General features: G+C 66.4%; 43 protein-coding genes and 1 pseudogene (2 of these 44 running past the window's edge). 25 read left to right on the top strand and 19 right to left on the bottom strand.

All coding sequences use genetic code 11. The annotated features are described in order from the left end of the window. From trxC to PSm6_RS07645, 3 genes are all read right to left on the bottom strand, one after another. Positions 1-394: the 5' portion of a thioredoxin TrxC gene (trxC, locus tag PSm6_RS07655; protein ID WP_021219828.1), read on the bottom strand. Its footprint begins 41 nt before the window's first position; 394 of the gene's 435 nt are visible here — the first part of the coding sequence; it begins with the start codon at positions 392-394; its stop codon lies beyond the left edge, outside the window. Between the two features lie 63 nt (positions 395-457). After that, the gene (locus tag PSm6_RS07650) at positions 458-1,735 is read right to left on the bottom strand and encodes a bifunctional O-acetylhomoserine aminocarboxypropyltransferase/cysteine synthase (protein ID WP_021219827.1); all 1,278 of its coding nucleotides are present in this window, start codon (positions 1,733-1,735) and stop codon (positions 458-460) included. A gap of 130 nt (positions 1,736-1,865) precedes the next feature. After that, a complete protein-coding gene (locus tag PSm6_RS07645; RefSeq protein WP_021219826.1) occupies positions 1,866-2,843 on the bottom strand; it encodes a sulfite exporter TauE/SafE family protein in 978 nt (325 codons plus the stop codon). A 227-nt stretch (positions 2,844-3,070) separates the two neighbouring features. On the opposite strand from PSm6_RS07645, the gene PSm6_RS07640 reads away from it, so the two are divergent. After that, entirely contained in the window at positions 3,071-3,769 is a 699-nt protein-coding gene (locus tag PSm6_RS07640) for an aspartate/glutamate racemase family protein (protein WP_265169955.1), read from the top strand. A gap of 17 nt (positions 3,770-3,786) precedes the next feature. Then, on the top strand, positions 3,787-5,244 hold the full coding sequence (locus PSm6_RS07635) for an alpha/beta hydrolase (protein ID WP_265169953.1): 1,458 nt from the start codon (positions 3,787-3,789) through the stop codon (positions 5,242-5,244). A 22-nt stretch (positions 5,245-5,266) separates the two neighbouring features. On the opposite strand, the gene selO is transcribed toward PSm6_RS07635, so the two are convergent. From selO to PSm6_RS07615, 4 genes are all read right to left on the bottom strand, one after another. Further along, the gene (selO, locus tag PSm6_RS07630) at positions 5,267-6,727 is read right to left on the bottom strand and encodes a protein adenylyltransferase SelO (protein ID WP_265169952.1); all 1,461 of its coding nucleotides are present in this window, start codon (positions 6,725-6,727) and stop codon (positions 5,267-5,269) included. A 70-nt stretch (positions 6,728-6,797) separates the two neighbouring features. Then, the gene (mscK, locus tag PSm6_RS07625; RefSeq protein ID WP_021219822.1) at positions 6,798-10,112 is read right to left on the bottom strand and encodes a mechanosensitive channel MscK; all 3,315 of its coding nucleotides are present in this window, start codon (positions 10,110-10,112) and stop codon (positions 6,798-6,800) included. Between the two features lie 79 nt (positions 10,113-10,191). Then, the gene (locus tag PSm6_RS07620; protein ID WP_043242252.1) at positions 10,192-11,940 is read right to left on the bottom strand and encodes a potassium/proton antiporter; all 1,749 of its coding nucleotides are present in this window, start codon (positions 11,938-11,940) and stop codon (positions 10,192-10,194) included. A 307-nt stretch (positions 11,941-12,247) separates the two neighbouring features. Continuing rightward, entirely contained in the window at positions 12,248-14,050 is a 1,803-nt protein-coding gene (locus tag PSm6_RS07615) for an acyl-CoA dehydrogenase (protein WP_043242254.1), read from the bottom strand. A gap of 139 nt (positions 14,051-14,189) precedes the next feature. Between PSm6_RS07615 and PSm6_RS07610 the strand changes: the two genes are divergently transcribed. Further along, positions 14,190-15,029 (top strand): 23S rRNA (adenine(2030)-N(6))-methyltransferase RlmJ, encoded by an 840-nt coding sequence (locus PSm6_RS07610; protein ID WP_043242257.1) that lies wholly within the window; start codon positions 14,190-14,192, stop codon positions 15,027-15,029. A 143-nt stretch (positions 15,030-15,172) separates the two neighbouring features. Here the strand turns inward: PSm6_RS07610 and msrA are convergent, their stop codons facing one another. Further along, on the bottom strand, positions 15,173-15,820 hold the full coding sequence (msrA, locus tag PSm6_RS07605; protein WP_265169951.1) for a peptide-methionine (S)-S-oxide reductase MsrA: 648 nt from the start codon (positions 15,818-15,820) through the stop codon (positions 15,173-15,175). Positions 15,821-15,904: 84 nt separating this feature from the next. Further along, positions 15,905-18,601 (bottom strand): putative bifunctional diguanylate cyclase/phosphodiesterase, encoded by a 2,697-nt coding sequence (locus PSm6_RS07600; protein WP_021219817.1) that lies wholly within the window; start codon positions 18,599-18,601, stop codon positions 15,905-15,907. Positions 18,602-18,679: 78 nt separating this feature from the next. On the opposite strand from PSm6_RS07600, the gene PSm6_RS07595 reads away from it, so the two are divergent. Beyond that, a complete protein-coding gene (locus PSm6_RS07595) occupies positions 18,680-19,210 on the top strand; it encodes a hypothetical protein (RefSeq protein WP_031287823.1) in 531 nt (176 codons plus the stop codon). A 206-nt stretch (positions 19,211-19,416) separates the two neighbouring features. On the opposite strand, the gene aceF is transcribed toward PSm6_RS07595, so the two are convergent. Both aceF and aceE read right to left on the bottom strand, forming a co-directional pair. Beyond that, positions 19,417-21,399 (bottom strand): dihydrolipoyllysine-residue acetyltransferase, encoded by a 1,983-nt coding sequence (gene aceF / locus PSm6_RS07590; protein WP_265169950.1) that lies wholly within the window; start codon positions 21,397-21,399, stop codon positions 19,417-19,419. Between the two features lie 11 nt (positions 21,400-21,410). Then, positions 21,411-24,056, bottom strand: coding sequence for a pyruvate dehydrogenase (acetyl-transferring), homodimeric type (aceE, locus tag PSm6_RS07585; protein ID WP_021219814.1), 2,646 nt, complete (start codon positions 24,054-24,056; stop codon positions 21,411-21,413). Between the two features lie 237 nt (positions 24,057-24,293). On the opposite strand from aceE, the gene glnE reads away from it, so the two are divergent. The 13 genes from glnE to PSm6_RS07520 all read left to right on the top strand — a co-directional run bounded on the left by glnE (position 24,294) and on the right by PSm6_RS07520 (position 40,042). Then, positions 24,294-27,242 carry a bifunctional [glutamate--ammonia ligase]-adenylyl-L-tyrosine phosphorylase/[glutamate--ammonia-ligase] adenylyltransferase gene (gene glnE / locus PSm6_RS07580; RefSeq protein ID WP_265169949.1) on the top strand — a complete coding sequence of 983 codons (2,949 nt, stop codon included), beginning with the start codon at positions 24,294-24,296 and terminating at the stop codon, positions 27,240-27,242. A 54-nt stretch (positions 27,243-27,296) separates the two neighbouring features. Continuing rightward, on the top strand, positions 27,297-28,220 hold the full coding sequence (gene ilvE, locus PSm6_RS07575) for a branched-chain-amino-acid transaminase (protein WP_021219812.1): 924 nt from the start codon (positions 27,297-27,299) through the stop codon (positions 28,218-28,220). A 94-nt stretch (positions 28,221-28,314) separates the two neighbouring features. Beyond that, positions 28,315-29,352 (top strand): lipopolysaccharide heptosyltransferase II, encoded by a 1,038-nt coding sequence (waaF, locus tag PSm6_RS07570; protein WP_043242281.1) that lies wholly within the window; start codon positions 28,315-28,317, stop codon positions 29,350-29,352. Beyond that, a complete protein-coding gene (gene waaC / locus PSm6_RS07565; RefSeq protein ID WP_265169948.1) occupies positions 29,349-30,410 on the top strand; it encodes a lipopolysaccharide heptosyltransferase I in 1,062 nt (353 codons plus the stop codon). The genes waaF and waaC overlap by 4 nt, the downstream gene beginning before the upstream one ends. Further along, on the top strand, positions 30,410-31,531 hold the full coding sequence (locus PSm6_RS07560) for a glycosyltransferase family 4 protein (RefSeq protein WP_043242288.1): 1,122 nt from the start codon (positions 30,410-30,412) through the stop codon (positions 31,529-31,531). Before waaC ends, PSm6_RS07560 begins: the two co-directional genes overlap by 1 nt. Continuing rightward, on the top strand, positions 31,528-32,343 hold the full coding sequence (gene rfaP / locus PSm6_RS07555; RefSeq protein WP_021219808.1) for a lipopolysaccharide core heptose(I) kinase RfaP: 816 nt from the start codon (positions 31,528-31,530) through the stop codon (positions 32,341-32,343). Before PSm6_RS07560 ends, rfaP begins: the two co-directional genes overlap by 4 nt. Further along, on the top strand, positions 32,340-33,077 hold the full coding sequence (locus PSm6_RS07550) for a lipopolysaccharide kinase InaA family protein (protein WP_043242293.1): 738 nt from the start codon (positions 32,340-32,342) through the stop codon (positions 33,075-33,077). The genes rfaP and PSm6_RS07550 overlap by 4 nt, the downstream gene beginning before the upstream one ends. Next, the gene (locus PSm6_RS07545) at positions 33,074-33,829 is read left to right on the top strand and encodes a lipopolysaccharide kinase InaA family protein (protein WP_265169947.1); all 756 of its coding nucleotides are present in this window, start codon (positions 33,074-33,076) and stop codon (positions 33,827-33,829) included. Before PSm6_RS07550 ends, PSm6_RS07545 begins: the two co-directional genes overlap by 4 nt. Next, entirely contained in the window at positions 33,826-35,277 is a 1,452-nt protein-coding gene (locus PSm6_RS07540; protein ID WP_265169946.1) for a lipopolysaccharide kinase InaA family protein, read from the top strand. The genes PSm6_RS07545 and PSm6_RS07540 overlap by 4 nt, the downstream gene beginning before the upstream one ends. 99 nt (positions 35,278-35,376) lie before the next feature. Then, entirely contained in the window at positions 35,377-37,134 is a 1,758-nt protein-coding gene (locus PSm6_RS07535) for a carbamoyltransferase family protein (protein ID WP_021219804.1), read from the top strand. Further along, positions 37,124-38,041 (top strand): glycosyltransferase family 2 protein, encoded by a 918-nt coding sequence (locus PSm6_RS07530; protein WP_265169945.1) that lies wholly within the window; start codon positions 37,124-37,126, stop codon positions 38,039-38,041. The genes PSm6_RS07535 and PSm6_RS07530 overlap by 11 nt, the downstream gene beginning before the upstream one ends. Next, positions 38,038-39,180 carry a glycosyltransferase gene (locus tag PSm6_RS07525; RefSeq protein WP_043242302.1) on the top strand — a complete coding sequence of 381 codons (1,143 nt, stop codon included), beginning with the start codon at positions 38,038-38,040 and terminating at the stop codon, positions 39,178-39,180. Before PSm6_RS07530 ends, PSm6_RS07525 begins: the two co-directional genes overlap by 4 nt. Continuing rightward, positions 39,173-40,042, top strand: a complete 870-nt coding sequence (locus PSm6_RS07520; RefSeq protein WP_043242305.1) for a glycosyltransferase — start codon at positions 39,173-39,175, stop codon at positions 40,040-40,042. The genes PSm6_RS07525 and PSm6_RS07520 overlap by 8 nt, the downstream gene beginning before the upstream one ends. Here PSm6_RS07520 and PSm6_RS07515 read toward each other — a convergent pair. Further along, positions 40,039-40,701, bottom strand: a complete 663-nt coding sequence (locus PSm6_RS07515) for a BUD32 family EKC/KEOPS complex subunit (RefSeq protein ID WP_043242308.1) — start codon at positions 40,699-40,701, stop codon at positions 40,039-40,041. The two genes, PSm6_RS07520 and PSm6_RS07515, sit on opposite strands and share 4 nt — an antisense overlap. Continuing rightward, entirely contained in the window at positions 40,698-41,870 is a 1,173-nt protein-coding gene (locus PSm6_RS07510) for an O-antigen ligase family protein (RefSeq protein WP_265169944.1), read from the bottom strand. Before PSm6_RS07510 ends, PSm6_RS07515 begins: the two co-directional genes overlap by 4 nt. Positions 41,871-41,993: 123 nt before the next feature. On the opposite strand from PSm6_RS07510, the gene msbA reads away from it, so the two are divergent. The 6 genes from msbA to PSm6_RS07480 all read left to right on the top strand — a co-directional run bounded on the left by msbA (position 41,994) and on the right by PSm6_RS07480 (position 50,290). Continuing rightward, positions 41,994-43,808: a lipid A export permease/ATP-binding protein MsbA gene (gene msbA / locus PSm6_RS07505; protein ID WP_265169943.1), complete on the top strand. Its 1,815-nt coding sequence runs from the start codon at positions 41,994-41,996 to the stop codon at positions 43,806-43,808. A gap of 47 nt (positions 43,809-43,855) precedes the next feature. Next, positions 43,856-44,752: a GNAT family N-acetyltransferase gene (locus PSm6_RS07500; RefSeq protein ID WP_021219799.1), complete on the top strand. Its 897-nt coding sequence runs from the start codon at positions 43,856-43,858 to the stop codon at positions 44,750-44,752. A 4-nt stretch (positions 44,753-44,756) separates the two neighbouring features. After that, entirely contained in the window at positions 44,757-46,175 is a 1,419-nt protein-coding gene (locus PSm6_RS07495; RefSeq protein WP_021219798.1) for a PIG-L deacetylase family protein, read from the top strand. Between the two features lie 73 nt (positions 46,176-46,248). Then, complete coding sequence (hldE, locus tag PSm6_RS07490; protein ID WP_021219797.1) at positions 46,249-47,670, top strand: bifunctional D-glycero-beta-D-manno-heptose-7-phosphate kinase/D-glycero-beta-D-manno-heptose 1-phosphate adenylyltransferase HldE; 1,422 nt, start codon at positions 46,249-46,251, stop codon at positions 47,668-47,670. Positions 47,671-47,781: 111 nt separating this feature from the next. Beyond that, positions 47,782-49,071 carry an acyl-CoA dehydrogenase family protein gene (locus tag PSm6_RS07485; protein WP_265169942.1) on the top strand — a complete coding sequence of 430 codons (1,290 nt, stop codon included), beginning with the start codon at positions 47,782-47,784 and terminating at the stop codon, positions 49,069-49,071. Between the two features lie 10 nt (positions 49,072-49,081). After that, on the top strand, positions 49,082-50,290 hold the full coding sequence (locus tag PSm6_RS07480; RefSeq protein WP_021219795.1) for an acyl-CoA dehydrogenase family protein: 1,209 nt from the start codon (positions 49,082-49,084) through the stop codon (positions 50,288-50,290). A 71-nt stretch (positions 50,291-50,361) separates the two neighbouring features. Here PSm6_RS07480 and PSm6_RS07475 read toward each other — a convergent pair whose 3' ends face one another. The 4 genes from PSm6_RS07475 to PSm6_RS07460 all read right to left on the bottom strand — a co-directional run bounded on the left by PSm6_RS07475 (position 50,362) and on the right by PSm6_RS07460 (position 53,693). Next, entirely contained in the window at positions 50,362-51,267 is a 906-nt protein-coding gene (locus tag PSm6_RS07475) for a metal ABC transporter ATPase (RefSeq protein ID WP_265169941.1), read from the bottom strand. 43 nt (positions 51,268-51,310) lie between these two features. Then, entirely contained in the window at positions 51,311-52,141 is an 831-nt protein-coding gene (locus PSm6_RS07470) for an aldo/keto reductase (RefSeq protein ID WP_371877042.1), read from the bottom strand. Beyond that, positions 52,123-53,295, bottom strand: a complete 1,173-nt coding sequence (locus PSm6_RS07465) for an NAD(P)/FAD-dependent oxidoreductase (RefSeq protein ID WP_265169939.1) — start codon at positions 53,293-53,295, stop codon at positions 52,123-52,125. Before PSm6_RS07465 ends, PSm6_RS07470 begins: the two co-directional genes overlap by 19 nt. Before the next feature lie 65 nt (positions 53,296-53,360). After that, on the bottom strand, positions 53,361-53,693 hold the full coding sequence (locus PSm6_RS07460) for a DMT family transporter (RefSeq protein WP_021219791.1): 333 nt from the start codon (positions 53,691-53,693) through the stop codon (positions 53,361-53,363). An 86-nt stretch (positions 53,694-53,779) separates the two neighbouring features. Here PSm6_RS07460 and PSm6_RS07455 point away from each other — a divergent pair, with 86 nt between their 5' ends. Both PSm6_RS07455 and waaA read left to right on the top strand, forming a co-directional pair. After that, on the top strand, positions 53,780-54,664 hold the full coding sequence (locus PSm6_RS07455; protein ID WP_184490568.1) for a LysR family transcriptional regulator: 885 nt from the start codon (positions 53,780-53,782) through the stop codon (positions 54,662-54,664). 33 nt (positions 54,665-54,697) lie between these two features. After that, positions 54,698-55,966 carry a lipid IV(A) 3-deoxy-D-manno-octulosonic acid transferase gene (waaA, locus tag PSm6_RS07450; RefSeq protein ID WP_265169938.1) on the top strand — a complete coding sequence of 423 codons (1,269 nt, stop codon included), beginning with the start codon at positions 54,698-54,700 and terminating at the stop codon, positions 55,964-55,966. 18 nt (positions 55,967-55,984) lie between these two features. On the opposite strand, the pseudogene PSm6_RS07445 reads toward waaA, so the two are convergent. Continuing rightward, positions 55,985-56,580, bottom strand: a pseudogene (locus PSm6_RS07445) (cupin domain-containing protein). A gap of 83 nt (positions 56,581-56,663) precedes the next feature. Then, a protein-coding gene (locus tag PSm6_RS07440) for an oxidoreductase (RefSeq protein ID WP_265169937.1) crosses the window boundary here: on the bottom strand, positions 56,664-57,671 show its 3' portion. 942 nt of this gene lie beyond the right edge of the window; the window shows 1,008 of its 1,950 coding nt (coding positions 943-1,950); the start codon falls outside the window, past its right edge; the stop codon is at positions 56,664-56,666.

The raw sequence follows: 57,671 nt of genomic DNA, 5'->3' as shown, positions 1-57,671 counted from the left end.
GGGGCAGGGCACCGCTCTGGCGTGCGACTTCGACACCGCCCTTGAACAGGATCAGCGTGGGAATGGAGCGGATGTTGAGCTGCCCGGCCAGCTGGCGGTTGGCCTCGCTGTCCAGCTTGCCCAGGCGGCAGCGGCCGTGGAGCTGGGTGGCGGCCTGCTGGTAGGTGGGGGCGAAGGCCTTGCAGGGACCGCACCAGTCGGCCCAGACGTCCACCAGCAAGGGCAGGTCGCCGCGCAGTTGCTTGGCGAAGCCGGCTTCGTTCAGGTCGAAGGGCGTGGCAGGGACCACGGCGGACTTGCAGTGACCGCAGCGGGGCGAGTCGCCCAGACGCTCGGCGGGAATGCGGTTGAGCCCGGCGCAGTGGGCGCAGGGGATCATCAGGGGATCGGTCATGGTCGGCTCCGGAACAGATTCCCCTGATCTGGAGCCGACCCGCCGAATATCAACCCCTGGGCATCAGCCCCGTGCGGCCTCGAGGGACTGGGTGAGGTCGGCGAGGATGTCGTCGATGTGCTCGATGCCGATGGACAGGCGCACCATGTCGCGCGGCACGCCGGCCTTTTCCAGCTCCTCGTCGTTGAGCTGGCGGTGGGTGGTGGAGGCCGGGTGGCAGGCCAGGGACTTGGCGTCGCCGATGTTCACCAGGCGCACCACCAGTTTCAGCGCGTCGATGAAGCGCGCGCCCGCCTCGGCGCCGCCGACGATGCCGAAGGACAGGATCGCCGCCGGCTTGCCCGCCGTGTAGCGCTGGGCCAGTTCGTGCTCGGGGTGGTCCGGCAGGCCGGCGTATTTCACCCAGGCCACCTGCGGGTGGGCCTGGAGGAAGTGGGCGACCTTCAGCGCGTTCTCGGTGTGGCGCTCCATGCGCAGGGGCAGGGTTTCCAGCCCCTGGAGGATGAGGAAGGCGTTGAACGGCGACAGCGCCGCGCCCATGTTGCGCAGCGGCACCACGCGGCAGCGGCCGATGAAGGCCGCGGGGCCGAAGGCTTCGGTGTAGGTCACGCCGTGGTAGGAGGCGTCCGGGGTGTTGAGCAGCGGGAAACGCGCCTTGTTTTCGGCCCAGGGGAACTTCCCGGAGTCGACGACGATGCCGCCGATGCTGTTGCCATGGCCGCCGATGTACTTGGTCAGCGAGTGCACGACGATGTCCGCGCCGTGTTCGAAGGGGCGGCAGAGGATGGGCGTGGCCACGGTGTTGTCGACGATCAGCGGCACGCCATGGCGGTGCGCGGCGGCGGCCAGGGCGGCGAGGTCGATGATGTTGCCCGCCGGGTTGCCGATGGATTCGCAGAACACCGCCTTGGTGCGTTCGTCGATCAGTGCTTCCAGGGCCGCGATGTCGTCGTGGGCGGCGAAGCGTACCTGGATGCCGGAGCGCGGCAGGGTGTGGGCGAAGAGGTTGTAGGTGCCGCCGTAGAGCTTGGCCACCGAGACGATGTTGTCGCCGGCTTCGGCGACGGTCTGGATGGCGTAGGTGATGGCGGCCATGCCCGAGGCCACGGCCAGGGCGCCGACGCCGCCTTCGAGCGCGGCGATGCGCTTCTCCAGCACGTCGTTGGTGGGGTTCATGATGCGGGTGTAGATGTTGCCGGGCACCTTGAGGTCGAACAGGTCGGCGCCGTGCTGGGTGTCGTCGAAGGCGTAGGAGGTGGTCTGATAGATCGGTACCGCCACCGCACGCGTGGTCGGGTCGGGGCTGTAGCCGGCGTGGATGGCGAGGGTTTCCGGTTTCATTGTGGCTGCGTTCCTTCGGGGCTGATGAAGGAGCGCAGCATGTGAAAGCGGAAGGGGTGCGGTCAATGACCTGGAGCAATCAGCGGCTGGCGCGGCTAGACCGAAAAGTTCGGTGGCTAGAACCGCCCGATCAGCGCAGGGCCATGTAGATGTTGAAGGCGCTGATCAGGGTGATCAGGGTGCCGACCAGGGTCAGCAGGGTGCGCGCCGGCAGCTTCTTGCACAGCATGGCGGCGAAGGGCGCCGCGAACAGGCCGCCGAAGACCAGCCCGGCCACCAGCATCCAGGTGTTCAGCTCACCGGCCAGGAGGATGAAGGAGGTGGCGCTGGAAATGGTCAGGAAGAACTCGGCGAAGTTCACCGAGCCGATGGTGGTGCGCGGGTCGCTGCCCGAGCCCAGCAGGCTGCTGGTGACCACCGGGCCCCAGCCACCGCCGCCGGCGGCGTCGACGAAACCGCCGAACAGGGCCAGCTTGGCCACGTGCTTCGGCGCCCGGCGCTGGGCCACATGGCGGTAGGCCTTGCTGAGGATGTACAGGCCCATCAGCAGCAGGTAGGCGGAAATGAAGGGCTTGAGCGCGGCGCCGTCGAAGGTGGTGATCAGCACGGCGCCGAGCACCGCACCGATGATGCCGGGCAGCAGCAGGCGCAGGAACAGGGATTTGTTGACGTTGCCCAGCTTCACATGGGAAATGCCCGAGAGCCCGGTGGTGAAGACTTCGGCGATGTGCACGCTGGCGCTGGCAGCAGCGGGGGAGGCGCCGGCGGTGAGCAGGAAGGTGGTCGCGGTGATGCCGTAGGCCATGCCCAGCGCGCCATCCACCACCTGGGCGAGGAAGCCCACGGCCACCGCGCTCCAGAAGGTCGGGCTGCTGAGGGTGCGTTCGATGATGTCCAGGCCGGTGGCCCCGCCGTGGTCGCCGAAGAACAGGCGCCAGGCGAGGAAGCCCAGCAGGCTGACCAGCACCAGCACGGCGAACCACATCGCGGCGCGCAGCACCGGGTGGTTGTCGGGGTGGCTGACGAAGTCCTCGACGGGGGGGATGCCCAGTGCCTCGTGCTCGGTGTTGATCGGGCTCTGGCTGAGGTCGAGATTGCGGATCTTCATGCGGGGTACGGTGCCTGACAGTGGGTGGTAGAACAGGCTGGAATAAGCAGGCGGCGAAGATAAGCGGCTTTGCTTAGAGAGTCTAAGAAGATTTCCGCAGGTTCATATTCCATTTTAAAAGGTTCGGGTGGCCCGTTGCGGCTGTACCTGCCCATCGCCGGATAACTGTATGTCCAGGCAGCACGCCTGCCTGGGCTAGGCTGGGATTTTGCTCGGGAGAACGCGTCATGAGGTTGCTGGGTGTACTGGGTGGCATGAGTTGGGAGTCGACCCTGAGCTATTACCGCCTGCTCAACGAAGGCGTGCGCGATGCGCGGGGCGGCCTGCATTCGGCGCCGCTGCTGCTGCATTCGGTGGATTTCGCCGGCATCGCCGCCCTGCAGAAGTCCGGTGGCTGGGACGAGGCAGGGCGCCAGCTGGCTGCCGCTGCGCAAGGCCTGGAGCGTGCCGGCGCTGGCGCCCTGCTGCTGGCCACCAACACCATGCACAAGGTGGCTCCGGCCATCGAGGCAGCGGTGGACATCCCCCTGCTGCACATCGGCGACGGTGTGGGGACGGCCCTCAAGGCGCAAGGCTGCGAGCGGGCGGCGCTGCTGGGGACGCGCTTCACCATGCAGGAGGACTTCTACCGGCAACGCCTGGGTGAGCGCTTCGGCATTCGCGTGCAGGTGCCGGACGCAGCAGCGATGGTGGAGATCGACCGGGTGATCTTCCAGGAGCTGTGCCTGGGCCGCTTCCTGCCCGAGGCGCGGGACTTCTACCTGGCGCAGCTGCAGCAACTCAAGGACGAGGGTGCCCAGGCGGCGATCCTCGGCTGCACCGAGATCGGCCTGCTGCTGGACGGTTGTGATTCGCCCTTGCCCCTGGTGGACAGCACCGAGGAGCATGTACGCATGGGGCTGGACTGGTTGCTGGCCGGGGGCTGAAGACGGGAGCGGGGACGATGCGCACAGGGATCATCCGGTGGCTGGGGCGTGGCGCCTTGCTGGTGGCATTGGCGGTGCTGCTGGTCTTCGCCGTGCGGGTGCTGGATATCCAGGGCGAGCCGGCGCTGCTGCCCTGGCACCGCTTCGTGCCGGACGAGCTCGACGAGAAGGCCCTGGACCAGGCCGACTGGGCCGCCTGGATGGGCGCCGAAGCCCATGTCTTCGACCAGGTGCGCCAGCAGGTCAGCGAGCGCCTGGAGCCCGAGGAACGGGTGCCGGCGAACCGCTACTTCCCCGGTAGCCCGCTCTACCCCGGGCACTTCCACCAGGATTGGAACCGCTCCTACGTGCTGCGCCCGGAAGGCGAGCCGGTGGGTGCGGTGGTGATGCTGCATGGCCTCACCGATTCGCCCTACAGCCTGCGCCACCTGGCGCTGCGCTACCGCCAGGCGGGCTTCGTGGTGGTGGGCTTGCGCCTGCCGGGCCATGGCACGGTGCCGGCGGCGCTGACCGACGTGAGCTGGCAGCAGTGGCTGGCCGCCACCCGCCTGGCCGTGCGCGAGGCCCGGCGCCTGGTGGGCGAGCCGCGGCCGCTGCGGCTGGTGGGTTACTCCAACGGCGGCGCGCTGGCGCTGAAGTATTCCCTGGATGCCCTGGAGGACCCGGCGCTGCCCCGGGCCGAGCGGCTGGTGCTGCTCTCGCCCATGGTGGGCGTGGCCGGTTATGCGCGTTTCGCCGGGGTGGCGGGCTGGCCGGCGGTGTTCCCGGCCTTCGCCAAGGCCGCCTGGCTGGATCTGCTGCCCGAGTACAACCCGTTCAAGTACAACTCCTTCCCGGTCAACGGCGCGCGCCAGTCCTACCTGCTCACGGCGGCCCTGCAGGAACAGCTGCAGCGGGCCTCGCACCGTGACGGCCTGAGTGCGATGCCGCCGCTGCTGACCTTCCAGTCGGTGGTGGATGCCACGGTGAGCACGCCAGCGGTGGTGGACGGGCTCTACCGCCTGCTGCCGGACAACGGCAGCGAGCTGGTGCTGTTCGACATCAACCGCTCGGTGGATTTCGGCCCGCTGCTGCGGCCGGAGGCGAGCCTGGCGCTGGCGCGCCTGCTGCCGCCACCGCCGCGCAACTACCGCACGGCGGTGGTCACCAATGTCACGGCGAGCAGCCGCGAGGTGGTCGAGCGGGTGACCGAAGCCGGTGCCCGGGAAGAGTGGGTGACGCCGCTGGAGCTGACCTTCCCCCGTGAGCTGTTCTCGCTGTCCCACGTGGCCGTGCCCTTCCCCGAGAACGATGGGCTGTACGGTCGGCGCCCCGACCCGGCCGATGACTTCGGCATCCACCTGGGTGACCTGTCGTTGCGGGGCGAGCGGGGTGCGCTGGTGATGGACATGGGCGCGCTGCAGCGTGCCACGTCCAACCCCTTCTTCCCTTACCTGCTGCGGCGCGTGGAGCAGACCCAGGGGCTGGCCCGCTGAGGCCCGCCGAGGGCTCGGGGGCTCAGGAGGAGCAGCTGATTTCCAGGTGCTTGCCCCATTCGGGCGGGCGCTCGGCGTAGCTTTCCATGCCCGGCTGCTCGTCGAACGGACGGGCGAGCACGGCGTGCAGCTGGCGCACCTCGCTGTAGTCGCCACGCTCGGCGGCCTCGATGGCGCGCTGGGCCAGGTAGTTGCGCAGGATGTACTTCGGGTTCACCGCGTGCATGCGCTGGCGGCGGGCGTCCTGGTCGTCGCCCTCGCGCGCGGCGCGCTCGACGTACTGCGCGGCCCAGGCGTCGAAGCCGGCGAGGTCGACGAAATCGTCCCGCAGCATGGCCACCGCCTGCTCGGGCGCGCTGTCGCCCAGGCGGCGGAAGAACAGGCTGTAGTCCACTGCGCTGGTCTGCATCAGTTGCAGCAGGCGCTGCACCAGCGCTTCGTCGCCATCCTCTGCCTGGGTGAAGCCGAGGCGCCGGCGCATGCGGTCCAGCCAGGCCGCCTGGTACAGCGGCAGGAACAGCTCCAGCGCCTCGCGCAGGGCCTCCACGGCGATGTGCGGCGTGAGTGCCTGAGCCAGGGCGGCGAGGTTCCAGTGGGCGATGGGCACCTGGTTGCTGAAGCTATAGCGCCCGCTGTCGTCGGAGTGGTTGCAGATGTGGTTGGCGTCGAAGTCGTCGAGGAAGGCGTAGGGGCCGTAGTCGAAGGTGATGCCGAGGATCGACATGTTGTCGGTGTTCATCACCCCGTGGCAGAAGCCATAGGCCTGCCAGCCGGCGATCATCTCGGCGTTGCGCTCGATCACCGTGCGGAACATCGCCAGCCAGGGTTCGTCGGCGTCGAGGCACTCGGGGAAATGGCAGGCCAGCACGTGCTCGCCGAGGGTCTTCAACTGCTCGTGCTGGCGGGTGTAGTAGAAGTACTCGAAGTGGCCGAAGCGTACGTGGCTGGGGGCCAGGCGCATGACCATGGCACCGCTTTCCTTCTTCTCGCGGTAGACCGGGGTGCTGGAGCCGGTGACGCACAGCGCGCGGCTGCTGGGGATGCCCAGGGCGTGCAGGTGTTCGCTGGCGAGGAACTCGCGGATCGAGCTGCGCAGCACCGCGCGGCCGTCGCCCATGCGCGAGTAGGGCGTCTGGCCCGCGCCCTTGAGGTGCAGGTCCCAGTGCTCGCCAGCGTCGTTGACCACCTCGCCCAGCAGCAGGCCGCGGCCATCGCCGAGGCGCGGGTTGTAGCTGCCGAACTGGTGCCCGGAATAGACCATGGCGCGCGGTGCCGCGTCGGACCACAGCTTGTGCCCGGCGAAGAGCTCGGCGAACACCGGCGTGTCGACCTCGGCCGGGTCCAGGTCGAGCAGCGCCATGGCCGCCGGGCTCGCCACCACCAGGTGCGGGTCGGCCAGCGGGTCGGGCAGGACTTCGGTGGAGAAGGCATCGCCCAGGCGGGCGAAGCGGTTGTCGAACTGCAGGTCGTCGAGTCGTTTCATGGGCTCAGCTTGTCACGCGGCCGGAGCCGGGGGAAGTCGCGGGGACCGGTGGTCCCCGCGTGGCAGCGGCCTACTTGGCCTGCTCTTCGGCGGCGTCGGCGGCAGCTTCCTCGACCGGGGCGTGGGCCTCGACCTTGCGGCTGAGGATGACGTCCATCTTCGGCACCGAGGAGATGTTGATGTTGTGCTCCTGGAACAGCTGGTCGATGCGCCGGTTCAGCTCGTCGGTGGCCAGGCCACGGTCGCCCAGCTCGCGCACGTAGATCTTCAGCTCGTGCTCCAGGGTGGTGGCGCCGTAGGTCTTCAGCTGCACGTTGGGGGCCGGGTCGCGCAGCACGCGGGTGTTCTCCTGGGTGGCCTGCAGCAGCAGCTTGCGCACCAGTTCCAGGTCGGCACCGCGATTGACGTTGTAGACCAGCACGATGCGGGTGACGGTGTCGGTCAGGGTCCAGTTGATCAGCTGGCTGGTGAGGAAGGTCTGGTTGGGGACTATCACTTCCTTGCGATCGCTGTCGGTGATGTGCGTGGCGCGGATGCGGATGCGGTTCACCGTGCCGGTGACGGTGCCGATGGTCACCAGGTCGCCGATGCGCACCGGGCGCTCGAACAGCAGGATCAGGCCGGAGATGAAGTTGGCGAAGATCGCCTGCATGCCGAAGCCGATACCCACCGAGAGCGCGGCCACCAGCCACTGCAGCTTGTCCCAGCTGACCCCGAGAGTGGACAGGGCGCTGACGAAGCCGATGCCGGCGATGGCGTAGGAGAGCAGGGTGGTGGTGGCATAGGCGCTGCCCTGGGCGAGCCTCAGGCGCGACAGCACCAGCACTTCCAGCAGGCCGGGCAGGTTGCGTGCGAGCACCGTGGTGATGCCGGCGATGATCAGCGCGCCGAGCACGTCGAGCAGGCTGATGGGCACCTGGGTGGCGGCGTCGCCGGTGCCGGCGGCGTACTGGTAGAGGGTCACTTCGTCGAGGTAGGCGAAGACGCTGATCAGGTCGGCCCAGACCAGGTACATCGCGGCGATGAAGGTGCCGAGCAGGGCCAGGCGGATCAGGCGCAGGGACTGCTGGTTGACCTGCTCGATGTCGAGGGTCGGCTCTTCCACCGCCACTTCCTCGCCCTCGGCGTTCTCCTTGGTCTGCGCCTGGCGCTTGGCCAGGGCGCGCGCGTAGGCCAGGCGCCGGGCGGCCACGGCCAGGCCACGGACGAAGGCGGCCTCGATCACCAGCGTGAGGATCAGCAGGTAGAGCGTGTTGATCAGGCGGTCGGTGAGCTTGAGCGAGGTGTAGTAGTAGCCGAAGCCCACGGCGACGATGAACGCCAGCGGCAGCAGGGTGAAGCCCAGGCCGATGAGGAAGCGGAAGGGCGAGGTGTGCTCGCGCATCGGCTCGGCCAGCAGCAGGTTGCTCAGCACCAGGGCCATCAGGGCGTAGCAGGAGATGACGACGATGATGCCGATCACGTCCTCGGCCAGGGCCTGGGGCTGGTGCTCGGCGACGGTGACCACGGCCACCAGGGCCATCACCACCATGCCGAGGCGGCGGATCTGCTTGCTCAGCAGGGACACCTGCGGGCGCGGCCAGCGGAAGTGCAGCTCGGCGACGCCGCCCGGGGAGAGGATGCGGTACAGGGTGTAGAACACCAGCCAGGCCTGGGCCATTTCCATCAGCGCGGCGCCGAGGGTGGCGTTCTGGCCACGGGCGTCGATCTGCAGGGCCAGGCCGCAGAGGGCGAGGAACAGGGTCACCGGCAGGGCCAGGAGGACGTTCAGCAGCAACGCCAGGGGCGTGTGCATCTGGCTGTCGCGCTTGTAGTGGCCGATGTCCTGGTGCAGGTCGGTGAGCTTGGCGTAGATCCAGCTGCGCCGCCACAGCAGCGCACCGATCATCAGCAGCAGGGGGACGAACAGCCAGGGGCGGTCTACCAGGCCTTCGCCCAGCTCGGCCAGGCCTGAACCCCAGGGCACGTCGGCGAGCTGGCGTTGCAGGTAGTGCGGGGCGTTCTTGATCCAGGAAAGGTCCAGCGGCTTGTTGCTGGGAATCCAGAACATCTGCTCTTCCAGGGTCGCGCGCAACGCCTGGGAGGTACTTTGCAGCTGCTTCTGGTTGAGCTGCAGGGTGATGGATTCGTTGAGCAGGGCGTTGAGTTCGCGGCTCAGGCGGTCGAACAGCTCGGTGCGGGTGGTGGCCAGGTCGAGCAGAGTGGCGCGTAGTTCCGGGGTGACCTGGTCGGCGGGCTGGCGGGACAGCAGATCGTCGACGTAGGCCTGGGGGCTGTTGAGCTTGTCGCGCTGCTGGCTGAGTTCGAACTGGTAAAGGCGGATGTCGGCGATCTCGTCGGCCAGGTCGCCGTCGAGCTTGAGGTGCGGCAGGGCCTGCTTCTGCTGGTAGAGGATCTTCGACAGCAGCAGGCTGCCCTTGAGCACGCTGATCTGCTCCTCCAGGGCCTGGTCGGCCTGGCTGAGGGTGTCCAGTTGCTGGCGGGTTTGCAGGTTTTGCTGGGTCAGTTCGTTGAGGCGGTCGGTGGCCCGCAGCAGGTAGTCGGAGAGCTTGAGGTTGGTGGCGCTTTCGGCTGCCAGCAGGCTGTCGGGCGTGGCCTTCTGCGCCTCGCGGGAGAGTTCGGCGACGGTCTGCTCGGAGCTTTCCCGGCGCTTGTCGTTGATCAGCGACTGCAGGGCCTGGGTTTCCTGCTCCAGGCGATGGATGCGCTCCACCAGCAGGTCGCGGCGGCTGTTGCCGAGATCCTGCAACAGGCTGTTGCCGGCCAGCTCCTGGCGGCGCAGCTGGGTCTGGGCGTCGAGGGCGGCGAGTTCGGCGTTGTACTGGTCGCGCTGCTCATCGGAGAGCGCCTTGCTGCCTTCCTTGCCGATCTTGAGGGTGGCGTTGATCTGCTGGGCACGGGCTTGGTTGCTGGCGATCTCGGCCTGGGCGCGCTCGGGGCGGGTCTGGGCGGTGATGATCAGGCTGTTGGCCTCGGCCAGGTCCTTCTGCCAGTCGGCCAGCTGGGTGCTGCGCTGGTTGAGCAACTGGTCGAGCTGGGCCAGGGACGACTTGCTGTAGCGCTCGGTGACGTCCACCGGCTTGCTGGCCTTGAGACGGGTGAATTCGCGCTGGGCGTCGCTGGTCTGGCGCGGGGCGTCGGTGAGCTGGCGCTTGAGGTCGGCCAGGCGCTTTTCGCTCTCGGCTTCGTTGCCCAGCAGGGTCAGGGTCTGCTCCAGCACCTGCTGCACGGCCTTCTGCTCGGCTTCGGACAGCTTGCGCTCGGCCAGGGTGTCCAGGCTTTGCTGGACCTTGGCGCTGGTGGGGGGCTCGGCGGCGTGCAGGTTGGTCACACCGAGGCTGAAGCCGATGAGGGCGGCGGCAATGAGGGGGCGCAGGAAAGACATGGTCGCTGGGGGCGGCTCTGGAAAAAGTGCGGTTAATGATATGCCAGGCGCGGCGCCCGTGGTGGGACGTGCCGCGCCTTCAGAGGAACAGTCCGGGGCCTGGGCGCCCGTGACCTTCGGGGAATTTGACGCCCACCTTGCGCACCTTGTTCCCTTCCATCAGGGCGACGGTCCAGGTCAGGCCGTTCCACTCCACCTGGTCGCCGACGATGGGTTCGCCGCCGATCTCGTGGGAGATGAAGCGCCCCAGGGGCTGGGTGCCGTCGATGTTCTCCAGCTTGAGGCCGTAGAGCGAGGCGACGGCGGAGAGCTGGGCATCGCCTTCGAGGACGAAGTCGCCGAAGAAGCGCAGGTCGAGGCCGCGCTGGGGCGCCTGGCTGAACAGTTTGCCGAGGGCGGAGAGGTCGTGCTCGTGGCCGACCACGCAGAGGATGTCGCCCGCCTCCAGCACGGTACTGCCCGAAGGGTGGAGCAGTTCGGTGCCCCGGAACAGCGCGGCGATGCGGGTGCCTTCGGGCATCTTCAGTTCGCGCAGGGCGGCGCCGATGCACCACTTCTCCGCGCCCAGGCGGTAGACGAACAGCTCCCACTCGCTGGTGGGGTGGATCTCCAGCCCGGCGCGGGAGATGGGCGCCGGCTCCGGCGGTACCGTCACCCGCAGCAGCTTGGCCGCCAGCGGCAGGCTGGCGCCCTGCAGCAGCAGGGAGACGAGGACGATGAAGAACGCCAGGTTGAAGTACAGCTGCGAGTGGGGCAGGCCGGCCATCATCGGGAACACCGCGAGGATGATGGGCACCGCGCCGCGCAGGCCGACCCAGGCGATGAAGGCCTTTTCGCGGTCATGGAAGGCGCGGAAGGGGATCAGCCCGATCATCACCGACAGCGGGCGGGCGAAGAGGATCATCCACAGCGCCAGGCCCAGGGCGGGCAGGGCGATGGGCAGCAGGTCGTGGGGCGTGACGAGCAGGCCCAGCACCAGGAACATGCCGATCTGCGCCAGCCAGGCCATGCCGTCGAGCATATGCAGGATGCTGTGGCGCGAGCGGATCGGGCGGTTGCCCAGCACCAGCCCGCAGAGGTAGGCGGCGAGGATGCCGCTGCCGTGCAGGAAGTTGGTGAGGGCGAACACCAGCAGGCCGCCGCTCACCACCAGCAGCGGGTAGAGGCCGTTGGGCAGGTTGATGCGGTTGATCAGTTGCAGCAGCAGCCAGCCGCCGCCGAGGCCGAGCAGGGCGCCGATGCCGAACTCGCTGACCAGGTGGCCGAGGAAGGACAGGCTGATTTCGCTCTGCCCCTTGGCCAGCATGTCGATCAGGGTGACGGTGAGGAACACCGCCATCGGGTCGTTGCTGCCGGACTCGATCTCCAGGGTGGCGGTGACCCGTTCGTTGAGGCCCTTGCCGCCGAGCAGGGAGAACACCGCCGCGGCGTCGGTGGAGCCGACGATGGCGCCGATCAGCAGGCCCTGCATGATGTCGAGATTGAACAGCCAGGCCGCGGCCATGCCGGTCAGCCCGGTGGTGATCAAGACGCCGACCGTGGCCAGCGACAGCGCCGGCCACAAGGCCACGCGGAAGCTGGAGACCCGTGTGCGCAGGCCGCCGTCGAGGAGAATGATGGCCAGCGCCAGGTTGCCCACCAGGTAGGCCAGCGGGTAGTTGCTGAAGCCGATGCCGCCCGGGCCATCGATGCCGGCGACCATGCCCACGGCCAGGATGATGACCAGGATGGGGATGCCCAGGCGCGAGGAAACCGAGCTCACCAGAATGCTTGCGCCGACCAGCAACGCGCCGATCAGGAACAGGCTATTGATGGTGGCTGCATCCACGTATTGAAGCTCCTGGCAATGATGTCGGGGGTGACGCTGGAGGGATGCATGCAGTGTGCATGCCAGCTGGATTCTAACCTGCTACCCGCAACGCGCCGCAAGCGCTGATCGGCATAAATCCACAGGTTTTTTGAACAGGGCCGAAGCCTGTGTTCACGGATTCGACCAGGTGGTCAGGATATTGTCCGAGGTCGATTTGACGATCCGGGGAATGCCGGTGCCGAGCCGGTCATCGGTGGACTGGCCGATTCGCAGGCAAAAAAAGCCCCGCATGTGCGCGGGGCAGGGAAACCCTGAAAAGTTGAAATCAGAACCAGGCGTCGCGCATTTCCAGGCAGGTGTCGTCGCGGGCTTCGAGAATGGCCAGGGCGTGGTGCACGCCCGGCACTTCCCAGGTGAGGAAGTAGCGCGCGGCCTGCAGCTTGCCCTTGTAGAAGTCGGCGTCGGCGGCGTTGCCACGGGCCAGGCCTTCTTCGGCGCGGATCGCCTGTTCCAGCCAGCGCCAGCCGATGACCGCGTGGCCGAAAGCGTTGAGGTAGAGCGCGGAGTTGGCCAGGGCCTGGTTGACCTTGCCCTGCATCAGGTCGCCGAGCAGGGCCAGGGTCACGGCGGAGAGGCGCGACACCAGTTGCTCCAGCGGCTGGCGCAGGGCGTCGAGGGAACCGTGGACGCTGGCGCGCTGGCAGGTGTCGTTGATCAGGCGGGTCAGCTGCTTGAGGCCGGCACCGTTGTTCTGCGCCACCTTGCGGCCCAGCAGGTCCAGGGACTGGATGCCGTGGGTGCCTTCATGGATGGGGTTGAGGCGGTTGTCGCGGTAGTACTGCTCCACCGGGTATTCGCGGGTGTAGCCGTGGCCGCCGAGGATCTGCACCGCCAGTTCGTTGGCCTTGAGGCAGAACTCCGAGGGCCAGGATTTGACGATGGGGGTGAGCAGGTCGAGCAGTTCGTGGGCCTGCTTGCGCTCCTCCTCGGTGGCGAGGGTCTGGGTGTCGTCGAACAGGCGGGCCGAGTACAGGCCGAGGTCGAAGGCGCCTTCCACATAGGCCTTCTGGGTCAGCAGCATGCGGCGCACATCGGCGTGCTCGATGATCGCCACCTGGGCGCTGGTCGGGTCCTTGCCGTCGGGCAGGCGGCCCTGGGGGCGCTCGCGGGCGTATTCCAGGGAGTAGAGGTAGCCGGCGTAGCCGAGCATCACCGCGCCCATGCCGACGCCGATGCGTGCCTCGTTCATCATCTGGAACATGTAGGACAGGCCGGCGTGGGGCTTGCCCACCAGGTAGCCGACGCAGTCGCCGTTGTCGCCGAAGTTCAAGGCGGTGGAGGTGGTACCGCGGTAGCCCATCTTGTGGAACAGGCCGGCGAGGATCACGTCGTTGCGCTTGCCGAGGGAGCCGTCGTCGTTGACCAGGAACTTGGGCACGATGAACAGCGAGATGCCTTTGACCCCGGCGGGGGCGTCCGGCAGCTTGGCCAGCACCATGTGCACGATGTTGTCCGACAGCGGGTGGTCGCCGCCGGAGATGAAGATCTTGTTGCCCTTGATGCGGTAGGTGCCGTCACCGGCCGGTTCGGCGCGGGTGCGGATGTCCGACAGCGAGGAGCCGGCGTGGGGCTCGGTGAGCGCCATGGTGCCGAAGAACTTGCCGTCGATCATCGGCTGCAGGAAGCGCTGCTTCTGTTCGTCGCTGCCGAAGCTCTCGATCAGGTTGGCCGCGCCCATGGTCAGGAAGGGGTAGGCGGAGCTGCCGACGTTGGCCGACTGGAAGTGGGCGAAGCAGGCCTGGGACAGCAGCGTGGGCAGTTGCATGCCGCCCTGCTCGAAGCTGCGGGTGGCGTTGAGGAAGCCGGCCTCGAGGAAGGCGTCGACGGCGGGCTTCACTTCCGGGATCAGCGTGGCGGCGCCGTTGTGGTACTCCGGCTCGTTCTCGTCGCCCTTGCGGTTGTGCGGGGCGAAGTATTTCTCGGCGATGCTGCGGGCGGTGCCGATGGCGGCGTCGAAGGTTTCGCGGTTGTGATCGGCGAAGCGCTCGCGCTGGGTCAGGGCTTCGGCGTCCAGCACTTCGTAGAGTTCGAAGGCCAGGTTGCGGGAACTGAGCAGGGTCTCGGACATGTCGGATCTCCGGTTGGATGGCCGGAGTCTAGATCGGTGAATGAAGGTCGCCTAGCAACATCCATAAGGGTGATAAAGCGGCAAAACCCGGCCAGCGTCGCGGCTGGTAAACTGCGCGCCTCGCGAGGATTCCCACACCATGAACTACCGTCACGCCTTCCATGCCGGCAACCACGCCGATGTGCTCAAACACCTGACCCTGGCCCGCCTGATCGCCCTGCTGTCACGCAAGGAGGCGCCCTTCGCCTACCTCGACAGCCACGCCGGCGTCGGCCTCTACGACCTGGCCGGCGACCAGGCCAACCGCACCGGGGAATGGGAGGAGGGCATCGGCCGGCTCTGGGGCCAGCCCGACCTGCCGGAACTGATGGTGGACTACCTCGGCGTGCTCCACGCCCTGAACCCCGATGGCGCGCTGCGCCACTACCCCGGTTCGCCGGAGCTGGCACGCCAGCTGACCCGCCCGCAGGACCGCCTGCACCTGAACGAAAAGCACCCGGAAGACGGCCAGGCGCTGAAGGAGAACATGGCCGGCGACCGCCGCGTTGCCGTGCACCTGGGCGAAGGCTGGCACCTGCCCCGCGCCCTGCTGCCCACCGCCGAGAAGCGCGCGTTGATGCTGATCGACCCGCCCTTCGAGAAAGCCGACGAGCTGGAGCGCTGCGTCACCGCACTGAAGGAAGCCATCGGCCGCATGCGCCAGACAGTCGTGGCGATCTGGTACCCGATCAAAGACCAGCGCCAGCTCAAGCGCTTCTACCAGGGCCTGGAAGCCTCCGGGGCGCCCAAGCTGCTGCGCGTGGAACTGATGGTGCACCCGGCGGACAACGCCCTCGGCCTCAACGGTTCGGGCCTGGCCATCGCCAACCCGCCATGGGGACTGGAAGAGGAACTGCGCCAACTGCTGCCCTGGCTGAGCGAAAAGCTTGCGCAGAGTCAGGGTGGCTGGCGGTTGGATTGGATTATTGCGGACAGTTGATAGCTTGAAGCTTGAAGCTTGAAGCTTGAAGCTTGAAGCTTGAAGCTTGAAGCTTGAAGCCGGAAGCCGGAAGCCGGAAGCCGGAAGCCGGAAGCCTCAGGCCGGCGCTCCTTCTTCCAGCTTCAAGCTTCCCGCTTCAAGCTCTAAAGCGGCATACACACGCCCGTCCCCCCCAACCCGCAATAACCCCCCGGATTCTTCGCCAGGTACTGCTGGTGATACGCCTCGGCGTAGTAGAAGGTCGGGGCTTCGTCGATTTCGGTGGTGATGGCGCCGAAGCCTGAGTTGCTCAGTTCGGCCTGGAAGCGGGCTTCGCTGGCCTTGGCGGCTTCCAGCTGGGCGGCGTCGCTGCAGTAGATGGCCGAGCGGTACTGGGTGCCGATGTCGTTGCCCTGGCGCATGCCCTGGGTCGGGTTGTGGGCTTCCCAGAATACCGAGAGCAGCTTCTCGTAGCTGATCACCTGCGGGTCGAACACCACCAGCACCACTTCGGTATGCCCGGTGAGGCCGGAGCAGACTTCGTCGTAGGTCGGGTTCGGGGTGTGGCCGCCGGCGTAGCCGACCGCGGTGGACCAGACGCCTTCCTGTTGCCAGAAACGCCGCTCGGCGCCCCAGAAGCAGCCGAGGCCGAACACCGCCTGTTGCAGGTGGGCGGGGAAGGGGGCTTGCAGCGGGCGGCCGTTGACGAAGTGGGCGTCGGGCACCGGCATCGGCGATTCACGGCCGGGCAGCGCCTGTGCCGCCGTGGGCAGCTCGATTTTGTGAGCGAGGATCTGCGAGCGCAGGACCATGGCGTTCTCCTGATTGGGTGGCTGGTCGATAGACCTGCGGGAATGGCCGATGTTACAGCAGGCTTGGGGCTTGGGGCTCGGGGCTCAGGGCTGCGGGCGGCAGGGGTAGCGGCGCAGGCTTTCCAGCAGCAGGTGCCCGGGAATGGGCTGGTCGAACAGGTAGCCCTGGCCGACGTCGCAGCGCTGGCGGCGGAGGAAGGCCAGCTGGGAGGCGCTCTCGATGCCTTCGGCGACGACCTTGAGCTTGAGGTTGTGGGCCATGGCGATCACCGCGGAGGTGATTTCCATGTCGTCCTGGTTGTCGGGGATGTCCTTGATGAAGCTGCGGTCGATCTTGATGACGTCGATCGGGAACTTCTTCAGGTAGCTGAGGGACGAGTAGCCGGTGCCGAAGTCGTCCATGGCCAGGGTCAGGCCTAGGGTCTTGAGACGGTTGAGCTGGTGCTTGGTGTCGTCGGTGGCTTCCAGCAGCAGGCCTTCGGTCAGTTCCAGTTCCAGCAGGCCCGGGGGCAGTTGCTCCTCGTGGAGGATGGCGGCGATGGAGCCCACCAGGTCCGGGTCGCTGAACTGCTTGGGCGAGAGGTTGATCGCCACCTGCACATCGCCCATGCCCGAGGCGCTGAGGCGCCGGCTCATGCGACAGGCTTCGCGGATCACCCATTTGCCGATGGGGATGATCATCCCGGTTTCCTCGGCGACGCTGATGAACTGGTCGGGGCGGATCATGCCGCGCTCCGGGTGCTGCCAGCGCAGCAGCGCCTCCATGCCCAGCAGTTGCCCGGACTTGAGGCACAGCTTGGGCTGGTAGAAGACTTCCAGCTCGTTCTGTGCCAGGGCGCGGCGCAGGTTGTTCTCGACGAACAGCTTGTAGCTGGCCTCGGCGTTGAGGGTTTCGGTGAACAGTTGCAGCTGGTGCTTGCCGTTGGCCTTGGCCTTGTGCAGGGCGAGGCCGGCGTGCTTCATCAGGGTCTGCGGATCACGCCCATGCTGGGGCGCGCAGGCCAGGCCCAGGGAGCCGGTGACGCTGATCAGTTGGTTGTCGACGAACAGCGGCTTGTCGAGGGTGTGGAGGATCTGCCCGGCGGTCTTCTGCCCGCTCTCCAGGTCGGCGCCATCGAGCAGCACGGCGAATTCGTTGCTGGCGAAGCGCGCGAGGATGTCGCCCTGGCCGAGGGTGTTGCGCAGCCGGCGGGCGAGGCTGACCAGCAGTTTGTCGCCGGTCTGGTGGCCGAGGCTGTCGTTGATGCGCTTGAAGTTGTCGATGTCCACCAGCAGCAGGCAGAGGGGCGACTCGTGGTCGCTCTGGAAGCGCTCTTCGAGGCTGCGGATGAAGTAGGGACGGTTGCCCAGCCCGGTGAGGTTGTCGGTGTAGGCCAGCTTCTCGATGCGCTGCTGGGCCAGCTTGTTGTGGGTGACGTCCTCGTAGATGCCGATGTAGTGCGTCAGTTCGCCGTTCTCGCCGAACACCTTGGAGATGGACAGCTGGCCCCAGTACGGCTCGAGGTTCTTGCGCCGGCTGCGGAACTCGCCCTGCCAACTGTTGCTGGTGGTGAGGCTGGAGCGGGCGTCGAACAGCAGGTCGCTGAGGTTTTCCAGGGCCGGCAGCTCGGAGAGGCGGCGGCCGTGGACTTCGTCGGAGCTGTACTGGGTGATGGCGGTGAAGCTGGGGTTGACGTATTCCACCAGGCCGTCGCGGTCCACCAGCAGGAAGGCGCTGGCGCTCTGTTCGACGGCGCGCTGGAACAGGTGCAGGGCGTTGGTGGCGTCGAGGCGTTGCTGGTTGACCAGAACCTGGGCGAACTGGTCGGCCAGCTCGCCGGCGAAGGCGATTTCATCGGTCTGCCAGACGCGCTGGCCGCCGGTGTGTTCCAGGCAAAGCACGCCGACCACCTCGCCACCGATGCGCACGCTGGCATCGAGCAGGGCGACCACACCCTGGGGCTTGAGGTAGTCGTCCACCAGCTCGATGGTGCGCGGGTCACGCTGGGCGTTGTGGGCGTCGATGGCGCGGCCGCTGTGCAGGGCTTCGAGGTACTGCGGGTAGCGGCTGACGTCGATGGCGCCCGGGTGTTCGTGGTGGTCCTGGTCGCGCCGGTAGAGGGTGATGGCGCGCAGCAGGTCGCCATCGAACATCCACAGGGAGGCGCGGGAGACCTCGTAGGCCTCGCAGGCGGCCTGGGTGATCAGCTTTGCCGCTTCCAGGGCCGAGTCGCCGGGGCTGTAGCGGTGGCGGGCCAGGCGCACGATCAGGCTCTGCTGCGCGCGGGAGCGGATCAGGTGCTGCAGGTGGTCTTCCTGGGAGCGCTGGTAGAGATCCAGGGAGCTTTTCAGGCGCTGGTTCTGGGCTTCCAGTTCGCTGAGGCGATGGTCATCGTCTTCACGGTCGTCGACGTCCACCGGCAGCAGGTAACCGCGCAGCAGGTTGCGGCCGTGCTGCTGGAAGGCTTCGCCGAGTTCGAGGATGGTGCGCACGCCGTCGGGGGTGTGCAGGCCGTACTGCACTTGGTAGCTGGCGCTGCCGGTCAGCTGACGCTGGATTTCGTCATGCAGGCGGTAGCGCGCTTCGGGGGACATCAGGCTGGCGTAGGGCGAGCCGACCAAGGCACAGAGCTCGGTGGCCGGCAGGCCGATCTGGCGTTCGCAATTGGGGTCGAGGAACAGCAGCGCCCAGCTGGCCTCGTTGAGCCGCTCGAAACGCATGAGGCCAAGCCGCGAAGGGACTGGCAACTGCGTCACAACCTCGGCCACCGTACGGCTGGCGGCATCGGGATGGCTTTTCATCGGGCGGGTGGGTTCCAGTATGCTGACCGAGTCGGGCCTCGGCCCACTTCATATTATGGCGTCGGGCAAGGGTGCATCATGCGGATGGGGCTGACAAGACAACTTGGTGGGGCTTTGGTGCTATGTGGACTGTTTTTTTTATCACCGGTCTCGGTGGCCGCTCCTGAGCCTGTTCTCAGCAGCGCCGAACAGACCCGTTACCTGACGGAAATCAAGCGTCTCTACCTGACCGACGACGAGCGCAAGGCGCTGTTTGCGCATACCAATGCGCTGCTCAGGACCTACGCCCTGAGCGCCGGCTACCAGGTGGGTTCCAGCGACCGCCGCGACCTGGAGTACCAGGTGAGCCTGGCCAAGCCGGGCGAGTTGATGCTGCGCGAAGAGGTGCGTGCCACCTCGGGCACCGGGGTTTCGGTACGCAACCGTTTGCTGCCGGTGTTCGGCGTCGATCCGAGCATCAGCTACGCGTGCCCTCGCGAAGGCCAGGCCTGTGTGCTCAACGTGCCCGGCTCCACGGAACCGATGCTGACCATCGTCCGGGATCTCGATGGCGCCGGACAACTGGCCAAGGCCTTCAGCTTCCTGATCCGCAATCTGCAGAAGGGCTGACCTGGCTGCAGCGACGAAGCCCATCGGCACCGGCTGATGGGCTGCGTGCCTTTCCTCCTTTCTGAACGCACGATACGGGCTGCCGTAGGACGACGCCTGGGCGATGGTCGTGGGTTTCCTTCAGTGGTATTTCCAGGCAAAAAAAACCCCGCCTAAAGGGGCGGGGTCGAGGTGCGAGCGTGGCGTGCTCGCGATGAAGCAAAGGTTTACAGCAGCATGGTGCGGATATCCGCCAGCACGTCGCCCAGGCGCTTGGTGAAGCGCGCGGCGGCGGCGCCGTTGATCACGCGGTGGTCATAGGACAGCGACAGCGGCAGCATCAGGCGCGGCTGGAAGGCCTTGCCGTCCCAGACCGGCTGGATGGTGGCCTTGGACACGCCGAGGATCGCCACTTCGGGCGCGTTGACGATCGGCGTGAAGCCGGTGCCGCCAATGTGGCCGAGGCTGGAGATGGTGAAGCAGGCGCCTTGCATGTCGTCCGCCGAGAGCTTCTTGGTCCGGGCCTTCTCGGCCAGGGCAGCAGCTTCGGCCGCCAGTTGCAGCAGGCTCTTCTGGTCGACGTTGCGGATCACCGGGACCAGCAGGCCATCCGGGGTGTCCACGGCGAAGCCGATATGCACGTACTTCTTGCGGATCAGCGCCTTGCCACTGGGGGCCAGGGAGCTGTTGAAGTCCGGCAATTCCTTGAGCAGGTAGGCGCAGGCTTTCAGCAGCAGCGGCAGCACGGTCAGCTTGACGCCGGCCTTCTCGGCCACGGCTTTCTGGGCGACGCGGAAGGCTTCCAGTTCGGTGATGTCGGAAGAGTCGAACTGGGTCACGTGCGGGACGTTGAGCCAGCTGCGGTGCAGGTTGGCGGCGCCGACCTGCATCAGGCGGGTCATCGCCACTTCTTCGATTTCACCGAACTTGCTGAAGTCCACGGTGGGGATCGGCGGAATGCCGGCACCGCCGGTGGCGCCTGCGGCAGCCGCCGGGGCCTCCTTGGACTTCTGCATCACGGCCTTGACGTAGGCTTGCACGTCTTCCTTGAGCACGCGGCCGTGCGGGCCGGTCGCGGTGACCGCGCCCAGCTCGACGCCGAATTCACGGGCCAGTTGGCGCACCGCCGGGCCGGCATGGACCTTGGCACCGTTGGAGCGGGCCGGGGCGCCGGCGCTGCCGGCGGCAGCGGCCGACAGCGAGGCGATGGCGTTGACCTCGGCGGCAACGGCCGGGCTGGCACCTGCCGGTACGCGATGGACCGGTTGGCTGTCCTGCGCGGCAGGGGCCGCAGCGGCGGCCGGGGCGGAGCCCTGGGGGCGCAGCTTGAGGATCAGGTCGCCGGTACCGACTTCGGCGTCCAGCTTGACCACGATGCTCTCGACCACGCCAGCGGCGGGCGAGGGGATCTCCATGCTGGCCTTGTCGGATTCCAGGGTGATCAGGCTCTGATCGGCTTCGACGCTGTCGCCGGCCTTGACCAGGATCTCGATGACCTTGGCCTTGCTGTCGGAGCCGATGTCCGGGACGTGGACGTCCTGCACCGCTTCGGCAGCCGCAGCGGCCGGAGCCGTTGCGGGAGCCTGGACCGGTGCCGGCGCGGCGGCAGGTGCTTCAGCGGCCTTGGCGGCAGCAGATGCAGCGCCCGCAACGCGCAGCTTGATGATCAGGTCGCCGGTGCCGACTTCGGCATCCAGCTGGACCACGACGCTCTCGACCACGCCAGCGGCGGGCGAGGGGATCTCCATGCTGGCCTTGTCGGATTCCAGGGTGATCAGGCTCTGATCGGCTTCGACGCGATCGCCGGCCTTGACCAGCACTTCGATGACCTTGGCCTTGCTGTCGGAGCCGATGTCCGGGACGTGAACGTCCTGGACGCTTTCACTGGCGGGGGCTGCCGGTGCCGGTGCGGCAGCGGGCTTCTCTTCCGCCTTGGGGGCGGCAGCCGGTGCCTGGGCCGCGGGTGCCGCAGCGGCGGAGCCCTCGACGTCCAGTTCGATCAGGTCGTCGCCTTCCTTGAGGCGGTCGCCGATCTTCACCTTCAGGCTCTTCACCACGCCGGCCTTGGGCGAGGGGACTTCCATGCTGGCCTTGTCGGATTCCAGGGTGACGAGGCTCTGGTCGGCTTCGACGCGGTCGCCAACCTTGACCAGAATCTCGATCACTTCGCCTTCGCCGCCGATATCGGGTACGCGGATCAACTCACTCACAATGCGTCTCCTCAGCAGTCCAGGGGGTTGCGCTTATCGGGGTCGATGCCGAACTTGGCGATGGCCTCGGCCACCACTTTCGGTTCGATGTCGCCGCGATCCGCGAGGGCTTCCAGTGCCGCCAGGACAACCCAGTAGCGGTCCACTTCGAAGAAGTGGCGCAGCTTCTTGCGGCTGTCGCTGCGGCCGAAGCCGTCGGTACCCAGGACCTTGAATTCCTTGCTCGGCACCCACTGACGAATCTGTTCGGCGAACAGCTTCATGTAGTCGGTGGAGGCCACGACCGGACCCTTGCGGCCATTCAGGCACTGCTCGACGTAGGTCGACTTGGGCTTCTGGCCCGGGTGCAGGCGGTTGTGGCGCTCGATGGCCAGGCCATCGCGGCGCAGTTCGTTGAAGCTGGTGACGCTCCAGACATCGGCGCCGACGTTGAACTCGTCGCGGAGGATCTTCGCCGCTTCGCGGACTTCGCGCAGGATGGTGCCCGAGCCCAGCAGCTGCACGTGGTGCGCGGCTTCCTTCTTGTCCTCTTCGAGCAGGTACATGCCCTTGATGATGCCTTCCTCGACACCGGCCGGCATGGCGGGCTGGGTGTAGGCCTCGTTCATCACGGTGATGTAGTAGAAGACGTCCTGCTGCTCTTCGGTCATCTGGCGCATGCCTTCGCGGATGATCACCGCGAGTTCATAGCCATAGGTGGGGTCGAAGGTGCGGCAGTTGGGGATGGTGCCGGCCAGCATGTGGCTGTGGCCGTCCTCGTGCTGCAGGCCTTCGCCGTTGAGCGTGGTGCGGCCGGCGGTGCCGCCGATCAGGAAGCCACGGGTACGGCTGTCGCCAGCGGCCCAGGCCAGGTCGCCGATACGCTGGAAGCCGAACATCGAATAGAAGATGTAGAACGGCAGCATCGGCTGGTTGTGGCTGGAGTAGGAGGTGCCGGCGGCGATGAAGGAGCTCATGGCGCCCGCTTCGTTGATGCCTTCCTCGAGGATCTGGCCCTTCTTGTCCTCGCGATAGAACATCACCTGGTCCTTGTCGACGGGCTCGTAGAGCTGGCCGACGGAGGAGTAGATGCCCAATTGGCGGAACATGCCTTCCATACCGAAGGTACGGGCTTCGTCCGGGATGATGGGGACGATGCGCTGGCCGATTTCCTTGTCCTTGACCAGCTGCGAGAGGATCCGCACGAAGGCCATGGTGGTGGAGATTTCACGGTCGCCGGAACCGTCGAGGATGGCCTTGAGGGTATCCAGCGGCGGGGTCGGGATGCTGAAGCTCTTGGCGCGACGCTGGGGCACGAAGCCACCCAGTGCGGCACGGCGCTCGCTCAGGTAACGGGCTTCGGCGCTGCCTTCCTCGGGTTTGAAGAAGGGCAGGTTCTCCAGCTCGTCGTCCTTCACCGGGATGTCGAAGCGGTCGCGGAACGACTTCAGGCTGTCGACATCGACCTTCTTGGTGTTGTGCGCGGTGTTCTTCGCTTCGCCGGCACCGGTGCCATAACCCTTGATGGTCTTGGCCAGGATGACGGTGGGCTGGTCCTTGTGGTTGACCGCCTGGTGGTAGGCCGCATAGACCTTGTACGGGTCATGGCCGCCACGGTTGAGCTTCCAGATCTCGTCGTCGGAGAGGTCGGCGACCATCGCCTTGAGCTCGGGGGTGTTGAAGAAGTGCTCACGGACGAACGCGCCGTCCTTGGCCTTGTAGTTCTGGTACTCGCCGTCGATGACTTCGTCCATGCGGCGCTGCAGGATGCCGTCGACGTCCTTGGCCAGCAGCGGGTCCCAGAAGCGACCCCAGATGACCTTGTTGACGTTCCACTGGGCGCCACGGAACACGCCTTCGAGTTCCTGGATGATCTTGCCGTTGCCGCGAACCGGGCCGTCGAGGCGCTGCAGGTTGCAGTTGATGACGAAGATCAGGTTGTCGAGCTTCTCGCGGCCGGCCAGGGAGATGGCGCCGAGGGATTCCGGCTCGTCGCACTCGCCGTCGCCCATGAAGCACCAGACCTTCTGCTTGCCGGCGGGGATGAAGCCGCGGCTTTCCAGGTACTTCATGAAGCGTGCCTGGTAGATCGCCTGGATCGGGCCGAGGCCCATGGATACGGTGGGGAACTGCCAGAAGTCCGGCATCAGCCAGGGGTGCGGGTAGGACGACAGGCCGTTGCCATCGACTTCCTGGCGGAAGTTGTTCATCTGGTCTTCGGTGATACGGCCTTCCATGAAGGCGCGGGCGTAGACACCGGGGGAGGCGTGGCCCTGGAAGTAGATCAGGTCGCCGCCGTGTTCGTCGGTCGGGGCCTGGAAGAAGTAGTTGAAGCCGATGTCGTAGAGGGTCGCCGAGGACGCGAAGCTGGAGATGTGACCGCCCAGGTCGGAGTCCTTCAGGTTGGTGCGCATGACCATGGCCAGCGCGTTCCAGCGTACCAGCGAGCGAATGCGGCGTTCCATGAACAGGTCGCCAGGCATGCGTGCTTCGTGGGTGACGGGGATCGTGTTGCGATAGGGCGTGGTGATGGCATAGGGAAGCTGCGAACCGCTACGGGTAGCGAGTTCACCCATACGGGTCATCAGGTAATGCGCGCGGTCTTCGCCTTCTTTGTCGAGAACCGATTCCAGGGCGTCCAGCCATTCCTGGGTTTCGACGGGATCGAGGTCTTGCATGGCTTGCTCCAGGGCGGAAAGGCTTCCAGAATCGGACGCCTATGTTCACTGCCAGCCTTTTGGGCGGGCAGAAGCTAATTCTTGGATTTACCGGGGGTCGAACCGGCCTTGTGTAGTTTTACTACATTTCGACGGCCGTTTCAGCACTCTGGACACAATCTTTCGTAGTAAAACTACAGATGGGCGGTGCAAGGCCAGCAACCACAGGCCCGGCGTACGCCGATCACAGGATAGACCATGAGCCTGCCCCCGCTTGTCGCCCTTCCCCCGCAATTGCAATCGCTCGCCGACCGTGCGCGCCAGGCTTTCACCTCCGCTGGGGAGGGCCTGCCGGAATCTCCGCGGCGGGTGTTCGAGGGCTGGCCCGACGAACGGCAGCAGGCATTCCAGCGGGTGTGCGCGGCCAGTGACTTCGTGGCCGAGCAGGCGCAGCGCGATCCGGCGATGCTCATGCAGCTGGCGGAATCGGGCGAGCTGGAATGTACACTTAAATCCAATGAATTGTGTACACAATTGGATTCAGTTCTTGCTGAGTGCGAGAGTGAAGATGAGCTGGCGCGCCGCCTGAGGCGCTTTCGCAACCGCCAGCAGGTGCGCATCATCTGGCGCGACCTGACCCGCCAGGCGGACCTCGCGGAAACCTGCCGCGACCTTTCCGATCTTGCCGACGCTTGCATCGACCGCGCCTACCACTGGCTCTACGAGCGCCATTGCGCGCAGTTCGGCACCCCCACCGGGCGCCGTTCCGGGCTGCCGCAGCACATGGTCATCCTCGGCATGGGCAAGCTGGGCGCCCACGAACTGAACCTGTCCTCGGACATCGACCTGATCTTCGGCTACCCGGAAGGCGGCGAGACCGAGGGTGCCAAGCGCGCCCTGGACAACCAGGAGTTCTTCATCCGTCTCGGCCAGAAGCTGATCAAGGCGCTGGACGCCATCACCGTCGACGGCTTCGTCTTCCGCGTCGACATGCGCCTGCGCCCCTACGGCTCGTCCGGCGGGCTGGTGCTCAGCTTCAATGCGCTGGAGCAGTACTACCAGGACCAGGGGCGCGACTGGGAACGCTACGCGATGATCAAGGCGCGGGTGGTCGGCGGTGACCAGCAGGCCGGCGCGCAGTTGCTGGAGATGCTGCGGCCCTTCGTCTACCGTCGCTACCTGGACTTCTCCGCGATCGAAGCGCTGCGCTCGATGAAGCAGCTGATCCAGCAGGAGGTGCGCCGGAAGGGCATGACCGAGAACGTCAAGCTTGGCTCCGGGGGCATCCGCGAGGTGGAGTTCATCGCCCAGGCCTTCCAGCTCATTCACGGCGGGCGCGACCTGAGCCTGCAGCAACGCCCGCTGCTCAAGGTGCTGGCCACCCTGGAAGGGCAGGGCTACCTGCCGCCGGCCGTGGTGGCCGAGCTGCGCGATGGCTATGCCTTCCTGCGCTACACCGAACACGCCCTGCAGGCCATTGCCGACCGGCAGACGCAGATGCTGCCGGACAACGACCTGGATCGTGCTCGCGTCGCCTTCATCATGGGCTTCGATGACTGGGCGGCCTTCCATGAGCGATTGATGTACTGGCGCGGCCGTGTCGAGTGGCACTTCCACCAGGTCATCGCCGACCCGGACGAAGAGGAGGACGCCGGCCCGCAGGACGCCTGCATCGGCGGCGAGTGGCTGCCGCTGTGGGAAGACGCCTTGGATGAAGAGAGCGCCTGCCGGCAACTGAGCGAATCCGGCTTCCTCGACCCGCTGGCGGCCATGAAGCGCCTGATCGACCTGCGTAACGGCCCGCAGCTGCGTGCCATGCAGCGCCTCGGTCGCGAGCGTATGGACGCCTTCATTCCGCGCCTGCTGACCATGGCCAGCGAACACGCCAACCCTGATCTGGTGCTGGAGCGCGTGCTGCCACTGGTGGAGAAAGTGGCCCGGCGCTCGGCCTACCTGGTGCTGCTCAGCGAGAACCCTGGTGCCCTGGAGCGCCTGATCACCCTCTGCGCCGCCAGCCCCTGGATCGCCGAGCAGATCGCCCGCTACCCGCTGCTGCTGGACGAGTTGCTCAACGAAGGCCGCCTCTACCACCCGCCGCTAGCGCCCGAGCTGGCGGCCGAACTGCGCGAGCGGCTGACCCGTATCCCCGAGGACGACCTTGAGCAGCAGATGGAGGCCCTGCGCCACTTCAAGCTGGCCCACAGCCTGCGGGTGGCGGCTTCCGAAATCGCCGGCACCCTGCCGCTGATGAAGGTCAGCGACTACCTGACCTGGCTGGCCGAGGCCATTCTCGACCAGGTGCTGGCCCTGGCCTGGCGCCATACCGTGGCCCGCCATGGGGTGCCGCACCGTGCCGATGGCAGCGACTGCGACCCGGACTTCATCATCGTCGGCTACGGCAAGGTCGGCGGCCTGGAGTTCGGCCACGGTTCCGACCTCGACCTGGTGTTCATCCACGATGGCGACCCCCAGGCCGAAACCGATGGCGAGAAGCCCATAGACGGCGCCCAGTTCTTCACCCGCCTGGGCCAGCGCATCATCCACCTGCTCACCACCCAGACCACCTCCGGCTCGCTCTACGAGGTGGACATGCGCCTGCGCCCCTCGGGCGCGGCGGGCCTGCTGGTGAGCTCCCTGGGCGCCTTCCAGCGCTACCAGGAGAACGAGGCCTGGACCTGGGAGCACCAGGCGCTGGTGCGTGCCCGCGTGCTGGTGGGCTGCAAGCGCGTGGCGACGGCCTTCGAGGCGGTGCGCCTGGCGGTGCTCGGCCGCGAGCGCGAGCTGGACACCCTGCGCCAGGAGGTCAGCGAGATGCGGGCGAAGATGCGCACCACCCTGGGAACGCGCGAGACCGCGGCGGGAACCGCTGCGAACGCCTTCGAAACCACCGCTCCCTTCGATCTGAAGCAGGACGCCGGCGGTATCGTCGATATCGAATTTATGGTGCAATATGCGGCCCTTGCCTGGTCGCGACAGCACCCGGAGCTGGTGCGCTACACCGATAACATCCGCATTCTCGACGGCCTCGAGCAGGTCGGGTTGCTGTCCGGTGAAGCGGTCAGCCTGCTGCAGGAGGCTTACAAGGCCTATCGCTCCGCCGCCCACCGGCAGGCGTTGCAGAAGCAGCCGGGCGTAGTGAGTGGTGACCAGTTCCACGCGGAGCGCCATGGCGTGATGCGGATCTGGCGTGAGTTGGGCTTGAGCTAGCAGCGTGCTAACTCGCCGAGCTGAATCAATCGAATCCTTGAGGAGCTGGCAAATATGTCGATGGCCGATCGTGATGGCGTGATCTGGTATGACGGCGAACTGGTGCCGTGGCGCGAAGCGACCACTCACGTACTGACCCATACCCTGCACTACGGGATGGGCGTGTTCGAAGGCGTGCGTGCCTACAACACCCCGGACGGCACGGCGATCTTCCGCCTGCAGGCACACACCGACCGCCTGTTCGACTCCGCTCACATCATGAACATGCAGATCCCGTGGACCAAGGACCAGATCAACGAGGCCACCCGCGCCGCCGTGCGTGAGAACAACCTCGAAAGCGCCTACATCCGCCCGATGGTGTTCTACGGAAGCGAAGGCATGGGCCTGCGTGCCACCGGCCTGAAGGTCCACGTCATCGTCGCCGCCTGGAACTGGGGCGCGTACATGGGCGAGGAAGCGCTGCAGAAGGGCATCAAGGTGCGCACCAGCTCCTTCACCCGCCACCACGTAAACATCTCCATGACCCGCGCCAAATCCAACGGTGCCTACATCAACTCGATGCTTGCCCTGCAGGAAGCCATTTCCGGCGGCGCCGACGAGGCCATGATGCTGGACCCGGAAGGCTACGTGGCCGAGGGTTCCGGCGAGAACATCTTCATCATCAAGGACGGTGTGCTCTACACCCCCGAAGTGACCGCCTGCCTCAACGGCATCACCCGCAACACCGTGCTGCGCCTGGCCGAAGAGCAGGGCCTGAAGCTGGTCGAGAAGCGCATCACCCGTGACGAGGTGTACATCGCCGACGAAGCCTTCTTCACCGGCACCGCCGCTGAAGTCACCCCGATTCGCGAAGTCGACGGCCGCAAGATCGGCATCGGCAGCCGTGGTCCGGTGACCGAGAAGCTGCAGAAGGCCTACTTCGACCTGGTGACCGGCAAGACCGCCGCGCACGCCGAGTGGCGCACCCTGGTCAAATAAATAGACAAGGCTGCAAAGTGCAAGCCGCAAGCCGCAAGCAGTGGGTACTGCTTGAAGCTTGCGGCTTGTCGCTTGAGGCCCCGAAGCTGCCTTTATGAATATTCTGATCGTTGGCCCCTCCTGGGTGGGCGACATGGTGATGGCGCAGACACTCTTCCAGTGCCTGAAGGCCCGCCATGGCGACTGCCAGATCGACGTCCTGGCACCCGAGTGGAGCCGGCCCATTCTCGAGCGCATGCCCGAGGTGCGCCAGGCCCTGAGCTTCCCGCTCGGCCACGGCGTGCTGGAACTGGCCACGCGCCGCCGCATCGGCAAGTCCCTCGCCGGTCGTTATGACCAGGCGATCCTCCTGCCCAACTCGCTGAAGTCCGCGCTGGTGCCCTTCTTCGCGGGCATCCCCAAGCGCACGGGCTGGAAGGGTGAAATGCGCTACGGCCTGCTCAATGACATCCGCAAGCTGGACAAGGCCCGCTATCCGCTGATGATCGAGCGCTTCATGGCCCTGGCCTACGAGCCCGGCGCCGAGCTGCCGCAGCCCTATCCGCGCCCGACCCTGAACATCGAACCGGCGAGCCGCGACGCGGCCCTGGCCAAGTTCGGCCTCAGTCTCGACCGCCCCATCCTCGCCCTGTGCCCCGGCGCCGAATTTGGCGAGGCCAAGCGCTGGCCGGCCGAGCACTACGCCAAGGTCGCCGAGCTGAAGGTCCGCGACGGTTGGCAGGTCTGGCTGTTCGGCTCGAAGAACGACCACCCCGGTGGCGAAGACATCCGCATGCGCCTGATCCCGGGCCTGCGCGAAGAGGTGATCAACCTCGCCGGGCAGACCAGCCTGGCCGAGGCCATCGACCTGATGTCCTGCTCCGGCGCCGTGGTCTCCAACGACTCCGGCCTGATGCACGTAGCCGCTGCGCTGAACCGCCCGCTGGTGGCCGTCTATGGCTCCACCTCACCGCTGTTCACCCCGCCTCTGGCGGAACAGGTGGAGGTGGTGCGCCTGGGCCTGGAATGCAGCCCCTGCTTCGACCGCACCTGCCGCTTCGGCCACTACAACTGCCTGCGCCAGCTCAAGCCGCGCCCGGTGATGGATGCCCTGGGGCGCCTGGTGGCCGATCCGGCCGAGGTCGCTGAATGAGGGTTTTGCTGGTCAAGACCTCGTCCCTGGGTGATGTGATCCACACGCTGCCGGCGCTCACGGATGCCGCCCGGGCCATCCCCGGCATCCAGTTCGACTGGGTGGTGGAGGAGGGTTTCGCCGAGATTCCCGCCTGGCACCCGGCGGTGGCGCAGGTCATCCCGGTGGCCATCCGCCGCTGGCGCAAGAACCTGATGCAGACCATCCGCAGCGGCGAGTGGAAGCGCTTCAAGGCGCGCCTGCGCGAGACCCGCTACGACCTGATCATCGACGCCCAGGGACTGTTCAAGAGTGCCTGGCTGACCCGTTACGCCAAGGCGCCCGTTGCCGGGCTGGACCGCGAGTCCGCCCGCGAACCCATCGCCGCGCGCTTCTACGATCAGGCCCACTCCGTGGCCTGGGGACAGCACGCCGTCGAGCGTGTACGCCAGTTGTTCGCCAAGGCGCTGGACTACCCGCTGCCGACCACCACCGGCGACTACGGGCTCAGCCGTTCGCTGCTGGCCGATGCACCGGGCAGCGCGCCTTATCTGCTGTTCCTGCACGGCACCACCTGGGACACCAAGCACTGGCCGGAAGCCTACTGGCGTGACCTGGCCGAACGGGTCTGCGAGCACGGCTGGAACCTGCGCCTGCCCTGGGGCAGCCCGAACGAGAAGGCACGGGCCGAGCGCATCGCCGAGGGCTTGGAAAACGCCGCGGTGCTCCCCAAATTATCCCTGGCCGGCATGGCCAAGGTGTTGGCGGGCGCCCGTGCCTGCGTGGCGGTCGACACCGGCCTGGGCCATCTGGCAGCGGCGCTGGACGTCCCGACCCTGTCGCTCTACGGGCCGACCAACCCCGGCTTCACCGGTGCCTACGGCCGTTCGCAGGTGCACTTGGGCAGCGACTTCCCCTGTGCGCCCTGCCTGAAGAAGACCTGCACCTACCAGCCGACCGAGGAAGACAAGCGCCGCTTCGACCTGAAACGCGAGCAGCCCCTGTGCTTCACCCGGCTGAATCCGCAGCGCGTGGCCACCCAGCTGGAGGCCCTGCTGCTGACCGAGGACACTCACTGATGCAACTGGCATTCGTGCTCTACAAGTACTTCCCGTTCGGCGGCCTGCAGCGCGACTTCATGCGCATCGCCCAGGATTGCCAGCGCCGTGGGCACGCCATCCGCGTCTACACCATGATCTGGGAAGGCGACATCCCGGACGGTTTTGAAGTGCTGATCGCGCCGGTCAAGGCGCTGTTCAACCACAAGCGCAACGAGAAGTTCACCGCCTGGGTCGAGGCCGACCTGGCCAAGCGCCCGGTGGACCGGGTGATCGGCTTCAACAAGATGCCCGGCCTGGACGTGTACTACGCTGCCGACCCCTGCTTCGAGGACAAGGCGCAGACCCTGCGCAACGGCCTGTACCGCAAGTGGGGCCGCTACAAGCACTTCGCCGACTACGAGCGGGCCGTGTTCGCTCCCGAGTCGAAAACCCAGGTGCTGATGATCTCCGAGGTCCAACAACCGCTGTTCGTGAAGCACTACGCCACGCCGGCCGAGCGCTTCCATCTGCTGCCGCCGGGTATCGCCGCTGACCGCCGCGCCCCGGCCAACGCCGCCGAGATCCGCGCCGAGTTCCGCCGCGAGTTCAGGCTGGCGGACGACGAGCTGCTGCTGGTGCAGATCGGCTCCGGCTTCAAGACCAAGGGCCTGGACCGCAGCCTGCGCGCACTGGCCGCGCTGCCCAAGGCGCTGAAGAAACGCACGCGGCTGATCGTCATCGGCCAGGACGACCCCAAGCCTTTCATCCTGCAGATGAAGACGCTGGGTATTTCCGATCAGGTCGAAATCCTCAAGGGGCGCAGCGACATCCCACGCTTCCTGCTGGGCGCCGACCTGCTGATCCACCCCGCCTACAACGAAAACACCGGGACCGTGCTGCTGGAGGCGCTGGTCGCCGGGCTGCCGGTGCTGGTGACCGACGTCTGCGGCTACGCCCACTACATCGACGAGGCCAGGGCAGGCCGCGTGGTGCCGAGCCCCTTCGAACAGGAGCAGCTGAACCGCATGCTGGCCGAAATGCTCGACAGCGATAACGCCCGCAACGAATGGGCCCGCAATGGCCTGGCCTTCGCCGATGCGGCGGACCTCTACAGCATGCCGCAGCGCGCGGCTGACGTGATCTTGCAGGCGCGCCCATGAAGCTGGTGCTCGCACAACCCTTCAAGGGCCTCTGGGCCGGGCGCGACGCCTTCGCCGAGGTCGAGAAGCTGCAGGGCGAGGTCTTCCGTGAGCTGGAGGCCCGGCGCACCCTGCGCACCGAGGTCGACGGGCGCGGCTACTTCGTCAAGATCCACCGTGGCATCGGCTGGGGCGAGATCTTCAAGAACCTGATCACCGCCAAGCTGCCGGTGCTCGGCGCCGGCCTGGAGTGGGCCGCCATCCAGCGCCTGCAGCAGGTGGGGGTGCCGACCATGACCGCGGTGGCCTTCGGCGAGCGCGGGAGCAACCCTGCGCAGCAGCACTCCTTCATCGTCACCGAAGAGCTGGCGCCGACCATCAGCCTGGAAGACTTCAGCCTCGACTGGCAGCAGAACCCGCCGCCGTTGAAGCTCAAGCGCGCACTGATCGACGAGGTGGCGCGCATGGTGCGCGAGATGCACCGCGCGGGCGTCAATCATCGTGATTGCTACATCTGCCACTTCCTCCTGCACACCGACAAGCCGGTCACGCCCGGGGACTTCCGCCTCTCGGTGATCGACCTGCACCGCGCCCAGGTGCGCGCGAGCACGCCGCGCCGCTGGCGCGACAAGGACCTGGCGGCCCTGTATTTCTCGGCGCTGAACATCGGCCTGACCCGCCACGACAAGCTGCGCTTCCTCCAGGTCTATTTCCAGCAACCGCTGCGCCAGGTGCTGCGCGAAGAGATCGCTCTGCTGGCCTGGATGGAACAGAAGGCTGCGCGCCTGCTGGTGCGCTACCAGCGCAAGTATGTGGAAGGAGCAGCGGATTGAGCGATTGGAAACTGGCGCCCGGACTCGACGAAGGCGTCGCCGGCCTGTTCGCCGACCTCGATGCGGTGTTCGCCCTCAAGGGCGACTGGATCACCGGTGACCCGCTTTCCGAAGTGCTGCGGATCGAGCATGCGGGCATCCGCTACTACGTCAAACGCTATTGGGGGGCGGGCAAGGGCCTGCGCCGCTGGATCGGCCGACCGCGGGTCAAGGCCGAATGGCAGAACCTCAAGAGCTTCAGCAAGTGGGGCATTCCCACGGCGCCGCTGGTGGGCTGGGGTCTGGAGCGGCGCTGCGGGCTTTTCCACCGTGGCGCGCTGATCACCCGTGAGCTGGAGCGCACCGCCGATATGGCGGCGCTGGCCTTGCGTGACGACCCGCGCCTGGACGACGCGGCCTGGGTGGATGGCGTCAGCCGCCAGCTGGCCCGCGCCACTCGCGCCATGCACGACCACCACTTCGCCCATAACGACCTGAAGTGGCGCAACCTGCTGGTCAACGACGAGGGCGAGCTGTTCCTCATCGATTGCCCCACCGGCGCCTTCTGGTTCGGCCCCTTCCTGCGGCGCCGCATCACCAAGGACCTGGCCTGCCTGGACAAGGTGGCCAAGTACCAGCTGAGCCGCACCCAGCGCCTGCGTTTCTACCTGCAGTACCGCGGGCGCCAGCGCCTGAACGTCGCCGACAAGCGGCGTATCAGGCAGATCATCGGCTTCTTCGAGGGACGCGAATGAGCGACTTCATCGCCGCCAGTGACCGCGACATCCTGGCCCGTCATGGCCTCGACAACTTCGAGGCGCTGTGGAACATGCAGCTCGAGGCGGTGGACGCCCCCAATACCGGCCGTGGCGGCTGGAGCAGCGTGTTCCGCCTCGACCTGGGTGACGCCGCCTACTACCTCAAGCGGCAGAGCAACTACCTCAGCCGCAGCCTGGCGCGCCCGTTCGGCGAGCCCACCTTCGCCCGCGAATTCCGCAATATTCAGCGTTACCAGGCTCTGGAGGTGCCTGCCTTGCGCGCAGCCTTCTTCGCCGAGCGGGAGGTACACGGCGAGCGCCGCGCCATCCTGCTTACCCGCGCCCTGGACGGCTGGACCGAACTGGCCGAGCTGCTGGAGCGCTGGTCCAGCCTGGGCGAGGAGCAGCGCGCGGCGATCATCCTCGCCGTCGGCGCGCTCGCCCAACGGTTGCACGCGGCCGGCCAGGTGCATGGCTGCTTCTACCCCAAGCACATTTTCCTGCGCGAAAGCGGCGGCCACTACGAGAGCTGCCTGATCGACCTGGAGAAAACCCGCCCGCTGCTGCTGGGGCGCCGGGACCGGGTCAAGGACCTGGAGCCGCTGGTGCGCCGGGCCAACGCCTGGGGCGAAAGCGAGCTCCGCGAATTGCTGGTTGCCTACCTGGGCGCCGAGCATTCCAGCAGCAATATCGATACCTGGGTTCGCCGCCTCGGCGCGCGTCGCCGCAACAAGGAGCGTCGCGCTTGAAGCTGGCCGAACTCGCCGGTGCCGGGCGTGCACCGAACCTGCCACTGGCCGTGGATGCCGCGGATGGCCTGGAGCTGATCCGCCTGTTCCGCGTGCTGCCCGGGCAGCGTTACGTCGGGCTCGCCCGCTGGCAGGGCCGCGAGGTGCTGGCCAAGCTGATGGTCGGCGCCAAGGCCGAGCGTCATTACCAGCGGGAGCTGGCCGGTGCAAAACTGCTCGCCCAGCAGGGGTTGCCGACGCCTGCGCTGCTGGCCGAAGGCTTTGCCGCAGGGCAGGGCGGCTGGCTGCTGTTCGACTACCTGGAAGGCGCCAGCAGCCTGTGGGACGAGTGGCGCGCGGTGGAAGCCGAGGCACCGCTCTCCGATGGCCAGCAGGCCGTGCTGGGTGAGGCCCTGGCCCTGATCGGGCAATTGCATGGCAAGGGGCTGGTCCAGGAAGACCTGCATCTGGACAACATCCTTCGCCACCAGGGTGCGCTGCAACTGATCGATGGTGGCGGCGTACGTGGTGAATCCCCCGGGCAGAGCCTGGCGCGGGGCAAGGTGCTGGCCAACCTCGGAGTGTTCTTCGCCCAGCTGCCGGCGGACCTCGACCCCTTCCTCGAAGAGTTGCTGGTGCACTACCTGCTGGCCAACGGCGAGCACGCGTTGCCGCTGGAGATGTTGCAGAAGGAGATCGCCCGGGTACGCCGCTGGCGCCTGCGCGACTTCCTCGCCAAGGTCGGCCGTGATTGCAGCCTGTTCAGCGTGATCGGCTCGGCCTTCGGTTTCCGCGCCGCCCGGCGTGATGCGCTGGATGCCCTGTCGCCGTTGCTGGACGACCCCGACGCGGCCCTCGCCGCCGGTCGTCTGCTCAAGGGCGGTGGCACCGCCACGGTGGCGCAGGTGGAAGCCGGCGGGCGGCAATTGCTGCTCAAGCGCTACAACATCAAGGGCCCGCTGCACTGGCTGAAGCGCTTTTGGCGCCCCAGCCGTGCCTGGCACAGCTGGAAGGAGGGCAATCGCCTGGCCTTCCTCGGCATCGCCACCCCGCAGCCCCTGGCCATGATCGAGCGCCGCTGGTGCTGGCTGCGCAGCCGCGCCTACCTGATTACCGAATATCTGCCCGGGCACGATATAATCGCCCGTTTTCAGGAAGCCCAGGCCGATCCGCAAGGCAATGGCTTGCCGGCCGAAGCCGATCTGCAGGCGCTGGACCGCTTGTTCGCCGCGCTGATCCGTGAGCGCATCAGCCATGGCGACCTCAAGGGACACAACCTGTTCTGGCAGAACGGCGCCTGGTGCCTCATCGATCTGGATGCCGTGCAGCAACACCGAAGCGAGCGCAGTTTCGCCCGGGCCTACGCCCGCGACCGTGCCCGCTTCCTGCGCAACTGGCCCGCCGATTCGGCGTTGCACCAGTTGCTGGACCGACGTTTACCGAAAGACAGCTTCAAGCCGGGTGCTTGAAGCTGGAAGAAACAGCCCCCTGGGCCGTGAACCATATGACCGCTGGCGCCTCGTGCTTCCCGTTTCAGGCTGCCAGCTGCTTTCAAGAGGCTTAACACTGTGGCACTGACGATTCTTGGCCTTTCTGGCGCCCTCAGCCATGATCCCTCCGCCGCGCTCTACATCGACGGCAAGCTGATCGCGGCCGCCGAAGAAGAGCGCTTCGTGCGCGACAAGCACGCGAAGAACCGCATGCCTTACGAATCGGCCAAGTTCTGCCTAGAGCAGGCCGGCATCAAGCCTTCCGACGTCGATGTGGTGGCCATTCCCTTCGCCCCCATCAGCCTGTTCGGCAAGGCCCGCTGGCAGTACGCCAAGCGCTACTGGTACGCGCCGGACCGCGCCCTCGACGCGATCCTCATGGGCAACCGCCGCTACAAGCGCTACCGCAACAAGATCGTCTGGTGCCTGGAGCAACTGGGCTTCGACGCCAAGAAAGTCAAGATCGAACCGGTGGAGCACCACCTGGCCCACGCCTCCAGCGCCTACCACTGCTCCGGCTTCAAGGAGAAGACCGCGATCCTCGGGATCGACGGCAAGGGCGAGTACGCCACCACCTTCTTCGGCTGGGGCGAGAACGGCAAGATCCACAAGATCAAGGAATTCTTCGACCCGGATTCCCTGGGCGGCCTCTATGGCGCGATCACCGAGTACCTCGGTTTCGAGATGCTCGACGGCGAGTTCAAGGTCATGGGCATGGCGCCCTATGGTGACGCCGCCAAGTACGATTTCTCGCGCCTGGCCAAGTTCGAGAACGGCGAGCTGGTGATCAACACCGAATACGCCAACGTCATCGGCTTCCGTCGCTACAAGGAAAACGGCAAGGGTTACTACTTCTCGCCCAAGCTGATCGAGTGGCTGGGTCCGAAACGCCAGGGCGACATCGCCGACGACCCCTACATCCACTACGCCGCCAGCATGCAGGCCCTGTTCGAGAAGCTGGCGCTGGAGATGATGGAGTACTACCTCGGCGACATCCTCCGCGAGACCGGCAAGATCGCCTTCGCCGGCGGCTGTGCTCTGAACGTCAAACTGAACCAGAAGATCATCGCCCGCCCGGACGTGAAGGAGCTGTTCGTGCAGCCCGCCTCGGGTGACGCCGGCACTGCCGTCGGCGCCGCCGCCTACATCTCGCACAAGCGTGGCGTGCCGGTGGAGAAGATGGAGCACGTCTACCTCGGCCCGGCCTTCTCCAACGAGGACGTCATCGCCGCCTGCGCCAAACACCCGAACAAGCCGGTGTTCAAGCGCATCGAAAACACCCCGCAGCGCATCGCCAGCATCATGGTCGCCGGCAACCCGGTGGCCTGGTTCCAGGGCCGCATGGAGTTCGGCCCCCGCGCCCTGGGCGGTCGCTCCATCATCGGCTGCCCGAGCATCCCCGGCGTCGCCGACCGCATCAACGAACAGATCAAGTTCCGCGAGCGCTGGAGGCCCTTCTGCCCGTCGATGCTCGACACCGTGGCATCGCAAATGCTCAAGGTCGACCACCCGAGCCCGTTCATGACCTTCACCTTTGAGGTCAATGACGAGTGGAAGGAGCGCGTCTCCGAAGTGGTGCACGAGGATGGCACTTCCCGCGCCCAGGTGCTGGAGCGCCGCCACAACCCGCGCTGGTACGACCTGATGAAGGAACTGGAGAACCTCACCGGCAACGGCGTCTCCCTGAACACCTCCCTCAATCGTCGTGGCGAGCCGATGATCTGCTCACCCACCGACGCGCTGAACATGTTCTACGGCTCCGATCTGCAGTACCTGATCATGGAAGATGTGTTGGTCGTCAAGGATGGCGTGGATTGGTATGACAATGTCGGATAGTCCGCTGCTCAGCGTCATCATCCCGGCGTACAACTACGCCAGGGTACTGCCGCGAGCGGTCGAGTCGGTGCTCTCCCAGGCCGATGGCGATGTAGAGCTCTGGGTCATCGACGATGGTTCCAGCGATGACACCCCGGCTGTATTCGAAGCACTGGCGACTCGCTACGGCGAACGCTTCCATGGGGTCCGTCAGGAAAACGCCGGCCCCTCCGCTGCGCGTAACCATGGCGTGCGCCTTGCCAGTGGCCGTTTCGTACTGCTGCTGGATGCCGACGACGAGTTGGCGCCGAGTGTGCTGCCCCAGCTTAGCGAGCAGTTGCGTGCACACCCCGATACAGGCCTGTGGCTGGCCGGGCACGTAGCGGTCCAGCCTGATGGCCGCGAGCGCGAGCACCCTGCTTCCGAAGTGCCGAACGACCTGCAGCAGCGCCTGTCCGCCTACCTGCTGGACAAGACCATCGCCATCAGCCACGGCGCCTGCGTATTCAGGCGCGATCTCCTGCTCCAGCGCCCCTATCCGGAGCACCTGCGGCACAGCGAAGATATCCCCGTGTTCGCCTACACCCTGGCCCAGGGCCCGGTGCAACGCCTGGACTTCTCTCTCGCGCGCATCCACAAGCACCCCGGCAGTTTGCGGCACAACGCCGAGGCCGCGCGGAAGGTGGATCTGAAACTGGTGGATGAGGTATTCGACAGGTTGCCCGCAGTTGGGCAAGAGCTGCGTCAGCGCTACAAAGCGCAGCGTTGCCTGTCGTTGTTTCGTACCTGCATGCTGGCCGGCGACCAGGACGGTGCCCGCTACTACTATTGTGAGGCGCTGCGAGTCGATTGGCGTGTGCTGTTCAAACTTTCATACAGCCGCAAGGCCTTGCGCTTGTGGCTGGGAGCCAAGAAGAAGTCGGTATGAGTCAGCGCCGTATCAAAGTTCTACAGTTGCAGAACTACTATAACGTTAACGCCTCGGATCTTGCCGAGCAGATTGTCCAGGCCTTGCCGGCCGAGCGCTATGACGTCACCACAGCATTCCTGCGCGGTCGTCCTGGCCCCGGTGAGCCCGTGAGCAAGGCTGGCCGCTCTATCTATTTTGGTTACCGCCAGTCTCAGGTGAGTGGGCTGCGCCTGCGTGCCCTTTGGGCGCTTTACAAACATTGTCGTGAAGAGAGATATGACGCGGTAATTGGCCACCGATTCAAACCGGTGAATATGCTGATGCTGCTTAACAAGCTGCTCGGTTTTCGTGCCTGCATTGGCGTTGCCCATGGATTCGGCGAGTACGACCGCTCCTTCCGTTGCTGGACTGTACGCCAGTTGGTGACATCGAACTGGCGGCTGGTGGGTGTGTCGCGTGCTGTGCGCAATTATTTGGTTGATGCCAAGGCCGGTTTCACTTCGGCGAACACCTGCCAGATCAACAATGCCATCGACATCGACCGTGCGGAAGGTTTGCAGCTACCCCGTGCGAGTGCGCGCGAGCTGCTTGGCTTGCCGGCGGATGCTTTCGTGTTCGGGGCCATTGGTCGTCTGGTACCGGTCAAGGGTCATGTTCATTTGCTGCGTGCTTTTGCCGAAATCAAGGATGAGTGGCCTGGTGCGCTGCTGGCAATCATCGGTGAAGGTCGTTCGCGTGCCGAATTGGAGGCCGTGATTGCAGAGCTGGAGCTTGATGGGTGCGTTCGGCTGCTAGGGGCTCGGGATGATGCGCTGCAGTACGTGCGGGCATTCGATAGCTTTGTCATGCCGTCCCTCAGCGAAGGCCTGCCCTTGGCACTGCTGGAAGGTATGAGCGGCCACTTACCTGTGATTGGCTCGGATATTCCCAGCCTCAAGCCGATTCTGGAGGATTGCGGTGGTCGCATCTTCCCGACACGTCAGCATGTTGCATTGGCGGAGCATTTGCGGGCGGTAATGGCTCTTACTGACTCGGAGCGCATCGCGGAGGGCGAGCGGGCCTACGGCTATCTCCGCCGCGCCCATTCGATCGAGGACTTCCGCCGCCAGTATCGAGAGTTGTTGGCGGGGTTGCTGGAAGGAGGCCGAAATGACTGAGACTCAGGATTCGCCTCTGGTCAGTGTGATCATTTCCTCCTACAACCATGGTCACTACATCGAAGCCTGTATCAACAGCGTGCTGGCTCAGACCTATCCTGGCATTGAGTTGCTGGTAGTGGATGACGGTTCTAGCGATGACAGCGTTGCGCGCATCCGCAGGATGCAAGAGGAGCACGGCTTCGACTTCGTCGCTCGTGAGAACAAGGGGTTGGCCCATACCCTCAATGAACTGGTAGCGCGCTCGAAGGGCAGCCTGATTGCTCCTTTCGGCTCCGATGACGTGATGCTGCCCGAGCGTCTGGCACTGCAAGTGGCTTATATGCAGGACAAGCCGGAGGTCGGTATCTGCGCCGGCAATATATGCACCATTGATGGGCAGGGCCGAACGATTCCCGGAAAGGATCGCGATCGCCCCCTGCGTCGCTTGGATTTCGAGGACCTTTTCAATGCCAGAAAGGACGGTGCTCCGGCGCCGACACTGCTGTTTCGTCGCGATGCTCTAGAGGCGGTTGGTGGGTTCGATCCAGCGATACGCTTGGAGGACCTGCTGATCGAGTTGAAGATTGCCCGCGCCGGCTACTTCATCGACATTTTGCCTGATGTACTGGCCCTCTACCGGGTGCACGACACCAATACCTACAAGAACCGGCGCATGATGATCGACGCCGTGCTTGCCACATATGCCCATTTTGGCGATCACCCGAACTATGCCGAGGTTTGTGCGCGCTTTATCAACTCGATGCTGCTGAAGACGGCGCGTGATGACAAGCCGCTGGCTCGTGAACTGTTGGGGCGCCTGCCGTTGCGCTATTGGAATGGCAAGACCCTTAACGCACTTGGCCGCCTCTACCTGGGCTAGCCGGGCAGAGTTGCCTTGGACAGGTCACGTTCGAATCGCGCTGCGGCCGTCTGGCCGCAGCTAACCGCGTAGCCACGAACCCAGGCCTGGCGATGTTCCCTAAGCAACCAGCCGGCATCTTCCTTGTAACGAAGAATGTGCTGCAGGTTACGCCGGCGCTTCCAACTCGCTAGCGGTTTATTGGCAATCTTCATGTCTGATAGATCTATGAGACCCAGCTCGCCGTCGGGCAGATGCAGCACGTTGCCCAAGTGCAGGGATCGGAAGTAAACCCCCAACTGGTGCAACTTGCCCAGGAAGGTGCCGAATAACTCGACTTCCTGCTCCCGGCTCGCCGTATCAAGTTGGCGCCAGCGATTCCTGAGGGTATCTCCGGGTAGAGGGCTATAGATCACGGCGTTCAGTTGCAGCTCCGGGATCAGCAGCAACTGTTGGATCTCTGGGCTGACGATGCCGAGCTTGCGAAGGCGCTCTGCATTGTTCGCGAAACGTCGAGATGGTGGAGACCAGAGTGCAGAGCTGAGCATGCGCTTGCGTCGGTACAGCTTGAGGAAGTCCCCGTTTTTCAGGCGTGCCACCTTCAGACCATGGCCATCACCTTCAATGGCTGTCGAGTCGGTCAGTAGTTCCTGCAGTTCTGATGCACTCAGGTTTTTCATTCTTTACCCAGGCCTCGCTTTTGGATTGCCAGGGCGATTACCAGGCTCAGCGGAATCCAGATAAGGAACCAGCTCTCATTGGGGCGAGATAGGAAGCTGCTGCCTTCGGTCATGCCTGCTGCCAAGCCATAGACCACCAGCGCTGATGCGACCTGGAAAGCCTTGTCCTTGCGTTGGCGCAGGCAGTGCCACAGGCCGAGTCCATGCAGCACAAGCCAGAAACCCAGCCCCACGAGGCCCAGTTCGAGAAGCACCGCGAGTTCAACGTTGTGTGGGTCGCTCAGTATGGTGCTCAGGCCTTCGATTATGAAGACGAATCGGTTGTCGTAGCCGTGCCCGAGCCAGAGGTGGTCCTGAGCCTGACGCAGGGCGTCTGCCCAGATTTGCGGGCGGAAGGAGCCACCGCGCTGCAGTAGCAGGTCGGGGGAAAAGGCCAGGCACAGCCCGCCTGCCACTGCAATGGTGAGTATCAGCAAGGCGGCACGGCGGGGTGTTATAAGCAGCATCCAGAGGCTGGTTACAACCAGTGCCATCAGTGGCGTGCGTGAGCCAGTGGCGAGTAGGGCCAGCAATATCGGTAGAGTCATGAGTGGCGCTAGCCACTCCTGGCGGGTATCGCGGCTAAGCCAGGTTGCGATCCAGTAAGTGCAGAACATACCCAGGACATGAGAGGTGAGTAGCGGGTTACGCAGGGCACCGGTACCTATCAGGCGGTTCTCGGGGGGCGGCTCCAGCAGAAACCAGCCCAGACTCACGAGTGCGGCAAAGGCGACGAGCATGGCCGCGGTGCGCAGTGTGCCCAGTAATAACTCGCGACTTTCCAGGGCGATCAGGCTACAGGCGGCCATAAATAGAAGCAGATACAGCGGCCGCTTGACCAATCCGCCAAAGTTATCGTCGGTACCGGACCAGGCGAGGGTTGTAAGCATCCAGGCCGAGAAGACAAGGAAGACAAGCACCATGGGGTCATGTAGCAGGTCGCTGCAGCGGCGGGGCTTCAGGGCAAGAGCCAACAGGGCGGGGAAGGCGATCAGGGCATAGAACACCTTGGTGTAGACACTGCCGCTGGGCAGCCAGAACAGCCCGGTGAGCAGTACCAGATAGCCGAGCACCAGCCAGCGCTTGACGATGAAAAAGCTAAGAGACTGCCGCCGGGACTGTGAGAGCATGAAAGAAGCCTGCACCTGAGAAGGTCTATTTCCGTGAAAAAGGGCTGCATCTTAGTCCAACAACGGTGGCTAGGCACGCTGTGGTAAGCTCTGCGCCTTTTCTGCCACCCCCAGGCTGAGCGAATGACCGAGCAACAACTGACGGAATCCCAGCCGTCCAGCATGAAGATCTACCTGCGGCTGCTGAGCTACGTCCGTCCTTATATCTGGCAGTTCGTGCTGAGCATCGTCGGCTTCGTGATCTTCGCCACCACCCAGCCGATGCTGGGGGCGATCCTCCAGTATTTCGTCGATGGTCTAAACGACCCGAGCGTGGTGCTGTTCCCCAATGTGCCGGTGTTGCGCGACCTGCAGTTGCTGCAGATGGTGCCGCTACTGATCGTGCTGATCGCCGCGTGGCAGGGTGTTGGCTCGTTCCTCGGCAACTACTACCTGGCCAAGGTTTCCCTTGGGCTGGTGCACGACCTGCGCGTTGCGCTGTTCAATAATCTGCTGGTATTGCCCAACCGCTACTTCGACAACCACAACTCCGGACACCTGATCTCGCGCATCACCTTCAACGTCACCATGGTGACGGGGGCGGCGACCGACGCCATCAAGGTGGTGATCCGTGAGGGCATGACGGTGGTCTGCCTGTTCGCCTACCTGCTGTGGATGAACTGGAAACTGACCCTGGTGATGGTGGCGATCCTGCCGTTGATCGCCTTCATGGTGACCACGGCCAGCCGCAAGTTCCGCAAGCAGAGCAAGAAGATCCAGGTGGCCATGGGTGACGTCACCCACGTGGCTTCCGAGACCATCCAGGGTTATCGCGTGGTGCGTAGCTTCGGCGGCGAGCCTTACGAAGAGGCGCGCTTCCTCGACGCCAGCCAGAGCAACACCGATAAGCAGCTGCGCATGACCAAGACCGGCGCCATCTACACGCCGATGCTGCAACTGGTGATCTTCTCCGCCATGGCCGTGCTGATGTTCCTCGTGCTGTTCCTGCGCGGTGATGCGTCGGCCGGTGAGCTGGTGGCCTACATCACCGTGGCCGGCATGCTGCCCAAGCCCATCCGTCAGCTGTCGGAAGTCAGCTCCACGGTGCAGAAGGGCGTGGCGGGTGCCGAAAGCATTTTCGAACAGCTGGACGAGGTGCCGGAGACCGATACCGGTTCCGTCGAGCGCGAGCGGGTCGTCGGCCGGCTGGAGGTGCGTGACCTGAGCTTCCGCTACCCCGGTACCGAGAAGGCCGTTCTGGATAGCATCAGCTTCACCGCCGAGCCGGGGCAGATGATCGCCCTGGTGGGGCGTTCGGGCAGCGGTAAGTCCACGCTGGCCAACCTGATCCCGCGTTTCTACCAGCACAGCGAAGGTCAGATCCTCCTCGACGGTGTCGAGGTCCAGGACTACCGCCTGCGCAACCTGCGCCGGCATATCGCCCTGGTCACCCAGCAGGTCAACCTGTTCAATGACTCGGTGGCCAACAACATCGCCTATGGCGACCTCGCCGGTGCGCCGCGTGCGGATATCGAGCAGGCAGCCGAGGCGGCCTATGCCAGCGAGTTCATCGAGAAGCTGCCTCATGGCCTGGACACCGACGTCGGCGAGAACGGCGTGCTGTTGTCCGGCGGCCAGCGCCAGCGCCTGGCGATCGCCCGTGCATTGCTGAAGAACGCGCCGCTGCTGGTGCTGGACGAAGCCACCTCTGCACTGGACAACGAATCCGAGCGCCACATCCAGAAGGCGCTGGACCGCGTGATGGATGGCCGTACCACCCTGGTCATCGCCCACCGCCTCTCCACCATCGAGAAGGCCGACCTGATTCTGGTCATGGACCAGGGTCGCATCGTCGAGCGTGGCAACCACGCCGAGCTGATCGCGCTGGATGGCTACTACGCGCGCCTGCATGCCAACCAGTTCGCCGAGGACAAGGTCCAGGCGGCGGAGCGCGGTTGAGCCGTCGATGTGTCTGAGATGAAGTTTCCATTGCCAGGGACCGGGCTGTGCTGAACCTGATACGCGCCTGCCGTGAACGCGACTGGCATTCTCTTAGTGCCGCGGACTACGCCGCCGTCTGGGGGCGTTTCGGCGGCAGCCTGATGACCCACCCGGATGTGGTGGAGCGCCTCTCCGCGATGGCCGGCATTCCGGTGCGTTACCTCGGCTGGTTCGAGGGTGACGAGCCGGTGGCGGCCATCCCCACCTGGGGCCGTTATCTCGCGCTGTCGCGGGACGTGCTCAAGCGTGCCGGCAAACGCCACCTGTTCGACCTCGGTAACGCCGAGGTCATCCTGCCGGCACGTCCTGATAGCGGCGCCGTCCTACGTCATCGCAGCAGCTACCTGGGTGAGCCCAACCACAACAGCTTGCTAGGCTTGCGCCTGCAGAAAGAGTCGCTGGCGCTGTGCCGTGCCCCCGAGGAGTTTTCCAAGAAATTCCGCTACAACCAGCGCCGTGAGTTGCGGTTGCTGGAAGAGGCGGGCGGCACCTTGCGCCCGGTCGCTGAACTCAGCGCTGCCGAGCTGGCCGCCATCTATACCGACCTGTTCGAGCGCCGCTGGGGGTTCGATGTGCCTGGCAAGGGGAGTCTGGAAGAGGTGTTTGGGCTGCTTCGGGAGTTCCTCAGCGGCAGCCTGTTAATGCTGGAGGGTGCGCCCATCGCCGTTCAGGTGGTGTACAGGGTGGAATCTCCAGAATGGATCAGCGCCGAATACATCAACGGCGGCGTCGATCCACAAAGCCGGGACTTCAGCCCCGGCAGCGTTCTCAGCTTCGTCAATACGCAGGCCGCCTGGGAGGATGCCCGGGCCAGAGGCAAGGCCCTGCGTTATTCGTTCGGGCGCGCGGATGTGGAATACAAGGATCGTTGGTGCAACAAGGTTCCCGTCTTTCGGGTGTGAGTGAATGGAAACACGCAAGCAGCTGCTCCTGCGCCGTCATCGGCGCCATAAGCGTTTGTTCATGTTCGGCGCCCTGCTGGTGTTGGTGGCGCTGGACTGGTTCGGTTCCTGGAGCACTACCCCGGTGCTTCTGGTGCTCGGCTGGATAGCCCACGAGGCCTGGTTCGCCGACCACCTGTTCTACTCCCCGCGCGACGACTACCAGTATCGCTTTCCGACTGGAGTTGAACCGCTGCCGGTGCGCCTGGTGGAAGGGCGCATCGAGGCGGTAACCGGAAGTCTGCCGGTGGGCGTCGATACCTTGATGCTGGAGGTCGATATCCGCTGCGGCTGGCTTGGCCGCTGGGTGGATCCCCACGTACTGATCGACTGCGGTGAGTGCACCGATCGCCAGGATTTCGAGCGCGGGGTGAATGGGCGCCGCTACATCAACCTTTCCGGTGCCCAGGCCGCGCTCGCCGCTGGGACTTTGCGTCTGCGCGGGCGCTTCTGCCGCCTGGCTCCCGGTGCTTCGCTCTATGCCTTCAGCAACCCCGACTACGCCAAGCAGAAGGTGCTGGTCATCGCGCCCCATGCGGACGATGCCGAACTGGCGGCCTTTGGCCTCTATAGCCGCTGCAGCGATGTGCATATCGTCACCCTGACCCAGGGCGAGATCGAGGCCCAGGTGTATCGCCGCCTGGGTTTGGATAGCGCCGCCGCAGCGCGCCTGAAGGGGCGCCTGCGCAGCTGGAGCAGCCTGGCGGTGCCGCTTTGGGGCGGTGTGCCGGCCACCCGCTGCCTGCAGCTCGGCTACTACTGCCTGCGCCTGGAGGCCATGGAGGCTGAGCCGGAGCGTGCCTTCGCCTCGCTGGAGTCGGGTGAGACGGATATCCGCAGCGTGCGCCGCTTCAATGCCCTGGCCCTGCCCGGCGACCTCGACGGCGCATCGAGCTGGCGCAACCTGGTGGGCGACCTGGCGGCCCTGCTGGCGCGCCTGCAGCCCGACGTGGTGGTGGTCCCCCATCCGCAGCTCGATCCGCACCCCGACCATATCCAGGCCAGTCGCGCCCTGGACCAGGCCATCGAGCAGAGTGGCTGGACCCCCTCCGTGCAACTACTCTACGCCAACCACCTGGTGGACAACGACCGCTGGCCCATGGGCCCTGCGGGTGGCGGCATCGCCCTGCCACCCTGCATCGATCCGCTGCCGGCGGATGCCCTGTGGAGCCCCGTGCTCTGTGAACAGGCACGCCTGGACAAGGCCCAGGCGCTGGCCATGCAGCATGACCTGCAGGTGCCGCTGTCGTTCAAGAAGCGCTTGCGTCGGACCATCCAGTGGCTGCTCGCCGCACGGCGCTGGCCGGAGAGTGGCGAGGACGACTTCTTCCGCAAGGCGGTGCGCCGCCACGAGCTTTTCTGGGTGAGACGCCTTTCCGATTGACGGCCTCCGGCGACGGGGCGGGTCAGCTGCTATGTTATGATCCGCGCCGTTTTTCCATGCTCCTGGAGTCTTCATGAAGCTCACCATGCCCCGTTTCGATCTGGCCCCCGTTCTGGTGGTGGGCGATGTCATGCTCGACCGTTATTGGCATGGCGGCACCTCGCGTATTTCCCCTGAAGCGCCGGTGCCCGTGGTACGTGTCGACCAGATCGAGGATCGCCCGGGTGGTGCCGCCAACGTGGCGCTGAACATCGCCGCCCTCGGCGCGCCGGCTGCCCTGGTGGGCGTGACCGGTGAGGACGAGGCCGCCGCCAGCCTGCTCGCCAGCCTCGGCGCGGCTGGCGTCGACGCGCGCTTCCAGCGCATCCCCTCGCAGCCGACCATCGTCAAGCTGCGGGTCATGAGTCGCCACCAGCAACTGCTGCGGATGGACTTCGAAGAGCCCTTCGAGACCGATGCCGAAGCGCTGGCCGCCGAGGTCGAGCGCCTGCTCTCCGGGGTCAAGGTGCTGGTGCTATCCGACTACGGCAAGGGCGCGCTGAAGAACCATCAGGCGTTGATCCAGGCCGCCCGTCGCAAGGGCATCCCGGTGCTGGCCGACCCCAAGGGCAAGGATTTCGGCATCTACCGCGGTGCCAGCCTGATCACCCCCAATCTCAACGAGTTCGAAACCATAGTCGGGCGTTGCACCGACGAGGCCGACCTCGTCGCCAAGGGCGCGCAGCTGATGCGTGAGCTGGACCTCGGCGCGCTGCTGGTGACCCGTGGCGAACACGGCATGACCCTGCTGCGCCCGGACCAGCCCGCCCTGCACCTGCCGGCCCGCGCCCGTGAGGTGTTCGACGTCACCGGCGCTGGCGACACCGTGATCTCCACCCTGGCCGCCAGCCTGGCTGCCGGCGAGGACCTGCCCCAGGCCGTCGCCCTCGCCAACCTGGCCGCCGGCATCGTGGTCGGCAAGCTGGGTACCGCCGCCATCAGCGCACCCGAGCTGCGCCGTGCCGTGCAGCGTGAGCAAGGTTCCGAGCGCGGTGTGCTCAGCCTCGACCAGCTGCTGCTGGCCATCGAGGACGCCCGCGCCCACGGCGAGAAGATCGTCTTCACCAACGGCTGCTTCGACATCCTCCATGCCGGCCACGTGACCTACCTCGAGCAGGCCCGCGCCCAGGGTGATCGCCTGGTGCTGGCGGTCAACGACGACGCCTCGGTCAGCCGCCTCAAGGGCCCCGGCCGGCCGATCAACTCGGTGGACCGACGCATGGCCGTGCTCGCCGGCCTCGGCGCCGTCGACTGGGTGGTGAGCTTCAGCGAAGACACCCCCGAGCGCCTGCTGGGCCAGGTCAAGCCGGACATCCTGGTCAAGGGCGGCGACTACGGCATCGAGCAGGTGGTGGGCGCCGATATCGTCAAGGCCTACGGCGGCGAAGTGCGCGTGCTCGGCCTGGTGGAGAACAGCTCCACCACCGCCATCGTCGAGAAGATCCGCAGCCGCTGATCCTCCCGCCGGGTGGGTGGCCGTCGTGCCACTCGCCCGCGTCCCGACGGTCATAGGCGCGCCCATTCGCGGCGCGCATCATCGAGGCATCCTCACCCCGCGTGGAGCGAGATGCCCATGAGTACCGATGCACAGGGACGCGCCCTGTCCGTGCTGAACCGCGTTGCCCAGGCCGACTGGCCGGACCGGTTCAAGCTGCGCAAACCCTTCGAAAAACTCCTCTACACCGGCAGCCGTGCCGGCTTCCAGATGGTCGCCGAGCGTTCCGGCAAGGCCGCCAAGAAGCCGCGTGCGGCCGACCCGGATGCGCTGTTCGACCTGTCCCTGTCCGACGAGCAGCAGATGATCCGCGAGATGCTCCAGGGTTTCGCCCTGGAGGTGCTGCGCCCGGCGGCCCATGACGCCGACGCCCGTGGCGCCATCCCCGCCGAGCTGCTCAACCAGGCGCTGGAGCTGGGTCTTGCCCACTACGGCGTGGGTGAGGGGCACGGCGGCATGGCTGGCGAACGTACCGTCATCAGCAACGCGCTGATCGCCGAGGCCCTGGGGCAGGGCGACCTGTCCCTGGCCGCTTCCCTGCTGGTGCCGCTTTCCGCCGCCAACTGCATCCGTCGTTCCGCCTCGCCCGAACAGCAGGCCCGCTGGCTGCCGGCCTTCGTGGGCGAAGAGCGCCCGCCGCTGATGGCCATCGCCGTCAGCGAGCCGGGGTTGCTGGCCGATCCCCATCGCCTGGCCACCAAGGCGCGGCGCAAGGGCAAGCACTACCAGCTGTCCGGTGAGAAGAGCCTGGTGCTCGAAGGGCTCAACGCCAGCCAGCTGATCGTCGCGGCCGAGGCCGAAGACGGCCCGGCGCTGTTCCTCGTGGAGGGCGGTGCCAAGGGGCTGGAACGCCAGGCCGAGCCCGGCATGGGGCTGAAGGCCTGCTCCACCGCACGGGTGCAGCTCAAGGGCGTCAAGGTGCCGCTGGAGAACCGCCTGGCCGCGGCCGATTTCGACTACCAGCGCTTCCTCGATCTCACCACCCTGGGCTGGTGTGCACTGGCCCTGGGCACCGGGCAGGCGGCGCTGGATTACGTGGTCACCTACTGCAACGAGCGTGTCGCCTTCGGCGAGCCCATCAGCCACCGCCAGGGCGTCGCCTTCATGGTCTCGGACATCGCCATCGAGCTCGACGCCATGCGCATGATGGTCTGGCGTGCTTGTGCCCGGGCCGAGCGCGGCGAGCCGTTCCAGCGCGAGGCCTACCTGGCGCGGCTGCTGTGCGCCGAGAAGGCGATGAAGATCGGTACCGACGCGGTGCAACTGCTCGGTGGCCACGGTTTCACCAAGGAGCACCCGGCCGAGCGCTGGTACCGCGACCTCCGCGCCGTGGCCATCATGGCCGGCGGCTTGCACCTTTAAGGGGATGACGATGAACCTTGAAACCCCCAAGAAATTCCGTGGCCTGGCCAACCAGGCGCACCAGGTGGCGGCCAACTACTTCCGCCCCATCTCGCGCAAGTACGACAAGGCCGAGCATGCCTATCCCAAGGAGCTGGACCTGCTGGCTGCGCTGCTGGACGGCATGAACGCCGGCTCCCCCGACGCCGTTGGTGCCACCTCCGCCAGCAAGCGCGGCAGCGGCCAGGTGGAGGAGGGTGTGCGCAACGGCGGCAACCTCTCGGCGCTGCTCGGGGTCATCGAACTCTGCTGGGGCGATGTCGGCCTGCTGCTGGGCATGCCGCGCCAGGGGCTGGGCAACGCCGCCATCGCGGCGGTGGCCAACGAGGAACAGCTCAAGCGCTTCGGCAGCACCTGGGCGGCCATGGCCATCACCGAGCCGGGTTGTGGCTCCGACTCCGCAGCCATCCGCACCACGGCGGTGAAGGATGGCGACCACTACGTGCTCAATGGCGAGAAGATCTTTGTCACCTCCGGCGAGCGCGCCGACGCGGTGGTGGTCTGGGCGACCCTGGACAAGAGCCTGGGCCGCGCAGCGATCAAGTCCTTCGTGGTGGAGAAGGGCACGCCCGGCATGAGCGTCACCCGCCTGGAGAAGAAGCTCGGCATCAAGGCCTCGGACACCGCGTCCATCAGCTTCAGCGACTGCCGGGTGCCGGCGGCCAACCTGCTGGGCAATGCCGAGATCGATGTGCAGAAAGGTTTCGCCGGGGTGATGGAGACCTTCGACAACACCCGCCCGCTGGTGGCCGGCATGGCCATAGGCGTGGCCAAGGCCTCCCTGGACCGCACCCGTGAGCTGCTGAAGAAGGCCGGCTGCACCTTCGACTACCGCAAGCCGCTGCTCAGCGTCAGCCATGTGGAGGCGACCCTCTACCGCCTGGAAGCCGAATGGGAGGCCGCGCGCCTGCTGACCCTCAAGGCCGCGTGGATGGCGGACAACAAGCTGCCCAACTCCAAGGAGGCCTCCATCGCCAAGGCCAAGGCCGGGCGCGTGGCCAACGAGGTGACGCTCAAGTGCGTGGAGCTGGTCGGGGCCCTCGGCTACGGCGAGGACGAACTGCTGGAGAAGTGGGCGCGGGATTCGAAGATCCTCGACATCTTCGAGGGAACCCAGCAGATCCAGCTGCTGATCATCGCCCGTCGCCTGCTGGGCAAGAGCTCAAGCGAACTCAAGTGATTCTGTTGTAGTGCCCGATTGACCCCGCCTCGGCGGGGTTCTTTTTTTGTGGCGACGGGTTTATCAGGGGCTCAGCAGGCCAGGCGCTTGGCCTGCTCGGCGGTGCCGACGCGGGCCAGCCAGTCCTTCCAGCGGATGCGTTCGTCGCGCACCAGCCAGCCGTCCTGCTCGGCGAAGCTTTCCGACAGCCAGATGCCCCGGGTGCTGGCGGGCTTGAGTTCGCCATTGCGCAGGGTCAGCAGTTCGCCGGTGGGTTTGCCGTGGTCACGGGCCAGCAGGTAGATGTCCGGGCGGCGCCGCTCCAGCGCGGCCACCAGCTCGCCGTCGTGCAGGCTTTCATCGACGTGGAAGAAGCTCAGCTGGCGGGCGTCGCGGGGCAGCTCCAGGCTCATGTCGTAGACCAGCTGCAGCGAGGCGGTGGGCAGGTGCACGTAAGCGCGGGGGCGTTCCAGCAGGGTCAGGCTGCCGCTTTGCACCGGGCGTGCGGCACCGGACAACGGGCTCAGGCGGAAGTGGCTGGCCTCGCGATAATGCAGCTGGCGCTGGTAGGGTGTGGGCAGCCAGGTATCGGCGAAGCGCCCGCCGAGCCAGCCTTCGGGCGTCTCGATCAGGCATTCCTCGGCCACTTCTTGGATGGCAGTGAGCAGCGGCAGGTTGAGCTCATGGGCCGGCACGTAGCCGGAGATCAGCTTGAGCACGGTGTCGCCGCGGTCCAGCCGGCGCTGGCGCACCAGCACCCAGTATTCTCGGCCCTGCAGCTCCAGGGTCAGGCGCACGGAGACGCCCAGGTTGGCCAGCTCGACAGCGAAACGCTGGCTGTCGGCGATCTCCACCGGGCGCCGGCGGCGTTCGAGCATCTGGGTGAAGTTCAGCGGCAGCCCCAGGGCCTGGTAGGCCAGGCCATCGGCCGTGGCCTCGACATGGAGGGGCAGGGTCTTGAACGCCCCCGGGTCTTTACGGGCGAGTATTCGCGGCATGTCGGCTCCTTCTTGCGTCGGGGTCGGCCGCAGTTGCGGCGCTCTAGGGACGGCCTTTCAGCACCTCGGCGGCCGTCGTGACATTGTGGGACAGGTGCAGCGGATTGATGGTTCCGATGATGGCGCTGCCGACGCCTGGGTGGCCGAAGATCAGCTCGAAGCTCGCCTTCACCGGGTCGACGCCGGCTCCCACGCAGGCATGGCCGCTGGCCAGGCCCTTCTTGATCAGGATGCCCTTGGCGTGACTGGCAGCATAGTCCAGCACCGGCTTCTCGCCCTGTTCGGCGAGGTTGTAGGTGACCATGGCGCAGTCGCCGCGCTCCAGCGCCAGCAGGCCGCCTTCCACGGTCTTGCCGGAGAGGCCGAAGGCGCGGATCTTGCCCTCGCGCTTGAGCTCGGCGAGGGTCTCGTAGGCGCCGCTGTCCTGCAGGATGCGCAGGTCGTTGCCGTCGGAATGCAGCAGCAGCAGGTCGATGTAATCGGTCTCCAGGCGCTTGAGGCTGCGCTCCACCGAGCGGCGCGTGTGCGCCGGACTGAAGTCGTGGCTGGACTGGCCCGCCTCGAACTCCTCGCCGCTTTTGCTGACGATCACCCAGTCCTGGCGCTGGCCGCGCAGCAGCGGGCCGAGGCGTTCCTCGCTGCGGCCATAGGCCGGCGCGGTGTCGATCAGGTTGATGCCCAGCTCGCGGGCCAGGCCGATCAGGCGGCCGGCTTCGTCGTCATCGGGGATGGTGAAGCCGGACGGGTATTTGACGCCCTGGTCGCGGCCCAGCTTGACGGTGCCCAGGCCCAGCGGCGAAACCACCAGGCCGGTGTCGCCCAGGGGGCGGTGCAGGTGATGCAGGCTGCTCTGGCTCACAGCAGTTCCTCCCATACCGGTTGCGCCAGGCTCGGGCGCGGCAGTTCGGGCAGGGGCGGCTGCTGGGTCGGTTGCACCCCGTCGCGCTCCAGGGCGGCGATCACCCGGTCGGCGAAGTCCGGGGCCAGCGCCAGCTTGGTCGGCCAGCCCACCAGCAGGCGGCCCTGGTCGGCGAGGAAGGCATTGTCCGGGCGCACCAGGCCGGATTGGCTCGGTTCGGCGCGGTCCACCCGCAGGGTCGCCCACTGGGCGGCGGAGAGGTCGATCCAGGGCAGCAGGTCGTGCAGTTCCTTCTCGGCGGCGGCGATCTGCTCGGCTTCGTTGCGTGCGACGCCATCGGCTTCGGCGATGTCGCCGCCCAGGTACCAGACCCACTGGCCATCGGCGGCAGGGTGGGTGGTGACGGTGACGCGCGGTTTGGGGCCGCCACCGAGGCAGTGGGCGTAGAGCGGCTTCAGGCTGGGCGCCTTGACCATCACCATGTGCAGCGGGCGGCGCTGCATGCCGGGCTGCTGGATGCCCAGGGCCTGCAGCAGCGCCTCGTTACCGGCGCCGGCACTGAGGACGATGCGCTGGGCGCGGATGGCGCGGCCATCGACCACCAGGCCGACCAACTCGTCACCCTCGCGCAGCGGCTCGATGGCGTGCCCGGCCAGCAGGCCGTCGCCGGCCAGGTCCGCCAGGCGCTGGATCAGGCTCGGCACGTCGAGCACCAGTTCGGCGAGGCGATAGACCTTGCCCTTGAATTTCGGGTGTTGCAGCGCCGGCGGCAGGGCCTCGCCCTTGACCTGGTCGACGCGGCCGCGCACCGCCTTGCTGGCGAAGAAGCTGGTGATGTTGCCGGCCAGCGAGCCGGGCGACCACAGGTAATGGGCATCGGACAGCAGGCGCACCGGGCGCAGGTCCAGCTCGCCGTCACCGGCCAGGGCCTCGCGCCAGCGGCGGGGCATGTCGGCGATGGCTTCCGAGGCGCCGGTCAGCGCGCCGTGCAGGGCGTACTTGGCGCCGCCGTGGATGATGCCCTGGGACTTTACGCTCTGGCCGCCGCCGAGGCTGGCGTTCTCCACCAGCAGGGTGGAGTAGCCCTGGCCGCGCAGGCGTGCGGCGAGCCAGAGACCGGCGACGCCGCCGCCGACGATGAGGACGTCGGTGCTGAGAACCTGGGACATGGAAGCTGCCTCGAAGAAAACCGGCGCGCAGTATAACGCGCGCCGTGAGGCGGGGCCGACGTGGATCAGTGGCCGGTGCTGTTGGAGAACAGCTGGATCACCACCACGCCGGAAACGATCAGGCCCATGCCGAGCATGGCCGGGAGGTCCAGCTTCTGCTGGTAGAGGAAGACCGCGGCGATGCTCACCAGAACGATGCCCAGGCCCGCCCAGATCGCATAGGCGATGCCCACGGGAATGCTTTTCACCACCAGGCTGAGCATCCAGAAGGAGATGCTGTAGCCGATCACCACCAGCAGCAGCGGAACGGGTTTGCTGAAGCCGTCGAGGGCCTTCATCGAGGTGGTGGCGATCACTTCGGCGGTGATGGCGATGGCGAGGTACAGATAGCCGGTCATGATGGCCTCCTTTGAAATCAGGCTGCCGATTCTAGTCATCTGGATGATGGGATAAAGTGATTACCTATCTGAATAGGAGATAGGTCATGCAGTGGAACCTGGAGCAGATCCGCCTGTTCGTCAGCGTCGCCGAGGGCCACTCGTTCTCATCGGCGGCGCGCCGGCTCAACCGCGTGCAGTCGGCGGTGAGCAGCGCCATCGCCCTACTGGAGGCCGATCTCGGCGTCACCCTGTTCGAGCGCAGCAGCGGGCGCCAGCCACGCCTGACGGCCGCGGGCAGCACCTTGCTGGAGGAGGCGCGGGAAGTGTTGCGCCAGTGCGAGCGCCTGGAGGGGCGCGCGCTGGGGCTGGTGCGCGGTGAGGAGGTGCGCCTGCGCCTGGCCCAGGACGAAGCCATGCCCTACCAGCCGGTGCTCGACAGCCTGGAGGCCCTGGCCCAGGCCTTCCCTCTGCTGGAGGTGCAACTGGCCAGCGGTGCCCAGGGCGATGTGGCGCGCAAGCTGCTGGAGCGCCGCGCCGACCTGGGCCTGCTGTTTCACCATGAGCAGATGCCCGAGGCACTGGAGCGCCAGCGCCTGGGCACCATCGAGATGGTCACCGTCTGTGGCGTCGGCCATCCCCTGGCGGGCGTCGGCCATGTCGACCGCCGCGAGCTGGCCCGGCATCGCCAGTTGCTGATGGCGCCCCAGGACAGCCGCTACCCCGGCGGCGAGCAGCTCAGCCCGTCGATCTGGCGTACTGACAGCTTCTACACCATGGCCGAGCTGCTGATGCGCAACCTCGGTTGGGCCTGGCTGCCACGCCACGTGGTGCAGTACCCGACCTACCAGAACCAGCTGGTGGAGCTGAGCAGCGACTGGACGCCGCCGCCGCTGGTGGTGGAGTTGGTGTGCCGCCGCGACGAGGCGCTGGGTCCGGCGGCGCTGTGGCTGGCCGACTGCTTCGCCGAGCACCTCAAGGCCGTCGGCTGATCCCGGGCCCGTGCTCTGATAAGCTCCGCGCCCATGAATCGCACCCTCTATACCCTGCTGTTCCACCTCGGCCTGCCCCTCATCGCCCTGCGCCTGGCCTGGCGGGCCTGGCGCGCGCCGGCCTATGCCCGGCGCATCGCCGAGCGCTTCGCCTTCGGCCTGCCGCCCCTGCAACCGGGCGGCATCTGGGTCCACGCGGTATCCGTGGGCGAGAGCATCGCCGCGGCGCCAATGATCCGCGCCCTGCGCGAACGCGACCCGCAACTGCCGATCACCGTCACCTGCATGACCCCCACCGGCTCGGAGCGCATCCGCGCGATGTTCGGCGACCAGGTGCAGCACTGCTACCTGCCCTATGACCTGCCCTGGGCGGCGGCGCGCTTCCAGCGCCTGCTCAAGCCGAAGCTGGCGGTGATCATGGAAACCGAGCTGTGGCCCAACCATATCCACCAGTGCCACAAGCGCGGCGTGCCGGTGGTGCTGGCCAATGCGCGGCTGTCCGAGCGTTCCGCCCGTGGCTACGCGCGCTTCCACAAGCTGACGGCGCCCATGCTCGCCGAGCTGAGCTGGCTCGCGGTGCAGACCGAAGCCGAGGCCGAGCGTTTCCGCACCCTTGGAGCCCGCCCCGAAGCGGTGACGGTGACCGGCTCGATCAAGTTCGACCTGCGCATTGACCCCGAGCTGCCCATCCGCGCCGCCGACCTGCGCCAGCAATGGGCCGCCGAGCAACGCCCGGTCTGGATCGCCGCCAGCACCCATGCGGGGGAGGACGAGATCATCCTCGCCGCCCATCGCCAACTGCTGGCCGAGCGCCCCGATGCGCTGCTGCTTCTGGTGCCCCGTCACCCGGAGCGCTTCAACCCGGTATTCGAACTGTGCTGCCGCGAAGGTTTCGCTGCGGTGCGTCGCTCCACCGGCGAGCCGGTCACCGCCGCGACGTCGGTGCTGGTGGGCGACACCATGGGCGAGCTGCTGTTCCTCTTCGCCCTGGCCGACATCGCCTTCGTCGGTGGCAGCCTGGTGCCCAATGGCGGGCACAACCTGCTGGAGCCGGCCGCGCTGGGCAAGCCCGTGCTCAGCGGCCCGCACCTGTTCAACTTCCTCGATATCGCCGCGCAGCTGCGTGACAACGGCGCCCTGATCGAAGTGGCCGACACCGAAGCGTTGCAGAGCGCCGTCGCCAGCCTCTGGCGCGACAGCGCCGCCGCGACCCGCATGCACGATGCCGGGCTGGCGGTGCTCAGGGCCAACCAGGGGGCGCTGGAGCGGTTGCTGGGCGGCATCGCCCGCCAGTTGGGGTGAGCCCGGGCCAGGCCCGCCTCAGAAGGTCGGCGGGGTGATGATCCAGAGGATCAGCGTGTCCTTGTCGCCGGGGTTGCCGTAGCGGTGGGGCTCCTGGCTGGAGAAGGCGAAGCTGTCGCCTTCACCCAGCAGGAAGTGGCGTTCGCCGACCCAGAGCTCGAATTCACCGCTGAGCACATAGCCCGCTTCTTCGCCCTCGTGGCTGTAGCTCTCTTCGCTGTAGGTGCCCGGGGGAATCGCGAGTGGAGGATTTCCAGCGAGCGGCTTGGTTGCGGGCTGAGCAGCTCGTCGGTGATGCCGTCGTCGTAGTGCAAGCTCATGCGGCTGTTCTTGCGCACCACATAGCCTTTGTCCGCCTCGGCGGTGGGGGCTTCGCTGGCAAAAAACCATTGGATGGTCACGCCCAGGCTGCGGGCGATATTGAACAGCGCGGGGATCGAGGGATAGGCCAGGTTGCGTTCCAGCTGGCTGATGTAGCCGGCGGTCAGCGAGCTCTGTTCGGCCAGCTCGGCGAGGGTCATGTCGCGGCGCTTGCGCAGGGCGCGGATGCGCGTACCGAGGAACTGGCTCTCGGGCGCATTGGCGGTGCCGGGCGGCGGCAGGCTGGGGCTCATGATCCCTCCGGTCCTTGGGGCTGGGCGGAGGGCTGGCCCCGCGCGAACGCGGCATTGTAAAGCAGGCGCGGGCCCGTCGCGCCCTAGATTTCCCAGGCCGCCTGCAACCCCTCGAATATGGCTTCCTCCGCCGTGCGTGCGGCCAGGCAATCGCCGATGCGCTGGAAGGGCACCAGGCCTTCCAGGGTCGCCCCCAGCTCATCCAGCGGCTGGTGGCCCTGGCACAGCACCAGGGTATCCACGGCCTCGAACAGCATGGGCTCGCCGCTGGCGGTGTGCATCATGTAGACGGTGTCGTCATCGCAGCCATAGAGCCGTGCGTAAGGCGTGATGGGGATGCCGAGGCGGTGCAGCTCGCCCACCATCTGGTCGCGCACATAGAGGGGTAGGCTTTCGCCGCAGTGGGTGCCATTCACCGCCAGGCGCACCTGGTGGCCGTTGCGCGCCAGGTGCTCGGCGATGCCGGGGCCGATCCAGTCGCAGCGCCAGTCGGCGACCACCACCGAAGGGCCGAGCTGCACCTCGCCCCTGAGCACCTGCCAGGCATCCACCACCTGCAGTGCCCCACCGCGCTCGAAATCCGGCCAGTAAGGCGTGGCGCCCGTGGCGATGATCAACTGGTCCGGGCGCTCGCGCTCCACCAGGGCACGGTCGACGCGGGTGTTGCGCACGACCTTCACGCCGGCCAGTTCCATTTCCCGCTGCAGGTTGGTGGCGGCACCGCCGAACTCACTGCGCCGGGGCAGCAGTTGCGCCAGCAGCACCTGGCCGCCGAGCTGCGCAGCCGCTTCGAACAGCGTCACCTCATGGCCACGCTGCGCGGCCACGGCGGCGGCCTTCATGCCGGCCGGGCCGCCGCCGACCACCATGATGCGCTGCGCCCGCGTGGCCCTGGCCGGCTGGCCATAGCGCAGCTCGCGGCCGGTTTCCGGGTGCTGGATGCAGGAGATCGGGTAGCCCTTGTGGAAGTGGCCGATGCAGGCCTGGTTGCAGGCGATGCAGGCGCGCACGTCCTCGACGCGGCCGCCGACGGTTTTCTCCGGCATCAGCGGGTCGCAGATCAGGGCGCGGGTCATGCCGCAGACATCGGC

Origin of the sequence: Pseudomonas solani (genome assembly GCF_026072635.1) — a bacterium.
Classification (GTDB): Bacteria; Pseudomonadota; Gammaproteobacteria; order Pseudomonadales; family Pseudomonadaceae; genus Metapseudomonas; species Metapseudomonas solani.
The sequence above is the reverse complement of the archived record's forward strand: the minus strand, read 5'-3'. Positions and strand labels throughout refer to the sequence as shown.

Coding starts and splice junctions, on each gene's coding strand:
- aceE (WP_021219814.1), bottom strand. CDS start 24,056: ATGCAAGACCTCGATCCCGTCGAAACCCAGGAATGGCTGGACGCCCTG.
- PSm6_RS07640 (WP_265169955.1), top strand. CDS start 3,071: ATGAGGTTGCTGGGTGTACTGGGTGGCATGAGTTGGGAGTCGACCCTG.
- waaC (WP_265169948.1), top strand. CDS start 29,349: ATGAGGGTTTTGCTGGTCAAGACCTCGTCCCTGGGTGATGTGATCCAC.
- PSm6_RS07650 (WP_021219827.1), bottom strand. CDS start 1,735: ATGAAACCGGAAACCCTCGCCATCCACGCCGGCTACAGCCCCGACCCG.
- PSm6_RS07610 (WP_043242257.1), top strand. CDS start 14,190: ATGAACTACCGTCACGCCTTCCATGCCGGCAACCACGCCGATGTGCTC.
- msrA (WP_265169951.1), bottom strand. CDS start 15,820: ATGGTCCTGCGCTCGCAGATCCTCGCTCACAAAATCGAGCTGCCCACG.
- PSm6_RS07470 (WP_371877042.1), bottom strand. CDS start 52,141: ATGGGAGGAACTGCTGTGAGCCAGAGCAGCCTGCATCACCTGCACCGC.
- PSm6_RS07460 (WP_021219791.1), bottom strand. CDS start 53,693: ATGACCGGCTATCTGTACCTCGCCATCGCCATCACCGCCGAAGTGATC.
- msbA (WP_265169943.1), top strand. CDS start 41,994: ATGACCGAGCAACAACTGACGGAATCCCAGCCGTCCAGCATGAAGATC.
- PSm6_RS07545 (WP_265169947.1), top strand. CDS start 33,074: ATGAGCGACTTCATCGCCGCCAGTGACCGCGACATCCTGGCCCGTCAT.
- rfaP (WP_021219808.1), top strand. CDS start 31,528: ATGAAGCTGGTGCTCGCACAACCCTTCAAGGGCCTCTGGGCCGGGCGC.
- PSm6_RS07600 (WP_021219817.1), bottom strand. CDS start 18,601: ATGAAAAGCCATCCCGATGCCGCCAGCCGTACGGTGGCCGAGGTTGTG.
- PSm6_RS07595 (WP_031287823.1), top strand. CDS start 18,680: ATGCGGATGGGGCTGACAAGACAACTTGGTGGGGCTTTGGTGCTATGT.
- PSm6_RS07480 (WP_021219795.1), top strand. CDS start 49,082: ATGAACCTTGAAACCCCCAAGAAATTCCGTGGCCTGGCCAACCAGGCG.
- waaF (WP_043242281.1), top strand. CDS start 28,315: ATGAATATTCTGATCGTTGGCCCCTCCTGGGTGGGCGACATGGTGATG.
- PSm6_RS07525 (WP_043242302.1), top strand. CDS start 38,038: ATGAGTCAGCGCCGTATCAAAGTTCTACAGTTGCAGAACTACTATAAC.
- PSm6_RS07515 (WP_043242308.1), bottom strand. CDS start 40,701: ATGAAAAACCTGAGTGCATCAGAACTGCAGGAACTACTGACCGACTCG.
- PSm6_RS07615 (WP_043242254.1), bottom strand. CDS start 14,050: ATGTCCGAGACCCTGCTCAGTTCCCGCAACCTGGCCTTCGAACTCTAC.
- PSm6_RS07475 (WP_265169941.1), bottom strand. CDS start 51,267: ATGCCGCGAATACTCGCCCGTAAAGACCCGGGGGCGTTCAAGACCCTG.
- PSm6_RS07495 (WP_021219798.1), top strand. CDS start 44,757: ATGGAAACACGCAAGCAGCTGCTCCTGCGCCGTCATCGGCGCCATAAG.
- ilvE (WP_021219812.1), top strand. CDS start 27,297: ATGTCGATGGCCGATCGTGATGGCGTGATCTGGTATGACGGCGAACTG.
- PSm6_RS07560 (WP_043242288.1), top strand. CDS start 30,410: ATGCAACTGGCATTCGTGCTCTACAAGTACTTCCCGTTCGGCGGCCTG.
- PSm6_RS07510 (WP_265169944.1), bottom strand. CDS start 41,870: ATGCTCTCACAGTCCCGGCGGCAGTCTCTTAGCTTTTTCATCGTCAAG.
- PSm6_RS07520 (WP_043242305.1), top strand. CDS start 39,173: ATGACTGAGACTCAGGATTCGCCTCTGGTCAGTGTGATCATTTCCTCC.
- PSm6_RS07645 (WP_021219826.1), bottom strand. CDS start 2,843: ATGAAGATCCGCAATCTCGACCTCAGCCAGAGCCCGATCAACACCGAG.
- PSm6_RS07530 (WP_265169945.1), top strand. CDS start 37,124: ATGTCGGATAGTCCGCTGCTCAGCGTCATCATCCCGGCGTACAACTAC.
- PSm6_RS07635 (WP_265169953.1), top strand. CDS start 3,787: ATGCGCACAGGGATCATCCGGTGGCTGGGGCGTGGCGCCTTGCTGGTG.
- waaA (WP_265169938.1), top strand. CDS start 54,698: ATGAATCGCACCCTCTATACCCTGCTGTTCCACCTCGGCCTGCCCCTC.
- selO (WP_265169952.1), bottom strand. CDS start 6,727: ATGAAACGACTCGACGACCTGCAGTTCGACAACCGCTTCGCCCGCCTG.
- PSm6_RS07485 (WP_265169942.1), top strand. CDS start 47,782: ATGCCCATGAGTACCGATGCACAGGGACGCGCCCTGTCCGTGCTGAAC.
- mscK (WP_021219822.1), bottom strand. CDS start 10,112: ATGTCTTTCCTGCGCCCCCTCATTGCCGCCGCCCTCATCGGCTTCAGC.
- PSm6_RS07465 (WP_265169939.1), bottom strand. CDS start 53,295: ATGTCCCAGGTTCTCAGCACCGACGTCCTCATCGTCGGCGGCGGCGTC.
- hldE (WP_021219797.1), top strand. CDS start 46,249: ATGAAGCTCACCATGCCCCGTTTCGATCTGGCCCCCGTTCTGGTGGTG.
- glnE (WP_265169949.1), top strand. CDS start 24,294: ATGAGCCTGCCCCCGCTTGTCGCCCTTCCCCCGCAATTGCAATCGCTC.
- PSm6_RS07455 (WP_184490568.1), top strand. CDS start 53,780: ATGCAGTGGAACCTGGAGCAGATCCGCCTGTTCGTCAGCGTCGCCGAG.